Here is a 55,921-nt window from a genome sequence, read left to right as displayed (position 1 = left end):
CTCAGCGTCGCGCTGGGTGTATTGGGCATATTCCTGCCGGTATTGCCCACCACCCCCTTCCTGCTTCTGGCGGCAGCCTGCTTTGCCCGCAGCTCGCCGCGCTTTCACCACTGGCTGGTCTATCACCCCAAGCTGGGGCCATGGATCCGCGACTACCTCAGTGGTGAAGGCATCCCCCTCAAGGGCAAGGTCTACGCCATCGGCCTGATGTGGGCCAGCATTGGCCTGTCGTGCTACTTGGTACCGCTGTTCTGGGCGCGTACCTTCATGCTCACCAGTGCCGTGCTGGTCAGCCTGTACATCCTCAAGCAAAAAACCTTGCACGTGCGAAAGTGACAATATTTTGTCGCCAAATATCAATTTAGCCTAACTAATGCTCTATTTATCTGAAATAGTTCTGGAACCGTACGCGTGCCTTGTAAACCTTGGCTTTCAGGGCATTCGATGCTATCAGTCGCTATGTGCTTACGCTCATTAGTTAGACAATAAAGGCCTTATGTGGCAGTTTGATATGAACAAATCATCTTATCTATCGCATTGAATGTACTTAGCTGTGGGGTTAAAAACCTGCAACACTATACGCGATAAATTATCGTCATTTTTTTGGCGAACAGCAGGATCAATTCCAGGATCAGGGAGATGTACCATGCGCGTTTTGAACCCCATCACCAGTGCATTACTGTTGGCCCTGGCGAGTGCCAACGTACAGGCGATGTCGATCACCGAGGCCGTCCAAAGCGCCGTGGACTACCACCCACAGGTCAGCTCCAACCGTAACAGCAAGCTCTCGGCTGATGAAGACGTTAAGTTCGCGCGTGGTGGCTACTACCCTTCCGTAGACTTGGTCGCCGGCTACGGCCGTCAGCGCTCGGACAATAGCACCACCCGTGCCGAGGGTAACCACAACAAGGAAACCCTGAACTACACCCAGTCCGAGCTGCGCCTGCGGCAGATGATCTTCGACGGCTTCAACACCTCGAATGAAGTGGGCCGCACCGAGGCTGTCTCCACTTCTCGCGCCTACTACACCCAGGCAGTTGCCCAGGATGTCGCCCTGCGTGCGGTCGAGGTGTACCTGGAAGTGCTCAAGCGCCGTGAGCTGGTGACCCTGGCCAAGAACAACCTGCAAGCCCACCTGCGGGTCAATGACCAGATCGGCCTGCGCAACGAGCGTGGCGTCGGCAGCACCGCTGACCTTGACCAGTCCCGCGCCCGTCGCGCCCTGGCAGAAAACAACCTGGACACCGCCGAAGTCGACCTGGCCGATGCCGAGGCCAACTTCTTCAGCGTAGTCGGACGCGTGCCAGACGAGCTGGAAAGCCCGCAGTCGATCAAAGTGGAGATGCCGGTCAATCTGGAAGAAGCGCGCGAAGGCATGCGCCAGAACAACCCCTACATCAAATCGGCACAAGCGGATGTGAATGCCGCCGAGAAGCAATACGAAATCGGCAAATCGACCTTCTATCCCCGCTTCGACGCCATCCTTGCCACCGGTGCCAATAACAACACGGGTGGCGAGAAGGGTCATAACAATAATGACTGGCAAGCCGGCGTCGAAATGAACTACAACCTGTTCCGCGGCGGCAGTGACAAGGCTCGCCTGAACTCCGACGCGCACAAGATCAACCAGGCCCTGGACATCCGCAATAACGCCCTGCGTGAGTTGACCGAGAACCTGAGCCTGGCGTGGAACGCCATGAACAACGCCAGCAAGCAGCTGCCGACCGCGCGTGAATACGCCGAGACCACCAAGCGCGTGCGCGCGGCCTACCAGGACCAGTTCGGCCTGGGCCAACGTACCCTGCTGGACGTGCTGGACAGTGAGAACGAGCTGTACAACGCCGACCGCCGCTACACCGAAGTGCGTTACACCGAAGAGTTCTCGCGCTATCGCGTACTGGCAACCATGGGCGAGCTGCTGACCAAGCAGCGTATTTCGCTGCCGCCAGAGGCGCTGGCGACTACTGAAGTACGTACTGAGGCGCGTTTGCCTGAAATGCGTTGATCGGGTTTGAGATTGCCGGGGCCGCGTTGCGGCCCTATCGCGACACTAGGCCGCTCCTACACCGGCCGCGCACGCCCAGTTCAGCAGGCTTGCGCGGACACTGTGGGAGCGGCTTAAGCCGCGAACACCGGCGCAGCCGGTGCCATAGATCGAGTTGCCTGCTTCGCGGGTAAACCCGCTCCCACAGGGCATCATTGCATGCTCACCCCTCACCATGATTACGCTGGAACGTCTCCACGCCCATGGCCCTGATCTGCCCTTCGATCAACGCTTCGAACGGTGCCAGCAGCGCATCGAAGCAGGCTGGCTGCTCCAGCGCATTCAGTGCCCCCACCACGGCTTCGATGGTCGACAACGCCCCCGCCTCCGGCGCCTTGCGCAAGCGATAGCGCGAAGCAGCCACCTGCCCCAAGGTCACCCTCGGCAACGCTTCCAGCAGCGGATTCAGGTAAAGCAGCTTGCGCGCCTTGCGCCAGGTGCCGTCGGGCACGATCAGCAGCAACGGATTGTCGCTCGCCTCGCCATAGGCGCTCAGCACCTGGGCGTCATCACCGGGGAACAACAGCACCGGCCGGTAGCCGGGTGTAGCGAGTAACGGCTCCAGGCCATCGAACACCTCACCGATCCGCAGCTCGGCGTTGTTCAGGCCAAGGGCAGCCAGGCGTGCGGTGTTCAGCGCGTGGGCGGTTTCGCTGGGATGCTGCAGCAGGATCACGCGGGTACGGCTGTCGAGCGCGGGAATCAAAGGGCAGAGGCAATGGTCGAGCGGGCGCTGGCAGCGTTCGCAGCGAGGTCTGGGCATGGGGGTCTCCTTGGCGGGGACAATTTTGCCACAGATCATGGGCCCGCTTGCGGGCCATTCGCCCCTGTAGGAGCGGGCTTGCCCGCGAAACAGGCAACGCGGTGGCTGGCACGGGCTTCGCCCGTGTTCGCGGGTAAACCCGCTCCTACAAAGGCCATGAGGCTGCAAAAGCAGCTCTCTGCGATTTCAGCGGTTGAACCGCTCCGCCAGGCTATGCAGGTACTCGGCCATGCGCTCCAGGTCCTGGCTGATCTCTGCACCCTGCCGCGCTTGCCCGGCACTCTGGTCGCACAGCTGGGCAATCCGCACAATCTGCTGGTTGATGTCCTCGGCTACATGGCTCTGCTGTTCCGACGCCGTGGCCATCTGCTGGCTCATGCCGGTAATGCGGCTGACCGCCTGGGCAATTCCGCTCAACGCGGCCTGCACCGCTTCGACACTGTGCACGCTGTCACGGGAGATCTGCTCACCGCGGCTGGCAGTGCTCACCGCCCGCTCCGCCCCGGCGCGCAACGAGGCGATGATCTGGTGTATCTCCTGGGTCGACGTACGGGTGCGTTGGGCCAGCGAGCGCACCTCATCGGCCACCACGGCAAACCCGCGCCCCTGCTCGCCCGCCCGCGCCGCTTCAATGGCGGCATTGAGCGCCAGCAGGTTGGTCTGCTCGGCAATCGAGGTAATCACATCGACCACGCTGCCTATCGACTGGGTCTGCTCGGCCAAAGCATTCACCGCCTGGCCAATGTCATTGACCGCATCGCTCATGCTGCCCATGGCTTTCAGGCTCTGCAGCGCCAGCTCACTACCGTGCTGCGCCAGCTGGTCGGCATCACCCGCCGCATGCGCCGTGCTCTGCACGTTGTGGGTGACCTCCTGGATGGTGGCCGCCATCTGCGCAATGGCGGTGGCCGACTGGTCGGTCTCGCTACGCTGGCGGTCGAGCATCTGCGCCTGGGCATCGGACAGGTCGGAGGATTGCGCAGCCCGCGATTTCACCCCGACCCCGGCGTCCACCAGGCGCGTCAACGCCGTTTGCAGGCGGGCTTCCTCACTGAGGATGGCGAGGTCCAGTCGGCCCTGCAGGCCTGGATTGTCGCTGTAGGTCAACGCCACCAAGGGGCTGGTGAAGGCCTTGGGGTGCTCGGCCAGCGTGCGGCGAATGGTCTGGTTCTGCCCGTGCTCGACCAGGTACCAGGCCAGCAGCAGGCTGGCCATCAGCACGCCGAGCGCGGCATACGGTGGTAGCCACAAGTAGCCTGCCGCCGACACCAGGCCCGCACCGATCAATGGCCAGCCCTGGCCTAGGCCATGCCCCAAGCGGGCCACCCACGACACCGGCGTGCGGCCATCGCGCAAGCGGCCGTACAAGGCCTCGGCGCGGCGAATCTGCTCGCGCGTGGGCACCGAGCGTACCGACTCGTAGCCACTGATGCGGCCCTGCTCATAGATCGCCGTAACGTAGGCGCTGACCCAGTAGTAATCACCGTTCTTCGCCCGGTTCTTGACCACCCCCATCCACGGTTTACCCTGCTTGATGGTTTCCCACATGTGGCCGAATACCGCGGGCGGCATGTCCGGGTGACGCACCAGGTTGTGGGGTTGCCCTACCAACTCGTCGTAGGTGAACCCGCTGATTGCCACAAAGGCATCGTTGCAGTAGGTGATGCGGCTATTGAGATCGGTAGTGGAAATTAGCCGTTGTTCGCTGGAAAAGGTTCTTTCGTGCTCAGTGACGGGCAAATTCATGCGCATCTTGGGCGATCCTTGCAGGATGAAATAAGGGGAAATCATCAGCGCAAGTTGATATGTAGCAGAGCGCTATCAGGTTAGCGGTCAGCTTTTGCCGGAATTTAACGTCGCCCGACGGAATGCATGAATGTGACGCAGCTCAACCCACGTTGAGCTGGCTTTTGAGCAGATCGCGGAAGGTCTGGATCAACGGTTCGCGGCTACGCCCGCGGCGAATGATCAACGAGAACGGCGCCTGGTAACCGAAGGTCGACGGCGACAGCACACGCAAGTCGCCCTTGTCGACCCAGGCCTGTGCGTAGTGTTCGGGCAGATAGCCGATGTACGCACCCGAGAGAATCAGGATCAGCTGCGCCTCCATGCTCTCTACCGTTGCCGCGCTGTGCTTGAAGCCATGCCGGGCCAGTTCGGCTTGGCTCCAGTAGCCACGCCCGACCATGCGCTGCTGGGTTACCACCTGCTCGGGAATTCGCCGATCGTTGTACAGCGGGTGGCGGCTGCTGCAGTACAGCCAGTGCTGTTCGCGGTACAACGGCTGGTACAGCAGGCCGCTCATGCGCGAGGAAAACGCACCGATGGCCAGGTCCAGGCGGTTGTCCTGCACACCCAGTTGCAGCTCGTACGGGCTGGACACCGACAGGTGCAGGTGCACTGCCGGGTGCTCCTGGCTGTAGGCACCGATGGCTTCGGCCAGCGGCAGCGCGCGGTCGCCAACCGTGGAATCGATCACCCCCAGGTTGAGGGTGCCGCGCAGCTCGCCCTTGAGGGCTGCGGCATACTGCTCGAAACCGTCCAGTTCGGCCAGCAGGCGCAGGGTTTCCTGGTGGAACAGCTCGCCCTTGCTGGTCAGGCTGAAACCGCCCCGGCCCCGGTGGCACAGCACGATACCCAAGGCACCCTCCAGCTGGCTCATGTAGGTACTGATGGCCGAGGTCGACAGGTTCAGCTCGCGCTGGGCGTTGGCAAAGCCCTGGTGGCGGACCACGCTGATGAAGATGCGCAGCAGTTTCAGGTCGGGCAATGTCGAGGCCATGGTGCAACGGTTCCACTGGTGTATTTGCGCGCAGTCTAACCGTTGCGCCAGGCTTTAGTTCAGAAATTCCTGAACTAAGTATTTGTCGGTAGCGATTCTTCCCGGGCACTACCTTGCGCAGACTGGCCGAAATGTCCCTGCCCGCCGGCAAAAACACAGTTGAAAGGCGCGCCGCGGCACAGGTTCGAACAAACAGAACAATCGACCGACTGATGAGGCCCACCGTGGACAAGACTCTCCACCAACCACTGGGCGGCAACGAAATGCCGCGTTTCGGCGGCATCGCCACCATGCTCCGTCTGCCCCACCTGCAAAGCGCCGAAGGCCTGGATGCTGCCTTCATCGGCGTGCCACTGGACATCGGCACCTCGCTGCGCTCCGGCACCCGCTTCGGCCCACGGCAGATCCGCGCCGAATCGGTAATGATCCGCCCGTACAACATGGCCACCGGGGCTGCACCGTTCGACTCGCTGTCGGTTGCCGACATCGGTGATGTGGCGATCAATACCTTCAACCTGCTGGACGCCGTGCGCATCATCGAAGAAGCGTATGACGAAATCGTCGAGCACAATGTCATCCCCATGACCCTGGGTGGCGACCACACCATCACCCTGCCGATCCTGCGTGCGCTGCACAAGAAGCACGGCAAGATCGGCCTGGTGCACATCGACGCCCACGCCGACGTCAACGACCACATGTTCGGCGAGAAGATCGCCCACGGCACCACCTTCCGCCGCGCGGTGGAAGAAGGCCTGCTCGACTGCGACCGCGTGGTGCAGATTGGCCTGCGCGCCCAGGGCTACACCGCCGACGACTTCAACTGGAGCCGTCGCCAGGGCTTCCGCGTGGTTCAGGCCGAAGAGTGCTGGCACAAGTCGCTGGAACCGTTGATGGCCGAAGTGCGGGAAAAGGTCGGTGGCGGCCCGGTTTACCTGTCGTTCGACATCGATGGCATCGACCCGGCCTGGGCGCCAGGCACCGGTACCCCGGAAATTGGCGGCTTGACCACCATCCAGGCAATGGAGATCATCCGCGGCTGCCACGGCCTGGACCTGATCGGCTGTGACCTTGTCGAAGTCTCCCCGCCTTACGACACCACCGGCAACACCTCGCTGCTCGGTGCCAACCTGCTGTTCGAGATGCTTTGCGTGCTGCCGGGTGTGGTCCGCCGCTAACCGGCGTTTGGTTGCATTCGGTTGTAGGAGCGGCCTTGTGTCGCGAGCGGGCTGCGGAGCAGCCCCGGATTCATGCATCGACGCCCGAATCGCTGGGGCCGCTTTGCGGCCCGATCGCGACACAAGGCCGCTCCTACAAACAGCGCCCGCAGTATCTGTAGTACCCCGGCAGGAGCCATATGGGAGGGCCACTGAGGCCCGCCAACACAAGACAAGACTGCCGGGCGCCGTGTAAACGCCCGCGTGGTCAATCTCGCCATAATAAAGATAATCGGGAGACCCCCAATGGCCTTGGACATCATTGTTGTAATGATCTACACCGCCGGCATGCTCGGGCTTGGCTGGTATGGCATGCGACGCGCAAAAACCCATGAAGATTACCTGGTGGCCGGGCGCAACCTCGGCCCGGTGCTATACATGGGCACCATGGCCACCACCGTACTCGGTGGCGCTTCCACCGTCGGTACCGTGCGCCTGGGCTACGTCCACGGCATCTCCGGCTTCTGGCTGTGCGCAGCCCTGGGCCTGGGCATCATCGCCATCAACCTGTTCCTGGCCAAGCCGCTGCTGCGCCTGCGCATCTTCACCGTGACCCAGGTGCTGGAGCAGCGTTACAACCCCACTGCACGCCAGGCCAGCGCCGTGATCATGCTGGCGTACGCGCTGATGATCGGCGTGACCTCGACCCTGGCCATGGCCACCGTCCTGCAGGTGCTGCTGGACCTGCCGTTCTGGGCATCGCTGCTACTCGGTGGCGGCGTGGTAGTGCTGTACTCGACCATTGGCGGCATGTGGTCGCTGACCCTGACCGACATCGTCCAGTTCGTGATCAAGACCGTCGGCCTGATGTTCATCCTGCTGCCGGTGTGCCTGTACAAGGCCGGTGGTTGGGACACCCTGGTGGCCAAGTTGCCAGCGGCCAGCTTCCAGCTGACCACCATTGGCTGGGACACCATCATTACCTACTTCCTGATCTACTTCTTCGGCATCCTGATAGGCCAGGACATCTGGCAGCGGGTGTTCACCGCCCGTGACGAAAAGGTCTGCCAGCGTGCCGGTACGGTTGCGGGTGTGTATTGCGTGGTGTACGGCCTGGCTTGCGCGGCAATCGGCATGGCGGCACATGTGCTGATGCCAGACCTTGCCAACCCGAACAATGCCTTCGCCGAGATGATCAAGAGCACCCTGCCCGATGGCATCCGTGGCTTGCTGATGGCAGCTGCCCTGGCGGCGATGATGTCCACCGCCAGTGCCGGCCTGCTGGCGGCCTCGACCACCATCACCGAAGACCTGCTGCCCAAGCTGCGTGGCGGCAAGCAGTCGAGCCTGGGTACCAGCCGCCTGTTCACCTTGCTGACCGGCCTGGTAGTACTGGGTATCGCACTGCTGGTCAACGATGTGATCAATGCCCTGACCCTGGCCTACAACCTGTTGGTCGGTGGCATGCTGATCCCGCTGATTGGCGCCATCTTCTGGAAGCGTGCGACCACCGCCGGGGCCATTGCCAGCATGTCGCTGGGCTTTGCTACCGCGCTGCTGTTCATGTTCAAGGACGGGCTGGAAGCCAATACGCCGATCTACTACAGCCTGGCGGTTGGTTTGGTGAGCTTTGTGGTGGTGAGCCTGGTGTCGCGTAAATCGGTGGTGGCGGTGAAGCTGGCCTGATAGATCGTGGTTGCCTGCACTGGCCTCTTCGCGGGTAAACCCGCTCCTACAACGGAACACATGCCGTTGTAGGAGCGGGTTCACCCGCGAAGAGGCCCGCACAGGCAACACATAATTGGCACACACAAAAAGGCCGCAGCCCCCACCCAGGTGCTGCGGCCTTCGTTTTGCTCTTCAGTAGGATTAGCGACGACGCGGTTGGCGCTTGCGCTGCTCTTCATCAGTCGGGATCGGCACCGGCTGCAAGGGTGGTGGAATCAGCCCCAAGGCGACCGCCAGGTCGTGGAGCCAGTTGGACAGTGGTTTATTCATAATGCCCCCTTGACGGGTCAGCCTCACGGCAAATCAATCCTGCGATGTTTCATACAGATCATAGCCTGATGTCCTGTATTACGCATGCCTCTGCTCTTACAGATATGGGCCATTTTGACCCGGATCAAGCCGTGGCGGCGCATTCCGACGACTGGTCAATCGTTTCGCTTTGTTGCAAGTCGATCCAGGCCTGCAAATTTGCCCCGCGCATCCCTTGGCGCCACATCAGCCAGGTAACTGCCTGATCGAACGGCGCCTGCAGCGGATGCACCCTTACCCGGTCGCGCCCGGGCAGGCTGTCGAGCATCGACTGGGCCATCATCGCCACCCCTGCGCCGGCAATCACACAGGCCAACATGCTCTGGTACGACTCGATCTCCATCACCCGGCCCATCGGCGTATGGGCATGGGCATACCAGGCCTCCAGGCGCATGCGGTACGAGCAGCCCTGGCGGAAGGTGAACACCGCCTTGCCCACCACGTCCTTCGCGCTGTGCACCGTCGGGTGTTCAGGGCTGGTGATCAGCACCAGTTGCTCATCGCACAGTGGCACGCCATCCAGCCCGGCGAGGTTCAGCGGGCCGTCCACCAGTGCGGCATCCAGGCTGTGGTTGAGCAGGCCTTCGAGCAATTCGCCACTGGGTGCGGCGCGCACCTGCAGGTTCACAGCAGGGTAAGCCTGGTGATAACGCGCCAACAGCGCCGGCAAATGGGTCGCGGCGGTGCTGTACATGGTCCCCAGCACGAAATCCCCGGCGGGCTGGCCGCCACGCACCGCGGCCAGTGCCTCGTCGCGCAGGTTCGACATACGGTTGGCGTAGTCCAGCAGCACCTTGCCTGCCGGTGACAGTTGCAAGCGCTGGCGTTCACGCAGGAACAGCTCGACGCCCAATTGCTCTTCGAGCTGACGCAAGCGCGTCGAAAGGTTCGACGGCACCCGGTGCAGGCGCTCGGCGGCACGGGTAATCGAGCCTTCCTCGGCGACAGCCTGGAAGATACGCAGCTGGCTGAATTCCACGACATTCTCCAAAACAGAACAACTTGATCATCATTATTCAATTTTATTGAAAATGAAACCGCCCTAACCTGCCAGTCATCGCTTACATCCGTGCAGGAGACCTGTCATGTCGCCACTTATTCAACTGCTGGCCAGCGCGGTGGCGCTGATGCTGGCTATGGGCATCGGCCGTTTCGCCCTCACCCCGCAACTGCCGCAACTGATTGCCGAAGGCCAGTTCGACTTGACGGTCGCGGGGCTGGTGGCAGCGGCCAATTACCTGGGTTATTTCATCGGTGCTGTGGACGCGATGTTCGCCCGCTCGCCCGGCCAGGTGCGCCTGCGCCTGCATGGCGGGCTGTGGCTGTGCGTGGCGCTGACCCTGGCCTCGTGGGCTGCCGACGGCTTCTGGGCGCACCTGCTGTTGCGCTTTGGCACCGGCGTAGCCAGTGCCTGGGTGCTGGTGATGCTTACCAGCCTCAGCCAGCAAGTGGCCAATGCCCACAACCGCCAACGCCTGGGTGCGCTGGTCTTCGCCGGGCCCGGACTGGGCATTGCCGTGACCGGGCTGCTGGCACTGGTGGCGCATGGGCTGGGGCTGGGTTCGGCAGCACTGTGGCTGATCTATGCCGTGGCGGCGCTGTTGATGCTGCTGGCCGTACGGCCGTGGCTGCCCCGGGCGGTGCAAACGGCACCAACGTCGTCGTCAGCCCATCAGGGCCCGTCCCACAGTGTCGGCATTGGCCGGCTGGGGCTGGTGTATGCGTTGTACGGTGTGGGGTACATCCTGCCGGCCACCTTCCTGTCGCAGATGGCCAACCAGCAGTTTCATGGCCAGTGGCTGGCTGACCTGTTCTGGCCGGCGTTTGGCCTGGCGGCGGCGCTGGGTGTGCTGTTGGTGAGCCTACGCCGCCGCGGACGCACTTCGGCCTGGCTGACCGCCACCCTGTGGCTGCAAGGCCTGGGCGTGCTGGCTTGCCTGATGGGTGGGGGTGTCGGGTTGGCGTTGGGCGTGGTGCTGTGCGGTGGGCCGTTCCTGGCCTGTATGCAGCTGGTCATGCAGCGCTCGCGGGAACTGGCACCGCATGCCACGCAGCGCAATGCCGGGCTGCTGACTGCGTGCTTTGCCCTGGGGCAGTTGAGCGGGCCGTTGTTGGCGGCGCTCAGCAGCCATTACAGCGGTGGGTTGCAACCGGCGCTGATGGTGGCGGCAGGTGGGCTGGCGGTGGCTGGGGGGTTGGTGCTGGTTGGCAGTGGGGCACAGCAGGTTGGTGGTTGTCAGGCCAGGGTTACATCCTGAGTTGTTGTTGCCTGTACGGGCCTATTCGCGGGTGAACCCGCTCCTACAAAGACCGTGTAATCCTCAAGGCTTGCGCGGTCCTTGTAGGAGCGGGTTTACCCGCGAATAGGCCGGTACAGGCTAAACGTTACCCTACAAACTTGCGCAATTGCTGCTTCACCCAAGGCTCAGCACTCACCAGAATCACCCCCAGCAACACCATCAACGCCCCCACCACAAAATTCGCGCTCAGCGGCTCATCCAGCAGCAAGACACCAAAGGTCACCCCGAACAACGGGGTGATGAAGGAAAACACTGCCAGGTTCGACGCCAGGTATTTGCGCAACAACCAGAACCAGGTCAGGTAGCTGACGAACGACACCACAATCCCCTGGAACAATACGCTGCCCATGGCCAACGGCGTCAGCAACACCGCGCCGATCTGCCCGCTAAGCAGGGCAATCAGCAACAAGCCGGCAAAACCCACCGCCAGCTGATAGAACAAGGTCAAGGTCGCCGGCGCTTCCGACAGCCGCGAGCAGCGCACCACCACCGTGGTTGCCCCCCAGGCCAGCCCTGCGATCACGCCAAACGCATCGCCCAGCAAGGTGCGGCCATCCATGTGCTCGAACGACATGCCACCGGCAAAGGCCATGGCAATGCCGCCAAAAGCCAGCAGAATGCCTAACCATTGCAGTAGCCGCAGGCGTTCACTGGCCAGGCTGAAATGCAGGCCCAATGCGGTAAATACAGGCGCGGTATAAAGGAATACCGACATATGCGCTGCCGAGGTCAGCTTGAGGCCCTCGGCAATGAACAGGAATTCGACGCCGAACAGCCCACCTGCCAGCAGGCCGGCGCGCCAGGTACTGCCGACCTGCTCCCAGCCCCCGCGCCAGCACAGCATCAGGCCCACCAACACGGCGGCGATGCCGTTGCGCAACGCTGCCTGCATCACCGGGGCGATGTCGACAGCAGCGCTCTTGATCAGCACCTGCTGGCAGCCCCAGATCAGGCACAGGCCCAGCATGACCTGGAAAGCAAAGGCGTCTGGGTTCTTGCGGACCGCGCTCATGGGCGGGCCTCTGAGGTGATCGTGGGCATGGGCAAGGACTCGGCAGCGTTCAGAAGCTACCGATTATCGGGGTTTCGTGACCGCCCTTGCCAGCCTCAAAACGACCTCAAGCGATTTGCGCTTTTGCCGACACCTGTTCAAAGGTGGTTTCGTCCAGCGCATCTTCCTGCTCATCCAGCACCTGGCGCGGGTGCTCAAAGCCAGGGATGCTACTGTCGATCAGGCTCATCAGCCGCGATCCGCGCTCGGTCAGCACGAAGTTCTCACCGTTGCCGCCGTCCTCTTCAGGCCGGCTTTCGATAAAGCCGCGCTCGAACAACAGCTTTTCGTACTCGCAGGCACGGGTTTTCAAATGGTCCAGGTCACCCACCGGCTCGCCCTTGGCGGCCAGCGCGGCAGCGTGCTGCTCGGCGTATGGGCGTGGCGTGAAGCTGTGACCGCCGCCGTTCTGCACCTCGTGCAGCAAGCGTTCGATCAAGTCCCAGTCGTAGGCGATGCTCATGGCTACGGGCTCCTGCTGTGGACGGAAAGGGGTACACAGGTGGGACTCGCCGGAGGGGTGCGGTGTTCCGAAAGATTTGACGGGGCAACTGTACGAGCCTGAAGGCACTGATACAGCAATAGGGAAAGAACATTTGCTGGCTCGTTACCTGTAGTTTATAAACTACACACGACAACTAAACTTCAAGCAGCCCACCAGGCACTGCGTTCGTGGAGGATGCAAAATGACTGAAACCTTCTCTGAATTTGATCCCGCCGAATACCTCACTACTCCCGAAGCAATAGCTGTGTTCATGACCGACGCCCTTGAGACCGGGGATGCCAGCTATGTCGCCAATGCTGTCGGCGTGGTAGCACGAGCGAAAGGCATGAGCGAGCTGGCGAAAGAAACCGGCCTGTCTCGGGAACAGCTTTACCGGTCTTTCAGCGAGCATGGCAACCCGACCCTTAAATCGTTCCTGACCGTGATGAAAGCACTGGGAATAGACATGACAGCGCGCCCCCATATCTCAGGCTGATTATCAGGCTCCGCCATCGGTCGCAAGCCGTGAACTTTGCTGCACCCAAAGCCCTCCACCGCGCATAGTCACCGCTGGAGGTAGAAAGGATGAAACCGCTGCTACCCATTGCCTGCGCCACCGCCCTGCTCTGCGCCCTGCCCGTCTGGGCCTGCACACCCGAAGAAGCGACGCAGAAACGTGAAGAGCTGGCCGGGTTGGTTACCCAGTTGACCGAGCAGAACCCGCAGAAGGCCAAGGAGATCAATGACGAGCTTCAGGGGATGGACCTGGGGACGGCGAGCAAGGACTTGCCCGACAAGTGTCAGCTGATTGACCAGCGGATCAAGGAGTTGAAGCAGGCGGAGAAGAAGGCTGAGTGAGATGCTTCCCGCTGACGCGCGCCCCTGTAGGAGCGGCCTTGTGTCGCGAAAGGGCCGCAAAGCGGCCCCAGCAATTTGTGCATTTGCGCCAAAATCATGGGGCTGCTCCGCAGCCCTTTCGCGACACAAGGCCGCTCCTACAGGGAGTGCGTCAGCCTGCCAGAGGCTGATTACTCAGCAGCAGGCTTGCGCTTCTTCAGCGGTGCCAAACCGTCGGCGCTAGCCAGTGGCGCGTTGGCCCTCGGCTTGGCGGTAGGCTTGCGCTTGGCCGCGGTCTTCTTGTCGCCGGACTTCTTCTCGACCTTTTTCTTCTTGCTGCCAGCCGCCTTGCCCGAAGCCTTGACCTTCTTCGGCCCGCTGTAGGTACCCTTCACTTCCTTGATTACCCGGCGCTCGAACTGCTGCTTGAGGTAGCGTTCGATGCTCGACATCAGGTTCCAGTCGTTGTGGGTGATCAACGAAATCGCCAGGCCTTCGCCACCGGCACGCCCGGTACGGCCCACGCGGTGCACGTACTCGTCGCCGCTGCGCGGCATGTCGAAGTTGATCACCAGGTCGAGGCCGTCGATGTCCAGGCCACGGGCGGCCACGTCGGTGGCCACCAGCACCTTGGAGCTGCCTTGCTTGAAGCGCTCGATGGCCAGCTTGCGGTCTTTCTGGTCCTTCTCGCCGTGCAGCACGAAGGCTTTCACGTCCTTGGCCACCAGGTGGCCGTAGATACGGTCGGCCAGGGCGCGGGTGTTAGTAAAGATGATCGCCTTGTCGAAGGTTTCGTTGGCCAGCAGCCACTGCACGATCTGCTCTTTGTGCTGGTCGTGGTCGGCCATGACGACCTGCTGGCGGGTGCCTTCAGCCAGTTGCGAGACGCTGTTGAGCATCAGGTGCTCAGGGTCTTTCAGCACCTTGCCAATGATGTCGCGCAGGGCCGCACCACCCGTGGTGGCGGAGAACAGCAGGGTCTGTTCGCGGTTCTCGCACTCCTTGCACAGGCGCTCCATGTCTTCGGCAAAGCCCATGTCCAGCATGCGGTCGGCTTCGTCGAGAATCAGTACCTGCACGTGGGACAGGTCGAGGTTGCCGGCATTCAGTTGCTCCAGCAGGCGGCCCGGCGTGCCGATCAGCACGTCCGGCACCTTGCGCAGCATCGCGGCCTGTTCCTTGAAGTCTTCACCACCGGTGACCAGGCCCGCCTTGATATAGGTGAACTGCGAGAACAGCTGCACTTGCTTGAGGGTCTGCTGGGCCAGCTCGCGGGTCGGCAGCAGGATCAGCGAGCGGATCTCGACACGCCCGCCTTTCAGGTCGACCAGGCGGTTGAGCAGCGGCAGCACGAAGGCTGCAGTCTTGCCGCTGCCAGTCTGCGCAGTCACGCGCAGGTCACGCCCTTGCAGGGCCAGGGGGATGGCCGCGGCCTGCACCGGGGTTGGCTCGACAAATTTAAGCTCGGCCACGGCTTTAAGCAGGCGTTCATGCAGGGCGAATTGGGAGAACACGGAGGTAACCTCAGACAAGTGCGGGAAATTCAGTTGCATAGGGTAACGTTTTCTGCCGCCTTAGCCGAATTTCTTTTGGCAACTTCGTCGCCATCCGCGTTCTAATGGCGCTTCGTTTCGCAAAAAGACTGTACCCAAGCCCATGGATATCCAACGAATCTGGCGTGACTCCCTCGACCTGTGGGGCACCCTCGACCAACACCCCATGCTGCACGCGGCCATCGGCCTGGCGGTGCTGCTGCTTGTTTCCCTGGTAGTCGGCCGCCTGGCGCGCTTCCTGATGCTGCACGGCGCGCGCCTGTTGGCCCGCCAACCGGCGCTGAAGTGGCTGGACGACCTACGCCACAACAAGGTGTTCCACCGCCTGGCGCAAACCACGCCGTCACTGGTGCTGCAATTTGGCCTGAAACTGGTGCCGGAACTGTCCGAAACCGCCCAGCATTTCCTCGGCAACGTCGCCCTGGCCTTTACCCTGCTGTTCATGACCATGGCGCTGTCGTGCCTGCTGGACGCCCTGCTCGACATCTATGCCCGCACCGAACACGCCCGCACCCGCTCGATCAAGGGCTACGTGCAGCTGGCCAAGATGATGCTGTGGATCTTTGCTTCCATCGTTATCGTCGCCACCCTGATCGACCGCTCGCCACTGTTGCTGCTGTCCGGCCTGGGTGCCATGTCGGCGGTACTGTTGTTGGTATACAAGGACACCCTGCTGTCGTTCGTTGCCAGCGTGCAGCTGACCAGCAACGACATGCTGCATGTGGGTGACTGGATCGAAATGCCGCAGGTAGGCGCCGATGGCGACGTGGTGGACATCACCCTGCACACCGTAAAAGTACAGAATTTTGATAAGACGATTGTCTCGATCCCCACCTGGCGCCTGATGAGCGAGTCGTTCCGCAACTACCGCGGCATGCAGCAGTCCGGTGGCCGAAGGATCAAGCGCAGCCTGTTCATCGACGCCGCCGGTGTGCGTTTCCTTACTCGCGAAGAAGAGCAGCGCCTGACCCAGGTGAGCCTGCTGGGCGATTACCTGGCCGGCAAGCGCCAGGAACTGCAGAACTGGAACGAGGCACTGGGCCCGGTGGCCGAGCTGTCGGCCAACCGCCGTAAGCTGACCAATATCGGCACCTTCCGCGCGTTTGCCCTGGCCTACCTGAAGAACCACCCCAACGTACACCCGAACATGACCTGCATGGTGCGGCAGATGCAGACCACGGCCGAGGGTGTGCCGCTGGAGATCTACTGCTTTACCACCACCACCGTGTGGGCGGACTATGAGCGGATTCAGGGGGATATCTTCGATTACCTGCTGGCGGTGTTGCCGGAGTTTGGCTTGAGCCTGTATCAGCAGCCGAGTGGCAATGATATGCGGGTGGGGTTGAGCGGGCGTGTGGCGCAAGAGCCTGTGCCGCGTCGGCAGGAAGAGATGAGCGAGGCTTGAGATTGCCGGGGCTGCTGCGCAGCCCATCGCGACACAAGGCCGCTCCTACAAGGTTTCGCGCACAATTCGAGACCTGCGCAGTATTGTAGGGAACTGCTTGTATTAGAAATCCACCTTGCCCCGCCCCGCCTTGACCGTGCTGCGCCTGGCCTTCCCCTCAAGGCGGCGGGTCTTCGAGCCGAGAGTGGGCTTGGTGGGGCGGCGTTTCTTTTCGGTCTTGCCGGCAGCGATGATCAATTCGGCGAGGCGCGCCAGGGCGTCAGCGCGGTTCTGTTCCTGGGTGCGGTACTGCTGCGCCTTGATGATCAGCACGCCGTCGCCGGTGATGCGACTGTCACGCAGCGCCAGCAGCCGCTCCTTGTAAAACTCGGGCAGCGATGAGGCCGGGATGTCGAAGCGCAGGTGCACGGCGCTGGACACCTTGTTGACGTTCTGCCCGCCCGCGCCTTGTGCGCGGATGTAGGTCAGTTCGATGTCGGCATCCGGCAGATGCACCGTATTGGAGATGGTCAGCATGACATGGCCCTTGTGATTGCGCCCATTATCACAGCCTGCGCCGCGCTCTCATACTCCAACGGCCACTACCCCGCATACCCCAGCAGGTACAACAAGCCGGTCAAGGTCAGCAGCGAAGCCACGGTCGACAACAGGATGGTCCGCGAAATCAGCCCCGCCTCGCGGTTATAGTACTCCGCCAGCATGAACGGCCCGGTGCCGGTCGGCAACGCGGCCAGCAGCACTGCCGAGGCCGCCCACATGGTCGGCAGGCTGAACACCTTGAACGCCAGCACCCAGGTCAGCGCTGGCTGCCCTACCAACTTCAAGGCCACCAACGGCCACGGGCTGGCCTGCGACCCTGTACGTTTTTCAGCCAGAAATGCGCCCAGCGATATCAACGCACAAGGCGTGGTCGCCAGCGCCAGCATGTCCAGAAAGTGCATGACCGGTTCCGCCAGACCCAAGCCAGATACCGCCCAGGCAGCGCCCGCCAGTGGCGAAATCACCAACGGGTTCTTGGCCAGCGCCTTGCTGACCAGCAAGATGGCGCGACCAATGTGCCGCTCCGCCTGTAGCCCGAACTCGATCAGTGTCAGCGAGATGGCAAACACCAGGCATACCACGATCAACGACGAGATCAACGCCGGCTGCAACCCCGCCTGGCCGAACAACAGCAGGCACAGCGGGATGCCGATATAGCCGGTGTTGGCGTAACCCGCACTGAGCCCGTCGATGCTCGCCGCGACCAGGCCGTGGCCGCTGTACAGGCGCCACAGCAGCGTGACCACGAACATGGCCAGGGCACCCGCGCCAAAGGCAACGATGAAGCCGGGGTGCCAGATCTCGCTCCAGGTGGCCGTGGCGGTCACCTTGAACAGCAACGCCGGCAGGCACAGCCAGACCACCATCTTGTTGATCTCGGCAGCGGCCTTGTCGCCTAGCTTGTTGGTCTTGCGGCACAGGTAGCCGACCAGGATCAGGGCGAAGATCGGCGCCACGATGACGAAGATGGTGTGCACGTCAGGCCTTGCCGGCCAACGGCGTCTGCGCGCGGCCACCCAAGCGGCTCAGCCATACCGAGGCAAGAATGATCGCACCGCCGATGAACAGCCGCCCCAGCGGCTCGTGCTGGTTCCAGATCAGCAGGTTCAGCAGCAACCCCACCGGTACATGCAGGTTGTTCATCACCGCCAAGGTGCCGCCAGATACCAGGCACGCGCCCTTGTTCCACCAGTACAGGCCCAGCGCCGTCGGGCACAGGCCGAGGAACAGCAGCACCAGCCATTGCACGTCGGTACTCGGCAGGTGCTGGGCATTGCCGAACAGCAGGAAGGCCGGCAGCACCACCAGCAAGGCGCCAAGGTAGAAGTAACCAAAACGGGCGTAGTGCGGCAGGTCGCTGGGGTTGCGTGCGACCAGGTGGCGGTACAGCACCTGGCCGGCGGCGTAGGTGAAGTTGGCCAGTTGCAGCAGCAGGAAACCGATGAAGAACTCGCCGCTGATGCTGTCGAAGCGGATTACCGCAGCGCCGGCCACGGCCACCAGCGCGGCCAGCAATGCCCACGGGTTGAAGCGCCGGTTCATGGCGTCTTCGATCAGCGTTACATGCAAGGGCGTAAGGATGGTGAACAGCAGCACTTCCGGCACGGTGAGCACACGGAAGCTCAAATACAGGCAGACGTAGGTGATGCCGTACTGCAGTGCGCCGATCAGCAGCATCGAGCGCATGAAGCGCGGCTCGACCTGGCGCCAGCGGGTCAGCGGCAGGAACACCAGGCCGGCCAGCAGCACGCGGGCGAGCACGGCGAAGTAGCTATCTACGTGCCCGGCCAGGTACTCGCCGATCAGGCTGAAGGAAAACGCCTGGATCAGCGCGACGATTATCAGGTAGCCCATGGTTGCCTCTCGTGAATCAAGGCCGCGACCTTAGCGGGTTGCGGTAAATGAGTTCAACCATGAGGAATGTAAGGTCGGGTGGGAATGCCGTCAGTGTAGGAGCGGCCTTGTGTCGCGAAAGGGCCGCAGAGCGGCCCCGGCGATATCTGCGGCGAAGCTGAAATCCTGGGGGCGCTTCGCACCCCTTTCGCGACGCAAGGCCGCTCCTACACAGAGCAGATCGCGGCGGCCTGCGGGCATAAAAAAGCCCGGTCATACGGACCGGGCAGGTACACCCAAAGGAGCAAAACCAGGTGTCAGGGTTGGGAATTCGTTAAACCTCAGGCCACCGCCGCCAGTTTGGCCTTGGCCTGGTTGACGCCTTTCTCGTGGAACTCGCCGCTCATGTTCAGGCCTTCGGCATGAATGAAGTCGACATCGTGAATGCCGATAAAGGCCATGACCTGGCGCAGGTAGGGTTCCTGGTGGTCGCTGCTGGCGCCGGCATGGATGCCGCCGCGGGCAGTCAGCACGATGGCGCGCTTGCCGGTCAGCAGGCCTTGGGGGCCGGTCGGGGTGTACTTGAAGGTGATGCCGGCGCGCAGCACGTGGTCCAGCCAGGCTTTCAGGGTGCTCGGGATGGTGAAGTTGTACATCGGTGCAGCCATCACCAGCACGTCGGCAGCCAGCAATTCATCAGTCAGTTCGTTGGAACGGGCCAGGGCCTCCAGTTCGGCGGCGCTGCGCTGTTCTTCAGGCTTCATCCAGCCACCCAGCAGGTTGGCATCCAGGTGTGGCACCGGGCTTACCGCCAGGTCGCGTACGGTGATCTGATCGGCCGGGTGGGCGGCCTGCCATTGCTGGATGAAGTCTTTGGTCAGCTGACGGGAAACGGAATCCTGCTGGCGGGCGCTGCTTTCGATGATCAGTACGCGGGACATGGGGTGCCTCCATCGGCAAAAAGGGTTGCGATTCGATGGAGGGAAGATTAAATGTTGACCTATCGATAAAAAAGCGTAAAAAGTGGGTTCAATCTATCGATTAATCGGTTTATTCGGCACTGCAGTTCAAGGCGATTCGCAGTTTGATGATCTGCCGGTTGAATTTGGCAGTGACATCTACGCTTTTACCGGCCGGAACGTTCACCCGGCGCACCCGCGGTGCTTCCGGGCCGTTGCGAAACGTCACTTTGCACGCCGCCGGCACTTGCCCATAGTTGTTGAGGGTGATGGCGCCAATGTCGTAGGCGGTGTCGTAGGCTGTGTAGTCGAGCTTGACCCCGGTCAGCGCCTTCTCCACATCGATGGGGTAAGCCATGGCCCCGAGGGGCAGGCACATCAGTATTGCCGCACAACATTTCTTCATGGGCCGCGCTCCGTGCAAAGAGCGCAGCTTAGGACAACAGGAGCGAAAGATGAAAGCGCCGCGCGTAACCCTAGACCAGTGGCGAACCCTGCAAGCAGTGGTCGATCACGGCGGGTTTGCCCAGGCTGCCGAGGCCTTGCACCGTTCGCAGTCTTCGGTCAGCTACACCGTGGCGCGCATGCAGGAGCAACTGGGCGTGCCACTGTTGCGCATCGACGGCCGCAAGGCGGTGCTGACCGAGGCCGGCAACGTGCTGCTGCGCCGCTCGCGCCACCTGGTCAAGCAGGCCAGCCAGCTTGAAGACCTCGCCCACCACATGGAGCAGGGCTGGGAGGCCGAAGTGCGTCTGGTGGTCGATGCCGCCTACCCCAGTGCCCGCCTGGTGCGCGCCCTGGCCGCGTTCATGCCGCAAAGCCGCGGCTGCCGGGTGCGCCTGCGTGAAGAAGTGCTGTCTGGCGTGGAAGAAGTGATGCACGAAGGCATCGCCGACCTGGCCATCAGCAGCTACAGCATCGGCGGTTACCTGGGCGCCGAGCTGAGCGCGGTGGAGTTCGTCGCCGTCGCCCACCCCGAACACAGCCTGCACCGCCTGGGCCGTGAACTGACCTTCCAGGACCTGGAAAGCCAGTTGCAGGTGGTGATTCGCGACTCTGGCCGCGCACAGCCTCGCGACGTCGGCTGGCTGGGTGCAGAGCAGCGCTGGACCGTCGGCAGCCTGGGCACCGCCGCTACGTTCGTCAGCAGCGGCCTGGGCTTTGCCTGGCTGCCCCGGCACATGATCGAACGCGAACTGCGCGAAGGCGTGCTCAAGCCATTGCCGCTGGACCAGGGTGGCAGCCGCCACCCACTGTTCTACCTTTATTCGAGTAAAGAGAAGACCCTGGGCCCGGCTACGCAGATTCTCATCGACCTGCTGCGCAATTTCGACACCGCGCCACTGGACGTGCCCTTCGCAGCCCCCCCACAAGCCTGAGAGGACCGCGCCCATGGCCTATTTCGAACACGAAGGATGCGCACTGCATTACCAGGAATATGGCCAGGGCGAACCGCTGGTGCTGCTGCACGGGCTGGGCTCCAGCTGCCAGGACTGGGAGCTGCAGGTGCCGCTGCTGAGCCAGCACTACCGGGTGATCCTCATGGACATTCGCGGCCACGGACGCTCCGACAAGCCGCGTGACGGTTACCAGATCGCCACCTTCAGTGCCGACCTGCTGGCCCTGCTCGAACACCTGCACACCGGCCCGGTGCATTTCGTCGGCCTGTCCATGGGCGGCATGATCGGCTTCCAGTTTGCCGTCGACCACCCGCAGTGGCTGCGCAGCCTGTGCATCGTCAACAGCGCCCCCGAGGTCAAGCGCCGTACCCGCAGTGACTGGCTGTGGTGGCTCAAGCGCTGGGGCCTGGCGCGTATCCTCAGTGTCGAAACCGTCGGCAAGGGGCTGGCCGAACGGCTGTTCCCCAAACCCGGGCAAGCCGACCTGCGGCAGAAGATGGCCCAGCGTTGGGCGCGCAACGACAAGCGCGCCTACCTGAAGAGTTTCGACGCCATCGTCGACTGGGGCGTGCAGGAACGCATTGGCCAGATTCACTGTCCTACCCTCATCATTGCCGCCGACCACGATTACACCCCGATACAACTGAAACAGCACTACGTCGCCCTGATGCCCAACGCCAGGCTGGTCGTCGTCGACGATTCGCGGCACGCTACGCCCCTCGATCAACCCGAGGTCTTTAACCAGACCCTGCTGCAATTCCTCGCAGCCGCTTCCACCTCTCAAGGATCTTTGAGCCCATGCTGAAAAAACTCCTGCTCACCGCCTGCTCGGTCGCTTTCGCCACCAGCGTCATGGCCTCCGACAAGACCCCGCACGTTGTGCTGGACACCAGCTTCGGCCAGGTCGAAATCGAACTGAATGCCGAGAAGGCGCCGCTCAGCACCAAGAACTTCCTGCAATACGTCGACAGCGGTTTCTACAACAACACCATCTTCCACCGGGTAATCCCGGGTTTCATGGTTCAGGGCGGCGGCTTCACTGACCAGATGGTGCAGAAAGACACCAAGGACCCGATCAAGAACGAAGCCAGCAACGGCCTGTTGAACACCCGTGGCACCTTGTCGATGGCGCGCACCTCGGACCCGAACTCGGCCACCAGCCAGTTCTTCATCAACGTGGCCGACAACGACTTCCTCAACCCGGGGCGTGACCGTGGCTATGCCGTGTTCGGCAAAGTGACCAAGGGCATGGAGGTGGTCGACCAGATCGTCAACTCGCCAACCACCACCAAGAAAGGCATGCGTGATGTACCGGCCGACCCGGTGTACATCAAGTCGGCCAAACGCATCGACTGACCGCAGGCTGCACAGGGACGTGCAACCGCCTGAGGGCCGGATGGAACAGGAGTGTCGTTACCCATGCTGTACCGTCGTTTTGAACAGCTGATCGATATCTTTCGCGAAGCACCCACTGAATCGCCACCCACCACCGTGTGGCCGTTCTACCTGTATTACCTGCGCCAGGTATGGCCCAGCTTTCTCGCCTTGCTGGTAGTCGGCCTGTTCGCCTCGCTGATCGAGGTGGCGATGTTCAGCTACCTCAGCCGCATCATCGACCTGGCCCAGGGCACGCCCAACGCCAACTTTTTCAGCGAGCACAGCGGCGAGCTGATCTGGATGCTGGTGGTGATCCTGCTGCTGCGCCCCGTGTTCTTCGGCCTGCACGACCTGCTGGTGCATCAGACCATCAACCCCGGCATGACCAGCCTGATCCGCTGGCAGAACCACACCTACGTGCTCAAGCAGAGCCTGAACTTCTTCCAGAGCGACTTTGCCGGGCGTATCGCCCAGCGCATCATGCAGACCGGCAACTCGCTGCGTGATTCTGCCGTGCAGGCGGTGGACGCGCTATGGCACGTACTGATCTACGCCATCACCTCGCTGGTGCTGTTCGCCGAGGCCGACTGGCGCCTGATGCTGCCGCTGCTGGTGTGGATCGTCGGCTACATCGCCGCACTGTTCTACTTCGTGCCGCGGGTGAAGGAACGCTCGGTGATCTCTTCCGACGCCCGTTCCAAGCTGATGGGGCGTATCGTCGATGGCTACACCAACATCGCCACCCTGAAGCTGTTCGCCCACACCGACTACGAGCAGCAGTACGCCCGCGAAGCGATCCGCGAACAGACCGAGAAAACCCAGCTGGCGTCGCGGGTGGTCACCAGCATGGACGTGGTCATCACCACCCTTAACGGCCTGCTGGTGGTCACTACCACCGGCCTGGCGCTGTGGCTGTGGAGCCAGTCGCTGATCACCGTCGGCGCCATCGCCCTGGCCACCGGCCTGGTGATCCGCATCGTCAACATGTCGGGCTGGATCATGTGGGTGGTCAACGGCATCTTCGAGAACATCGGCATGGTCCAGGACGGCCTGCAGACCATCGCCCAGCCGGTCACCGTCACCGACCCGCCCAATGCCCCGACACTCAAGGTAAGCCGCGGTGCGGTGCGTTTCGATGATGTAGACTTCCATTACGGCAAGGCTGCCAACATCATCGAAGGGCTGAACCTGGACATCCGCCCGGGCGAGAAAATCGGCCTGATCGGCCCGTCCGGGGCCGGCAAGTCGACCTTGGTCAACCTGCTGCTGCGCCTGTACGACGTGCAGGGCGGGCGCATCCTGATCGACGGCCAGGACATTGCCGAAGTCAGCCAGGCCAGCCTGCGGGCGCAGATTGGCATGATCACCCAGGACACCTCACTGCTGCACCGTTCGATCCGTGACAACCTGCTGTACGGTCGCCCAGGTGCCAGTGACGCAGAGCTGCAGGAAGCCGTACGCCGTGCGCGGGCTGACGAGTTCATCCCGCAACTGTCGGATGCCCAGGGCCGCACAGGTTTCGATGCCCACGTCGGTGAGCGTGGGGTGAAACTGTCGGGTGGCCAGCGCCAGCGCATCGCCATTGCCCGCGTGCTGCTGAAGAATGCGCCGATCCTGATCATGGACGAAGCCACATCGGCGCTGGACTCGGAGGTGGAGGCGGCGATTCAGGAAAGCCTGGAGACGCTGATGCAGGGCAAGACAGTGATCGCCATTGCCCACCGGCTGTCTACCATTGCCCGGATGGACCGGCTGGTGGTGCTGGACAAGGGGCGGATTGTCGAGAGTGGCAGCCACAGTGAGTTGCTGGAGCAGCAAGGGTTGTATGCCCGGCTGTGGCACCACCAGACCGGGGGGTTTGTCGGGGTTGACTGAGACCTGATCCGGCCTCTTCGCGGGTAAAGCCGCTCCTACATTGACCGCACAACCGCATATTTGTGCGGTCAATGTAGGAGCGGGTTTACCCGCGAAGAGGCCAGCACAGCTAACACAAATCCCTCAGTCCCGCCGATAAGGCAACATCCCCCGCGCCTCCTCGGCATACCCCCTTACCCCTTCACGCTCCTGCGCCAGGAAGTCCTCCACCGCCCGCCGCAACCCCGGGTGCAACACGTAATGCCACGACCGCGTCAGCACCGGCTCGAACCCGCGTATCAGCTTGTGCTCACCCTGCGCCCCGGCATCGAAACGCTGATAGCCCTCGGCAATGGCAAAGTCCATGCCCTGATAGAAACACGTCTCGAAGTGCAGCCGGTCGAATTCATCCAGGCAACCCCAGTAACGGCCAAACAAGCTGTCACCACCGACCAGGCTCAAGGCCATCGCCACATCCCGCCCACCTTGGCGCGCCATCACCACGCGTACCGCCTCGGGCATGCGCTCGGCCAGCAGGCTGAAGAATTCGCGGGTCAGGTAAGGCGCACGGCGGCGTACCGCATAGGTGTTGGCGTAACACAGGAAGACGAAATCCCACTGCGCTTCGTCCAGTTCATCGCCGCGGTACCAGCGAAAATCGATGCCCTGCCCCGCCACCTGCTCTCGCTCCTTGCGCATCTGCTTGCGCTTGCGCGAGCTGAGGCTGTCGAGAAAGTCCTGAAAGTCGCGGTAGCCTTGATTACGCCAGTGAAACTGGCAGCCCAGCCGTTCCATCCAGCCCGGCAAGCCGGCCATCTGCGCATCCAGCTGCGGGTCGGTGAAGTTGATGTGTGCCCCAGACAGTCCGCCCGTGTTCAGGTACTCCGGCAACGCCTGCAACATCAGCAAGCCGTCGGCCGGGTCGCTGGCCAGCAGGCGCGGGCCGCTGACCGGGCTGAACGGCACCGCACCGAGCAGCTTGGGGTAATAGGCAATGCCGGCGCGTTCACAGGCGTCGGCCCAACCATGATCAAACACGTATTCGCCAAACGAGTGCCACTTTCGATAGGCCGGCAACAGCGCCCGCACTTGGCCGTCACGCTCCAGCACCAGGTGTTCGGCAGCCCAACCGGTGTTGCGCGCCACGCTGCCACTGTCCTCCATGGCACTGAGGAACGCATGGCGCAGGAACGGTTGGCCGATCGGCACCATGACGTCCCAGGTGGCCGCCGGAAGATCACGCAAATGGGCAAGGCTGTACAGGCTGGTCACGTTTTCGACTCGCTGTCTGGAGGCCTTCAGTATCCCCAAGGAAGGCCCGACACTCAAATGACGAACGCCGGGCTGATCCTTTTATCCTCCATTACTTAACAACAGTGCCACTAATTAGACATTAATCTGTCATTGGCCCCCGCAATACTTGCGCCTGTTTTCCGGAACCCCTGAACCTGTCTATTCAGGCCCTTTCCGAAGACATGCCAACGCAGGGGCAGGCGCTTGAGCCTCCCCCATTTTTTTCAGTAGGGAGAACCTTATGCGTCTTGTTTCTACACTTACCGGAGTGAGCCTCACCGGCATGATGCTGGCTCTGAGCGCCCCGGCCAGTGCTGCTGTCGACGCCAAGCTGCTCGAGATGCTCCGCGCCAACGGCTCGATCAACCAGGCGCAGTACAACGAACTGCAGGGCGACCTGGCAAAAGAAACCAAGGAAAAGGCCGACCAGAAAGCTCAGTCCGAACGTATGAGCTCCTTCGAACAAAAAGTGGCATGGGCCGCCAAGACCCAGATCAAGGGTGATGTGCGCCTGCGTTACGAAGACGTCAACGTCGACAACCCGATCTCCCGCAGTGGCAACCAGGACCGTGAGCGCGTACGTGCCCGTGTCGGCTTCTACAGCGAGATCAACCCGCAAGTGGACGCCGGCGTGCGCGTCGCCACCGGCAGCAGCGCCGATGCCCGCTCGACCAACCAGAGCCTGGACAACTACTTCGAGAAGAAATCGCTGTGGGTCGACCTGGCCTACCTCGACTGGCACCCGACTGCCGTGCCCAACCTGCACCTGATTGGCGGCAAGATGAACCAGCCGTGGGTGAGCATGGGCGACATCATCTGGGACAGCGACATCAACCCGGAAGGTGTGGCAGCAACCTACAAGATGAACGTGGGCCCAGCTGAAGTATTCGGCAGCCTCGGTCACTACAACCTGAAAGACAACGTCGACGGCGACGGCGTGCAGTTCAAGCACGACGCTCAGCTGTACGCTGGCCAGCTGGGTACCAAGTTCAACGCAGCTGACACCGTAAAGGTCACCGTGGGCGGCAGTATCTACGGCTACGACAACGACAAGGCATCGGCCGCCCTGGCCTCGCTGGGCAACACCACCAACGAGTTCAACCTGGTGGAAGGCTTCGGTCAGATCGACTTCACCGGCTTCGCCATCCCGCTGTCGGCTTACGGCCAGTTCGTCAAGAACACCGAAAGCACCGACGGCAAGGACAAAGCCTGGCTGGCTGGTCTGAAGACCAAGCTTGGCGCCTGGAGCCTGGACTACAACTACCGCGACGTGCAGCGTAACGGTGTGGTCAGCCTGTTCACCGACTCTGACTTCGGTGCCGGCTTCACCGGCTCCCGTGGTCACAAGTTCAAGGTCGGCTATGAAATCGACAAGAACTTCGGTGTAGGTGCAACTTACCTGATGGCCAAGACCGACTATTCCAACCTGCCGAACAGCAATGCTGACGTAGACACCCTGCAGGTAGACCTGGAAGCCAAGTTCTAAGCAACACCCTCCTCTGCTTCACGCTGAAGCGGGAAATGCCGACCCCATCCGGCGTTTCCCGCTTTTTTTTGCCTGTGAAATAGCTGGGGCTGCTTTGCAGCCCTATCGCGACACAAGGCCGCTCCTACAGGGGAATGCGTCCTTTGCAGGTACGCGCTCTCCTGTAGGAGCGGCCTTGTGTCGCGATAGGGCCGCAAAGCGGCCCCGGCTATCTCGGATCAGACCAGACAATCAGCGCTTGCGCAGAATCACACTACCAATCGAATACCCCGCCCCAAACGAGCTCAACACCCCCAGCGAGCCTTTGGCCAGATCATCCTGATACAGGTGGAAAGCAATCACCGACCCCGCCGAGCTGGTGTTGGCATAGCGGTCGAGAATCACCGGTGCATCTTGCTCGGCCACTTCACGTCCCAGCAGTTTCTTGACGATCAGGTGGTTCATGCTGAGGTTGGCCTGGTGCAGCCAGAAACGCTTCACATCGCTCGGTTGCAGGCCGTTTTCCTGCAGGTGCTCACCGATCAGCTCGGCCACCTTCGGGCACACTTCGCGGAACACCTTGCGGCCTTCCTGGATGAACAGCTTGTCTGCTGCGCCTTCGCCCTCTTCCGCCGCACGGTTGAGGAAGCCGAAGTTATTGCGGATGTTATTGGAGAACTCGGTCCACAGCTTGCTGCTGACGATGTCGAACTGGTGCGTCGAGGTGGCCTTGTCGGCACGCTCCAGCAGCACCGCAGTGGCGGCATCACCAAAGATGAAATGGCTGTCACGGTCACGGAAATTCAAGTGCCCGGTGCACACCTCGGGGTTGACCATCAGCACCGCGCGCGCCTGGCCCAGGGCCACGCTGTTGGCAGCGGTCTGGATGCCGAAAGTCGCCGACGAGCAGGCTACGTTCATGTCAAAGGCAAAGCCCTGGATACCCAGCGCCTGCTGTACTTCGATGGCGATGGCCGGGTACGGACGTTGCAGGTTGGAACAGGCGACGATCACCCCGTCGACATCCGCCGCGGAGCGCCCGGCGCGCTCCAGAGCCTGGCGGGCAGCGGCCACGGCCATTTCGCAGAGCACCGACGGCTCCTCGTTGCTGCGCTCCGGCAGGCGCGGTTTCATGCGCTGTGGGTCGAGGATGCCGGCCTTGTCCATGACGAAGCGGCTCTTGATGCCCGAGGCCTTTTCGATGAATGCTGCATCGGAGAATGGCGCCGCTTCTACTTCACCGCGCTCGATGGCGGCGGCGTTGTCCTGGTTGAACTGTTGCGACCAAGCGTTGAAGGAGGCCACCAGTTCTTCGTTGGAAATGCTCTGGGCCGGGGTGTACAGGCCGGTGCCGCTGATGACGACGTTATGCACGGTCGTTCCTCTGGTCAAAGGCCATCGCCATGGGGCGCTGGCTGGGAATATGACGGTTTAGTGGCACTTTAGTGCCAATTTTGGGGCGAGGGCTTTGCCCTCGTTCGCGGGTAAACCCGCTCCTACAAAGGAGCGCGCCGCTCCCGAGGACATTGCTGACCCTTGTAGGAGCGGGTTCACCGGGACGCCGCCGCGAAGGGCCGCAAAGCGGCCCCAATCTCACCGAAGTGTGCCACAAATAAAGGAAGTTTAGCCCTCCACCTGACTCCACTGCTTGCTTAATCTTTTATCTGAAATCGGCACCTTGGTCCCCAGCTGCTGGGCAAACAGCGACACGCGGTATTCCTCCAGCCACCAGCGGTACACGGTCAGTTGCTCGTCACGCTTGCCCTCCTGGGCATGCTTGTCGGCACGGGCCTTGTACTGCGCCCACAGGTTGGCCAGCTCGCCGCTCCACACCCGGTCCTTCTGCACCTGCGAACCAAGCTTCTCCAGGCGCAGTTCCACCGCTTTCAGGTAACGGGGCAGTTCCTTGAACCAGGCCCCCGGTGTTTCGCGCACAAAGCCCGGATACACCAGGTTGCCCAGTTGCTGCTTGATGTCGTTCAGCGCCACCGCCTGGCTAAGGTCGATTTTGCCCTTGAAGCGCTTCTGCAGCCCATGCCACAGCTTTAGCACTTCCAGGGTCTGCCGCGCCAGGCGCTCGGCGTGCTCGGCCCAGCTGCCGCGCTTGCGCTCGGCCAACCCGGCCAGGGCAGCGCCGTCGCGTGGCAACGGCTGCTCACCCTCAAGAATGCAGCTGTCCAGGCTGGCCAGCAGGATGTCCTCGACCAGCGCTTCGACACGCCCCAGCTCGCGGTACAGCAGGCCCAGTTCGGTCAGCCCTGGCAGCTTGCCACGCAGGAACTTGGCCGGTTCTGCCAGCTGCTGCAACAACAGGCGCTGCAAGGCGCGGCGGTGCTGGAACTCGGCTTCGGCCTGGGTCGAGAAACGCCCTTCGCGCACGGTGCCATTCTCGTCCACCAGTGCCGGGTAAACCGTCATCGACAGGCCGGCGATCTTCTGCTGGGTACTCTGCGCCACTTCGCTGAAGGCTTTGGCCTGTACCGGTTTCTCGGCATCGGCATTGCGCGGCACGGCCAACGCCGCCTGGCTGGCGGCGACAAAGCGGGCAGTCAGCTCGGCCAGGTCGCGACCTTCACCGAGGAACTTGCCCTGGCCATCGACCACTTCAATGTTCATGCGCAGGTGGCCTTCGACAAGGTTGACGGACTCGGCCCAGGCCTCGTCGGGCACCCTCACACCGGTCATGCGCAACAATTCCTGGCCCAAGGCCTGGGGCAACGCGCCCTGGCCAAAGGTCATGCGCGCCAGCGATGCCTTGACGAAGTCCGGCACCGGCACAAAGTTCTTGCGCAGGGCCTTGGGCAGGTTACGCACCAGCGCCACGCACTTGGCTTCGAGCAAGCCCGGCACCAGCCACTCCAGGCGCTCGCCCGGCAAGTTCGGCAACAGCGGTGCGGGAACGCGCACGGTCACGCCGTCACGGGGGTGGCCAGGCTCGAAGTGATAGGTCAGCGACAAGCGCAGCTCGCCCACCTGCAGGTTGTCGGGGTACAGCGCCGCCGTGACTTCGCTGGCCTCGCGGGCCAGCACATCTTCTTCGCGCATGATCAGCAGGTTGGCATCCTTCTGGCTGCCCATGCGGTACCAGGCATCGAAGGTTGCGGTCTGGTGAATGTCTTCAGGCAGGCGCGCTTCGTAGAACGCATACAGCGTCTCTTCATCGGCCAGGATATCGCGCCGGCGCGCTTTGGCTTCCAGCTCATCGAGCTGTTCCAGCAGGCGCTTGTTGGCCGCCAGGCACTTGGCCCGCGACTGGATTTCGCCACCGACCAGGCCTTCGCGGATAAACAGCTCGCGCGAGGTAACCGGGTCGATCGGGCCGAAGTGCACCGGGCGGCGGCCGACCAGGATCAGGCCGTACAGAGTGATCTGTTCGTAGGCCACCACCTGCCCGCGCTTCTTCTCCCAGTGCGGCTCGAAGTGGTTCTTCTTGACCAGGTGCCCGGCCAGCGGCTCGATCCAGTCCGGTTCGATCTTGGCCACCATGCGCGCATACAGCTTGGTGGTTTCGACCAGTTCGGCGGCCATCACCCACTGCGGGCGCTTGCGCCCCAGGCCCGACGACGGGTGCACCCAGAAGCGCCGTTGGCGGGCGCCCTGGTAGTCACCCTCTTCGGTCTTCTGGCCAATCTGGCTGAGCAGGCCGCTGAGGATGGCCTTGTGCATCTTCTGGTAGTCGGACGGTTCTTTATTCACCGTCAGTTGCAGGTCACGGCAGATCAGCGCCAGCTGGCGATGGGCATCGCGCCACTCGCGCAGGCGCAGGTAGTTGAGGAAGTTCTTGCGGCACCAGTTGCGCAGCGGGTTGGCAGTCAGCGCCTGGCGCTGCTCCTCAAAGCCGCGCCACAGGTTGACCAGCGCGGCGAAGTCAGAGTCCACGTCCTTCCACTGCGCGTGGGCCTGGTCAGCGGCCTGCTGGCGCTCCGGCGGGCGTTCGCGCGGGTCTTGCACCGACAGCGCACTGGTCACGATCAGCACTTCCTGCAGGCTGCCCTGGCGGGCGCCTTCGAGCAGCATGCGGCCCAACCGCGGGTCGATCGGCAGGCGCGCCAGTTGGCGGCCGAGCGGGGTCAGCTGGTTCTCGCGGTTGACCGCCGACAGCTCCTGCAGCAGGTTGAAGCCGTCGCTGATGGCCTTGCCATCTGGCGGCTCGATGAACGGGAAGGCATCGATCGCGCCCAGGCGCAAGTGCAGCATCTGCAGGATCACTGCCGCCAGGTTGGTACGCAGGATTTCCGGGTCGGTAAACGCTGGCCGGCCGTTGAAGTCCTCTTCGCTGTACAGGCGCACGCAAATGCCCGGCTCGACCCGGCCACAACGGCCTTTACGCTGGTTGGCGCTGGCCTGCGACACCGCCTCGATCGGCAAGCGCTGGACCTTGGCGCGGTAGCTGTAGCGGCTGATGCGCGCGGTACCGGTGTCGATCACATAGCGGATGCCGGGCACGGTCAGCGAGGTTTCGGCGACGTTGGTGGCCAGGATAACCCGGCGCCCGGTGTGCGACTGGAAAATGCGCTGCTGCTCGGCCGGTGACAGGCGCGCATACAGCGGCAGGATCTCGGTATGGCGCAATTGCGCCTTGCGCAGAATTTCGGCGGCATCGCGGATTTCCCGCTCGCCCGGCAGGAAGATCAGCACATCGCCGGGGCCCTTGCCTTCACTGCGTTCGTGGTGGGCCAGTTCATCCAGCGTGGCGAGAATCGCCTGGTCGACGGTGAGGTCGTCCTCGATCTGGTTGCCTTCTTCGTCCTGCTCGCTGGTGAGCGGGCGGTACCAGGTTTCCACCGGGAAAGTACGCCCGGACACCTCGATGATCGGCGCGCCGTCGAAATGCTTGGAAAAACGCTCCAGGTCGATGGTCGCCGAGGTGATGATCAGCTTCAGGTCTGGCCGGCGGTGCAGCAGGGTCTTCAGGTAGCCAAGCAGGAAGTCGATGTTCAGGCTGCGCTCGTGGGCTTCGTCGACGATGATCGTGTCGTAGCGTTCGAGAAAGCGGTCGTGTTGGGTTTCGGCCAACAGGATGCCGTCGGTCATCAACTTGACCAGGGTGTTGGCATCGCTCTGGTCTTCGAAACGCACCTGGTAGCCGACCAGCCCGCCCAGCGGCGTGCCCAGTTCTTCGGCAACCCGCGCCGCCACGCTACGCGCGGCGATGCGGCGTGGCTGGGTGTGGGCGATCAGGCCATGGCTGCCACGGCCCAGCTCCAGGCAGATCTTCGGCAGCTGGGTGGTCTTGCCCGAACCGGTTTCACCGGCGATTACCAGCACCTGGTGTTCGGCCAGGGCCTTTTTGATTTCGTCGCGCTTGGCGGCGATCGGCAGGCTGTCGTCGTAACGCACGGTCGGCACGCTCTGCTGGCGTGCGGTAACCTGGGCGCAGGAGGCCTGGACCTTTTCCACCCATTGCGCCAGCTTCGCCTCATCGGGGCGCTTGCGCAGTTCGTGCAGTTGCCGGCGCAGGCGATGGCGGTCGGCAATCATGGCGTGGTCGAGGTTTTGCAGCAGTTTGTCGATGGCGTGGTCAGTCATGGGGCTTTTTAGTGATGCAGGTGAGCCTGCTTTTTCATGATCGGCATTCGAAGGATGCGCGATTGTCGCAGATTTGGGCCTGCTTTGCTGTCCAGGCTGGCGCGCACCCTGTAGGAGCGGCCTTGCGTCGCGATGGGCTGCGCAGCAGCCCCGTGGATTTGTGCCGGGGCGCAGATCTTGGGGCTGCTACCGCAGCCCATCGCGACGCAAGGCCGCTCCTACAAGGGATCGCACAGTGGCTGAAAGTTTAGCAAGAGCTTATGTAAAGGTTGCCATTCACTGCTTTAATCAACCTTAAGCCGCATGTGAGTATCAAAGGCATGACTCCCGCCCAGCCCATCGCCCCACCGTCTTCACGCCCTTCGCTACCGAAGGCCCGGAGCCGTGCCGGGGAAAATCCGCTGGTGCACATCATTCTCGCCTTCTGGGCCTTGTGGCACTGCCGCCACGCGCGCCCACCGGACACCTCGCTCACGCCATTGTGACCAAACCCGGCCACCACCTGGCCGTTTGACTCAACTGGGCCGCCTGCCTGCGCGGTGGCCCTGTGCGCCCGTGAGCGAATCCATCATGCACTTTGCACCCGTAGAGCAAGCCAGCCGTTTCCTGGCCGACAACCCCGATATCGAGCTGTTCGAACTGTTCATCCTCGACGCCAACGGCGTGCCCCGCGGCAAGCTGCTGCACCGCGACGAACTGCTGGCCGTGTACCAGACCGGCCGCCCGCTGCCCAGCACCATCCTCGGCCTGACCCTGAACGGCGATGACGTGGAAAACTCCGGGCTGGTCTGGGATGTGGGCGATATCGACTGCCGCGCCTACCCGCTTGAAGGCAGCCTGGTGCGCCTGCCCTGGCGCCGGGTGCCGACCGCCGCCGTGCAGGTCAGCATGCACCCGAACGAGGGCCTGCCGGCCAGCATCGCCGACCCGCGCCATGTGCTGCTGCGCACCATCGAGGCACTGAAGGCCGACGGCTACCACCCGGTCATGGCCTGCGAGCTGGAGTTCTACCTGCTCGACCAGCAGCGTGATGCCCAGGGTCGCCCGCAACCGGCGCTGGACAACGACGGTGGCCGCCCCCGCAGCACCCAGGTCTATGGGCTGCGCGAACTGGAACAGATCGAGCCGTTCCTGGCCGACCTGTACGCCGCCTGCAAGGCCCAGGGCATTCCGGCGCGCACGGCCATTTCCGAGTACGCCCCGGGCCAGGTGGAAATCACCCTGGAGCACGGTGACGCGCTGCAAGCGATGGACCAGGCGGTGCGCTACAAGCGCCTGGTCAAAGGGGTGGCCCATGCCCACGGCATGCAGGCCTGCTTCATGGCCAAACCGTTCGCCCAGCTGGCCGGCACCGGCATGCACATGCACCTGAGCCTGGCCGACAGCGCCGGCAACAACCTGTTCGCCAGCGACGACAAGGCCGGCACCCCGCTGCTGCGCCAGGCCGTGGCCGGCATGCTGCGCCACCTGCGTGACTCGCTGTTGCTGTTCTGCCCCAACGCCAACTCGTTCCGCCGCTTCCAGGCCAACAGCTATGCGCCATTGGCGCCGACCTGGGGCGTCGACAACCGCACCGTGAGCCTGCGCGTACCGGGTGGCCCGGCCAACAGCCGGCACGTAGAGCACCGCATTTGCGGTGCCGACGCCAACCCCTACCTTGCCGCCGCGGCCATTCTTGCTGCCAGCCACCGCGGCATTCGCGAACAGCTGGACCCGGGCGCCCCGGTGGAAGGCAACGGTTATGCACAGGCCACCGAACACCTGCCCACCGACTGGCTGACCGCCCTCGACGCCCTGCAGCAGTCGCATTGGGCCCGCGAGGCATTGGGCGAAGACTTCCTCGGCGTGTACCTGAAGGTCAAGCGCGCCGAGTACCGTCAGTTCATGGCCGAAGTCAGCGAACAGGACTGGCGCTGGTACCTGCACCAGGCCTGAGCCCCTACATAACAAGGAACACCCATGAACGCAGCATTGAACAACGGCCCGGCGCAGCGCGCGCCGTCCTACTACAGCGCCACCCTCAACGACCACACCGCGTACCCGCAACTGAAGGGCACGGTGCAGGTGGATGTGGCGATCATCGGCGGCGGCTTCACCGGCGTGGCCACGGCAATCGAACTGGCCGAACGCGGCCTGAAGGTCGCTATCGTCGAAACCAACCGCATCGGCTGGGGCGCCAGCGGCCGCAATGGCGGCCAGGTCACCGGCAGCCTGTCGGGCGACGAGGCCATGCGCACACAGATGCGCAACCACCTGGGCGCCGATGTCGACGACTTTATCTGGCACCTGCGCTGGCGCGGCCACCAGGTAATCGAGCAGCGTGTGGCGCGCTACGGCATCGACTGCGACCTCAAGCGCGGCCACCTGCATGCGGCCATGAAGCCTTCGCACATGAACGAGCTGCGCGCCTTCGAAGCCGAAGCCCATCGCCGGGGCATGGGCGAACAGGTGCAGCTACTAGACCGCACGGCAGTGGCCGAGCACTTGCAGAGCCCGCTGTATCAGGGCGCGTTGAAGAACCTGCGCAACCTGCACCTGCACCCGCTCAACCTGTGCCTGGGCGAAGCCCGTGCCGCGCACAGCCTGGGCGCACTGATTTTCGAGAACTCCGAAGTGCTGGACATCGTCCACGGCCCGCGCCCGGCGGTGGTCACAGCCCATGGCCGGGTCGAGGCCCGCCAGGTGATGCTGGCCGGCGATGTGTATCACAAGCTGGAAAAGCGCCAGCTGAAGGGCAAGATCTTCCCGGCCATGGGTGGCATTGTCACCACGGCGCCACTGGGCGAGTTGGCCGAGCAGATCAACCCGCAGGACCTGGCGGTATACGACTGCCGCTTCGTGCTCGACTACTACCGCCTGACGGCCGACAAGCGCCTGCTGTTCGGCGGCGGCGCCAACTATTCCGGGCGTGACTCACGGGATATCGAAGGCGAACTGCGCCCGTGCATCGAGCGCACTTTCCCGGCCTTGAAAGGCGTGCCGATCGAGTTCCAGTGGAGCTGCGCCATGGGCATCGTGGTCAACCGCATCCCGCAGCTGGGCAAGCTGTCGGACAACGTGTGGTACTGCCAGGGCTATTCAGGGCATGGGATTGCCACCAGCCACATCATGGGCGAGATCATGGCCGAGGCGCTGACCGGGACGCTGGAGCAATTCGACACCTTTGCCCAGTGCAAGCATGTGCGGGTGCCGATGGGGGATTTGCTGGGGAACCCGCTGCTGGCGGCGGGGATGTGGTATTACCAGATGCTTGAAAAACTGCGCTGAATCCAGACTGTACGCAACCTTTGTAGGAGCGGCCTTGTGTCGCGATCGGGCCGCGAAGCGGCCCCAGGGTCCCAGCTTTAATGCTGAATTTTCTGGGTCCGCTTTGCGGCCCGATCGCGACACAAGGCCGCTCCTACAGGGACCGCGTAACCCTGGGATTACGCGATCTTCTTCAGCCCCTGCTTCTTCAGCTCTTCATCACGCAGCTCGCGGCGCAGAATCTTGCCCACGTTGGTGGTCGGCAGCGAATCGCGGAACTCGATCTGGCGTGGCACCTTGTAGCCGGTCACGTTGGCACGCATGTGCTCCATCACCTGCTCCTTGGTCACGGTCATGCCCGGCTTGACCACGATGAACACCTTGATCACTTCACCCGACTTCTCGTCCGGCACACCAATGGCTGCGCACTGCAGTACGCCCGGCAAGGCTGCCAGCACATCTTCCAGTTCGTTGGGGTACACGTTGAAGCCCGAAACCAGGATCATGTCCTTCTTGCGGTCGACAATGCGCATGTAGCCGTCAGGCTGGATCAGGGCGATGTCGCCAGTCTTCAGCCAGCCTTGGCTGTCGAGGATTTCGGCAGTAGCGTCTTCGCGCTGCCAGTAGCCTTTCATCACCTGCGGGCCCTTGACGCACAGCTCGCCTACTTCGCCCAACGGCAGCTCGATGCCGGCGTCATCGATGACCTTGCACAAGGTGGACGGTACCGGAATACCGATGGTGCCGACCTGGTTGGCCTCGGCCGGGTTCACCGCCGCCACCGGGCTGGTTTCGGTCATGCCATAGCCTTCGCAGATGGCGCAGCCGGTAACGGCTTTCCAGCGCTCGGCCACGCTCAGCTGCAATGCCATGCCGCCCGACAGGGTGATTTTCAACGCGGAGAAGTCCAGGGCGCGGAACGCCTCGTTGTTGCACAGGGCAACGAACAAGGTGTTAAGGCCGACAAAGCCGCTGAACTTCCACTTGCCCAGTTCCTTGACCATGGCCGGCAGGTCACGCGGGTTGCTGATCAGCACGTTGTGGTTGCCGATCAGCATCATGGCCATGCAATGGAAGGTAAAGGCGTAGATGTGGTACAGCGGCAGCGGGGTAATCAGGATTTCGCAGCCTTCGTGCAGGTTCGAGCCCATCAGCGCCCGGCACTGCAGCATGTTGGCCACCAGGTTGCGGTGGGTCAGCATGGCGCCCTTGGCCACGCCGGTGGTGCCGCCTGTGTATTGCAGCACCGCCACGTCGTTGGCCTGCGGGTTGGCCTCGGTCACCGGCTGGCCCTTGCCCAGCGCCAGCGCGTCGTTAAAGCGCACGGCCTGCGGCAGGTTGTAGGCCGGGACCATCTTCTTCACGTACTTGATCACGCTGTTGATCAGCAGGCGCTTGATTGGCGGCAGCAGGTCGGCCACTTCGGTGACGATGACGTGCTTGACCTGGGTCTTGGGCACCACCTTTTCAGCCAGGTGGGCCATGTTGGCCAGGCACACCAGGGCCTTGGCGCCAGAGTCGTTGAACTGGTGTTCCATTTCCCGCACGGTGTACAGCGGGTTGGTGTTGACCACGATCAGCCCGGCGCGCATGGCACCGAACACCGCAACCGGGTACTGCAGGACATTGGGCAGTTGCACGGCAATGCGGTCACCCGGCTTGAGGTCGGTATGCTGCTGCAGCCAGGCGGCAAAGGCCCCCGACAGCGCATACAACTCGCCATAAGTGATAGTCTTGCCCAGGTTGCTAAAGGCCGGTTTGTCGGCAAAGCGTTGGCAGGATTGCTTGAGTACCGCCTGGATATTGGGAAATTCGTCAGGATTGATTTCCGCCGTAATCCCGGCTGGGTACTTATCCTTCCAAAAATTTTCGATCATGGAAGCCCACTCCTTCAGCAACAGCGAAGTTCGATTCACGCGTCGATGCGCTTATTATTGATATGAGATGACGGTTCGTTGCAAACCGGATCATCAGAAAGCGGGCCGAGAGTAACAGCTTTGCCTGGGGTCGCCTAGAGGCCAAAACAGGCCTTGCGGTCACAAAAATGACTCAATGAAGAATACAGGTCATTTTTAGAGTAATTGACCAAAATGTCGCAGATTGGGCTGTGATTAGCTTGTTAGAGCTGTTTGAGGGCCTTCGCGGGTGAACCCGCTCCTACATTGGACGGTGTAGGAGCGGGTTTACCCGCGAACGAAGCCAACACGGCACTAAGCTATATCACGAAGCTCCCGCCGCAGAATCTTGCCCACCGGCGTCATCGGCAGCGAATCGCGCAGCACGATGTGCTTGGGCACTTTGTAGCCGGTGAAGTTGGCCTTGCAGTAGGCCTTGAGCTCTTCCACGCTCAGCCCGGCCTCACGCGGCACCACGAACAGCTTCACGGCCTCGCCGGAACGCTCGTCCGGCACGCCGATGGCGGCGCAGTTGGCGACCTTGGGGTGGCCCATCATCACGTCCTCGATCTCGTTGGGGTACACGTTGAAACCCGAGACGATGATCATGTCCTTCTTGCGGTCGACAATGCGGGTAAAGCCATCCGGGTCGATCACTGCGATATCACCGGTCTTGAACCAGCCTTCGGCATCCAGGGCCTGGGCGGTGGCCTCAGGCTGCTGCCAGTAGCCCTTCATCACCTGCGGCCCCTTGATGCACAACTCGCCACGCTCGCCCAACGGCATTTCGTTGCCGTCATCGTCGATGACCTTGAACGCGGTGCCCGCCACCGGGATACCCACCGTGCCCAGCCGCGCCAGTTGGCCATAGGGGTTGGTACTGGCTACCGGCGAGGTTTCGGTCAGGCCGTAACCTTCGACGATGCGGCAGCCGGTAAGCGCCTCCCACCGCTCGGCAGTGGCCTTGACCAGCGCCGTGCCGCCGGAGTTGGTGACCTTCAACGCCGAGAAGTCCAGCTGGCGGAAGCCTGGGTGATCCATCAGCGCCACGAACAGGGTATTGAGCCCCAGCAACGCGGAGAATCGCCACTTGCCCAGCTCCTTGATAAAGCCGGGGATATCCCGCGGGTTGGTGATCAGCACGTTGTGGTTGCCGGTGACCATCATGCACATGCAGTTCGCGGTAAAGGCATAGATGTGGTACAGCGGCAGCGGCGCGATCATTACCTCCTGGCCGTCCTTGAGCAGCTTCTGCCCATCTGGCCCATGCTGCGAAAAGCAGGCCAGCACCTGCAGCATGTTGGCCACCAGGTTGCCGTGGGTGAGCATCGCCCCCTTGGCCAGGCCAGTGGTGCCACCGGTGTACTGCAGCACGGCGATGTCGTCCAAGCTCAGCGGCACCGGTTTCGGTGTCAGCCCGCGCCCCTCGCGCAGCACCTGCTTGAACGCTATGGCCTGCGGCAGCTGGTAGGCCGGCACCATCTTCTTCAGCTTGTCGACCACGGTATTGACCAGCCAGCCTTTGGCGGCCGGCAGCAGGTCGCCCATCTTCGCCTCGATCAGGTACTCGATACCGGTGTCGGGCAGCACCTCCTGCACCCGTTTACCGAACATGTTCAGGTACACCAGCGCACGCGCGCCGCTGTCCTTGAACTGGTGGCGCATCTCGCGCTCGGTGTACAGCGGGTTGGTGTTGACCACGATCAGCCCCGCGCGCATGGCGCCGAACACGGCAATCGGATACTGCAGCACGTTGGGCATCTGCACCGCGATACGGTCGCCGGGCTTGAGGTCGGTGTGCTGCTGCAGCCAGGCGGCAAAGGCCGCCGAATGGCGCTCCAGTTCCGCGTAGCTCAGGGTCACGCCCAGGTTGCTGAATGCCGGGCGATCGGCAAAGCGCTTGCAGGAGCGCTCGAACACCTCGACGACCGAGGCGTAGGCATTGATGTCGATGGTGGAAGGCACGCCCGCCGGGCGCTTGTCATTCCAGAAGTCGGCTTGCATTTATTATTGTTCCTCTGCCTGGACCTGCACTGCGTCCTTTAGTCCTTTACCTGAATGCCTGATGGCAAAAAGGCGTTGATCCGACGTTAGCAGGTAAGCCCGAGGTGGCATACACGCCAAGTGCCGCCATTAACATTGTGAATCTTATTTGTGCCCTTCCTGCAATCCGGCCGGTTGTGCATACACTGTCCGGGTACCCGTGCGCACAAGGACCCGCCATGCCCCACGACGCCTTCTGGCTACCCGCCAGCGAGCACTGCAGCCTGTACGTACACCAATGGCTGCCGGCCACGCCGGTAAAAGCCGTGGTGCTGCTGGCCCATGGCATGGCCGAGCATGCCGGGCGCTACCAGCGCCTGGGCCAGGCTCTGAGCGAGGCCGGCTTTGCCCTGTTCGCCGCCGACCAGCGTGGCCACGGGCGCACTGCCGAACAGAGCAGCCTCGGCCTGTTCGCCCGCCAACATGGCTGGAATGCCGTGGTCAACGACCTCGGCCGCCTGGCCCAGCACATCGGCCAGCAATACCCGTGCACGCCGCTGTTCCTGTTCGGCCACAGCATGGGCAGCTACATCGCCCAGGCCTACCTGCTGCACCACAGTGGCAGCCTGCACGGGGCGATCCTCAGCGGCTCCAATTACCAGCCGGCCACGCTGTATCGCCTGGCCCGCCTGATTGCCCGGCTGGAGGCCTGGCGCCAAGGGCCGCTGGGTAAAAGCGCACTGATCGAGTGGTTGTCGTTCGGCTCGTTCAACAAGGCCTTCAAGCCCAACCGTACAGCCTTCGACTGGCTCAGCCGCGACCCGGCCGAGGTCGACCTGTACGTCAATGACCCGCTGTGCGGCTTTCGCTGCAGCAACCAGCTGTGGCTCGACCTGCTGCAAGGCTTGGCGCAGATCAGCCAGCCGAGTAACCTCGCGCAGATCGATCCGAACCTGCCCATGCTGGTAATCGGTGGGGAATGTGATCCGGTCAGTGCCGGCAAGCGTCTCACCCATCTGGCCGACGCCCTGCGCGCGACCGGCAATCGACATGTACAGCTGCGCGTCTATCCTGAAGCGCGGCATGAATTACTCAACGAAACCAACCGTGACGAGGTCACCGCCGACATTCTCGGCTGGCTTGAACAGGCGCTGGCCCTTGGCCGCCCTGTGCGCAGTGAATGATAGCCGCCCTCGCCTACCGCTTAAGGAAGCCCCGATGTCCCAGGTCACCAACACGCCTTACGAAGCCCTCGAAGTAGGTCAGAAGGCGGAATACAAGAAGTCCGTCGAAGAACGCGACATCCAGCTGTTCGCGGCAATGTCCGGTGACCACAACCCGGTGCACCTGGACGCCGAGTTCGCCGCCAAGAGCATGTTCCGCGAGCGCATTGCCCACGGCATGTTCAGTGGCGCGCTGATCAGTGCGGCAGTGGCCTGCACCCTGCCTGGCCCTGGCACCATCTACCTGGGCCAGCAGATGAGCTTCCAGAAGCCGGTGAAGATTGGCGACACCCTGACCGTACGCCTGGAAATCCTCGAAAAACTGCCAAAGTTCAAGGTGCGCATCGCCACCAATGTGTACAACCAGAATGATGAGCTGGTGGTTCAGGGCGAGGCCGAGATCCTCGCGCCGCGCAAGCAGCAGACCGTCGAACTGGTGTCGCCGCCGAATTTTGTGGCTAGCTGAAATGTGATGTAAACAGCACCGGCCTCTTCGCGGCGGTTCGGCGCCCCGATGAACCCGCTCCTACACGGAATGTTGTAGGAGCGGGTTCATCGGGGCGCCGAACCGCCGCGAAAGGGCCAGCAATGCCAACATCAATCCATAGCCTGTAACCGCCGCTCGATATGCCTGCGCTCAGGCGCTTGCCGGGTCAGCGCCAGCGCCTGCCGCCACGCCGCACGTGCCTCTTCAAGCTGCCCCAGCTGGTAATGCAGTTCACCCCGCGCCGCATGCGCCAGGTGATAGTCCTGCAACTCCCCCCGTGCCAGAATGCCTTCAATCACCCGCAAACCAACCGCCGGCCCATCCCGCTTGGCCAGCGCCACCGCCCGGTTAAGCTCCACCACGGCGGACGGCCAATGCCGCTGCAACACGTCATACAGCCCGACGATCTCGGCCCAGTCCGTCTCTTCAGCCGTTGCCGCTTCGGCATGCACCGCAGCAATTGCCGCTTGCACGCTATAGGTGCCAAAACCGCGGCTTTGCAGGGCCTGACGCACCAGCTCGCAGCCCTCGGCGATGCGTTGCTGGTCCCACAGGCTACGGTCCTGCTGCTCCAACAGCACCAGGTTGCCTTGGCCATCCGTGCGCGCCTGTTGCCGTGACGCCTGCAGCAACATCAGCGCCAGCAGGCCGACTGCCTCCGGGTCAGGCAGCAATTGAACCAGCAACCGCGCCAGGCGGATGGCCTCGTCACTCAATGCCTGCTGCAAAAGTGCCTCCCCCGAAGAGGCTGAGTACCCTTCGTTGAACACCAGGTAAATCACCCGCAACACGCTTTCCAGGCGCTCGGGCAGCTCAATCAGCTCCGGCACCTGGTAAGGGATGCCGGCATCGCGGATCTTGGCCTTGGCGCGGACAATCCGTTGGGCAATGGTGGCAGGGCTTTGCAGGAAGGCACGGGCGATCTGCTCGGTGGTCAGGTCGCAGACTTCGCGCAGGGTCAGTGGCACCTGCGCATCGGCCGACAGCGCCGGGTGGCAGCAGGTGAAGATCAACCGCAGGCGGTCGTCTGCCAGCAGCTCTTCTTCACTGGGGTCTTGCGCCTGGCCGTCGAGCAGCATGCTCAGGTCAGCCTGGGAGCGGTCGAACCGGGCACGCCGGCGTAGCGCATCGATGGCCTTGAAGCGCCCTGTAGATACCAGCCATGCCCGCGGGTTGGCGGGGATACCGTCGTGCTGCCAGCGCTCGACGGCAATGAAGAAGGCATCATGCATGGCCTCCTCGGCCAGGTCGAAATCACCCAGCAGGCGAATCAGCGTCGCCAGGATGCGCCGCGACTCAGCCCGGTACACCGCCTCGACCTCGGTGCGCACCTGCGCCGGTGCCGCCATCAGTCAGGCATCCGCTGGGTCACCACCTCCACCAGGCGGTCCAGGCTTTCTCCCCAGCCCTGGTGGAAGCCCATTTCCTCATGGGCCCGGCAGTCTGCGGCATTCCAGTGCCAGGCACGGGCGGTGTAGCGGGTTTTGCCCTGCTCTTCGTCAAAGCTGATCACGGCAGTCATGAACGCTTTGTTGGACGGCACCCAGCCGGGGCCGAAAGCGTCGGTGAACACCAGCCGGCGCGGCGCGGCAATTTCCAGAAACACGCCCTGGTTAGGGTACTCGCTGCCATCCGGCGCCCGCATCAGGGTGCGGAACAGGCCACCGGCCCACAACTGCATCTCGCACTCCGGGGTGGTCATGCCGTGCGGCCCCCACCACTGCATCAGCCAGTGGGGTTCGGTCCAGGCGCGGAACACCTTGGACGGGGGGGCGTCGATCAGGCGGCTGATGGACAACTCGTGTTGCGCTTGCGCAAGGGGTGCAAGGCTCATGCTGGGGTCTCTCCGTGGCAGTCAGGGTTGCAGTTCGCGCACTGGTCGCACTTCGACACTGCCAACCCGCGCGGCTGGGATGCCCTTGGCGATGTTCAGCGCTTCATTAAGGTCGCGGGCCTCGACCAGGTAAAAGCCGGCCAGCTGCTCCTTGGTTTCGGCGAACGGGCCGTCGGTCAGGCTCATGTGCCCGTTACGCATGCGCACCGTAGTGGCCGTCTGCACCGGCTTCAATGCCTCGGCCGCAAGCATTCGACCGGAGCCGTGGACAGCTTCAGCGTAAGCCATGCATTCGGCGTCTTCCGGGCTGTCGGGCAGGCTGTGCAACAGCCCCTCGTCACAATAGACCAGGCACAGGTATTTCATGGTCGCCTCCAGGGCATTGGCAAAGTGCGTTTGGCGATAACGGCTCAGGGCTTGAGATCGAACAGGGCTTTTTGCGTTTCCATGTCGAAAGGCGCCGACCAGTGTTCGTGGATTACCTGCCACTGGCCGCCCTGACGACGGTAGCCCACGGTGGCGCGCATGAAGCCGCACTGGCTTTCGTCGTCTCCCGGGCCGCAGCGGTTCAGCCAGTGGGCCAGTGCCAGGTCGCCGGCCGCATGCACGGTCAGTTCGGCGAGCTCGAAGACCATGGGACCGGTACACATGTTCATGCACATTTCCCAGTGCGCCGTGTACACGGCCTTGCCTTTGAATTGCAGGGACTGGATGGCATCGAAGGCGACGATGTCGTCGGCATAGGGGGCGATGATGTTGGGGATGTCGCGATCGCGCACGGCCTGCATCCAGCGCTCGATCAGTTGGCGGATTTCGGTTTCGGCTGCGGTGCTCATCGGGGGTTCCTCCGACAGGTCATAGGTTTGGACACGCGGTTGAGCGTGCCTTCAGCTATGGTCGAACGGAAATGGGAGGAATCGACAGGGATTGGAAATTATTCTGAATGCTGATGGCCCCATCGCCGGCAAGCCAGCTCCCACTGGGGTTGCACAACATTCAGATGTTGCGATAACCCTGTGGGAGCTGGCTTGCCGGCGATGGGCCATCAGCAACTACATCGAACAGAGGTCGATCACCCCTGCTGGCAACCCTCACCCATGGCACGATACTGGAGGGTATGCACCTGGCCCTGGTGGTCTTCATAGGTCATGGTCGCAGGTACCACTTCGCAGACATTGGGGATGGTCGACAGGTTGATCACCCGCTTGATGTCGAGGTTCATCGAGTAGTCGTACTGCTGGGCCACAGGCTGGCTGGAGACGGGTTTGGCCTCATCGGCGAGGGCGAACGAGGACATACCGACCAATGCAAGAATCAGTAATGGTTTCATGTGGGTTTGCCTTTTGAGCTTTCAAGCTGATCGATTGACTTCTATTGCCGTGTGCGGCGCGGAGAAGTTGCCATCTTCGGTAAAAGAGGGCACGAAGTACCGATCCCGCTTCGTACTGCCAGGGGGGATGAATAAAAGTCTACTCTCGGCCAGCAATAGTTGAACCCCGAACTCGGATATTCACCCTTGCCGGATTTGCAACAATCTGCGACAAGATGGCTGCAAATCATTAAGCCAGAGCCTCTGGTCAGCTTTCAGGGTAGGGCCCGTGATTTCTGAAAATTTATCGTGTTCGAAACTTTCGAACACAGAACGCCGGCTGCTGGACCACTTTTACCGCCAGCACGGCTCGCGCATGCGCGCCGCGAGCGATGCAGCACTGTGGGTCGCCAGGGGCCCGGGCATCATCGCCGGGCTAAGCCTGAGTAAAGTGGGCGAAGGTTTATGGCTGACCGGCCTGTTCGTCGAGCCGCAGCAACGCAGCCAAGGGGTGGCTGGGCGATTGGTCGAGGCGGCGCTGGCACAGGCTGATGGGCCAACCTGGCTGTTCTGCCATCCGGACCTGGCGCCCTTCTACCAGCGCTTGGGTTTCGACCAGGCCCAGCAGTTGCCAGAAGCCCTGGCCGGCCGCCTGCAACGCTACCAGCGCAGCAAACGGCTGGTAGCCCTGCAGCGGGGTCAGTCGTCGTTGACTTCCAGCCCGGGGAACAACACCTCGGTGTAGCCGAATTTGGCAAAGTCCTGGATGCGTGACGGGTACAGGCGGCCGATCAGGTGGTCGCACTCATGCTGCACCACCCGGGCATGGAAGCCGTCGGCAAAGCAGCTGATCGGGTTGCCCTGCGGGTCGATGCCTTCGTAGCAGATATGCTTGAAGCGCGGCACCACGCCACGCAAACCGGGCACCGACAGGCAGCCCTCCCAACCGTCCTCGACCTCGCTGGAAGTCGGCGTGATGACCGGGTTCAGCAGGATGGTCTGCGGCACCGCCTCGGCATCCGGGTAGCGCTCGCTGCGTTCGAAGCCGAAGATCACCAGTTGCAGGTCGATGCCGATTTGCGGCGCGGCCAGGCCCACGCCGCCAACGTGGCGCATGGTTTCGAACATGTCGTCGATCAGTAGCTGCAGCTCGGCACTGCCGAGCATGTGCTCGGGTACGGGAGGGGCGATGCGCAGCAGGCGTTCATCGCCCATTTTCAGGATTTCGCGGATCATCGGGGTTGAGGCTCGGAGGTATGAGGCTCGCTCGGTTTCGGGTGCTCATGGCCCAGCACGGTGATGGTTTCCTTGGGCTTTTCGCCGTCGAAATCCTTCTCGCCCGGGTCTTTGCCCTCGGCCGACATGTGCTCGATCACGGCATTCATTTCGGCGCCAAGCAGCAGCACGGCAGCCGAGATATAGAAATACAGCAACAGCACGATGATTGCACCAATACTGCCATACATGGCGTTGTAGTCGGCGAAGGTCTTCACATAGTAGGCGAAGCCCAGCGAAGCCAGGATCCACACCACCACCGCCAATACCGAACCCGGGGTGATGAAGCGAAATTTCTGTTTCACATCCGGCATCACGTAGTAGATCAGCGCCACCGCCACCATCAACAAAAGGACGATCACCGGCCAGCGCAGCACAGTCCACAAGGTAACGATGAACTCCTCCATGCCAACCTGGGAGGCGATCCATTCCATGACCTGCGGGCCGAGTACCATCAGCGCGGCGGCCGCCAGCAGCATGCCGGCCAAGCCCACGGTGTAGAAGATGGACAGCGGAATACGCTTCCATACCGGACGGCCCTCAGGCACGTCATAGGCCGCATTCATTGCACTCATCATCAGGCGCACGCCGGCAGATGCCGTCCACAGGGCGATGACGATACCGACCGACAGCAGCCCGCCCTTGGACTGTTGCAGCTGGTCGATAACCGGGTTGACCTGCTCCAGGGCCTGCGGTGGCAGCACCAGTTCCGATTGCAGGCGCAACCAGGAAAAGAAGTCTGGCAGGTGCAGGAAGCCGATCAGGGCGATCAGGAACAGCAGGAAGGGGAATAGCGAGAATAGCGCCTGGTAGGCCAGGGCCGAGGCATAAGTGGACATCTCGTCGTCGAGGAATTCCTTGACGGTACGCACCAGCACGCGGTGCAAGGGCAGGCCCTGCAGGGCGGGAAAAATCATAGCGTCTCCTTTCGCCGCTCGATCGTTACAACAGGCAAGTTTAATAGACCATGCCGATGCTGTGCTGCTCCCGGCCATTTACAGAATATTCTTACGACAGTGAGGGCCTCTTCGCGGGTGAACCCGCTCCTACATTGGCCGGCGTACAGTGCCCAATGCAGGGGCGGCTTCAGCCGCGAAGAGGCCGGCACAGGCCACCTCAAATCAAGGCTTCTTCACCGCATCCTTGATATCACCCTTGATCTGTTGCCCTTCACCCTTGATTTCCTGCGCCTTGCCCTCGGCCCGCAACTTGTCGTTGTCGGTCACCTTGCCAACACCCTGTTTCACGTTGCCGATCGCCTCGTTGGCCAGGCCTTTCGCTTTGTCTTTAGTACCGCTCATGGCAAAACTCCTGCAAATGGAGACACGTGAACCGTGTCGACAGAGGGTGGACCCAACGTCTGCGCCAGGAGTTTCAACCAATTTTCCAGCCACAAGCCGAACGGTAAAACTACGGGCGAATACCGCACCAAATAACCCTGGCGACCCTACGCTGCCCGCACCACTGCCCTAGAATCCCCCGCAAACGTCCGCCCGAAGCAGGCTGGCACTCGATAACAACAATGTCTTACGGATACCCGCACCCATGCGTCTGATGCCTGCGCTGGTGGCCTTGCTGCCACTGCTCCCCCTGCCTGCCTTGGCCGCCGCACCGGTCAGCCCCGAAACCCTGCGTGTCGAGCGCTACAGCGACGACGGCCAGCCCGGCTCGCTGCGCTGGGCCATCGAAACCAGCAACCAGAACCCCGGCCATTACCGCATCGACATTGCGGCGGTCGGCAAAGCGCCTTATGTCATACGCCCCACCCGCGCACTGCCGGAAATCAAAGGCCCGGTCAGCATTACCGGCCTGCCTTGGGCCCACGACGGCCAATACATCGCCATCGACGGTTCGGCCTACATCAAGGACCAAGGCGTACGTACCTGCCCCGGCGCCCTGCCCGGCCAGTTCGGCACCAACGTGCGCACCACCACCAACCCAGGGCTGGTGCTGCGTGACACCCAGGGCGTGCACCTGAGTGGCCTGGAGGTGCGCAACTTCTGCATCGGCATCCTGGTCAACCGCGCCAGCAATAACGTGATCGAAGACAACCGCATTGTCGCCAACAAAGGCGGTGCCGGCATCATGCTGACCGGCGACGACGGCGCCGGTAACCCCACCGCCACCACCACGAACAACAACAAGGTGCTGCGCAACCAGTTGATCGACAACGGCGACGGCCTGGAGCTGACCCGCGGCGCGGCGTTCAACCTGGTGGCCGACAACCTGTTCCGCTCCACCGCAGCCAACCCCGAGCCGTCGCAAGGCATCGAGATTTTGCTGGGCAACGACAACAGCGTGGTGCGCAACCGCTTCGAGAACTACTCCGACGGCATGCAGATCAACTGGGGCAAGCGCAACTACCTGGCGGCCAACACCTTCAGCGGCAACTCGATTGGCGTCAGCGTCACCGGCGAGGGCAACATCCTCGACGGCAACCTGATCCACGGTAACCGCATCGGCGTGGCCCTGCGGCCGGAGCCCGAGGTGACTGCCACGCGCCTGAGCGGCAACCGCATCTGGGGCAACAGCCAGGATATCCGCCGCTGTGAGGCCGGAGGCTCGTGCGTACCCGACCAGCGCACCGGCGCCATCGTATTTGGCGTGCCGGCCCAGGCGCATGCGTTATATGTAGGGTCACGCGGGGTCGGGGCCGATTTGCCGAAGAAGGACCAGGCGATCATCTGCGATGCCAAGGGCGAGCCGAAGCCGTGCCAGCCGCTGCCCAACCATAATCAGCAGGCACCAAAACTGGTTGCGCTGGATGGCAATGTGCTGCGCGGTGAGGTACAGGGGCCGGCGTCGAGCCTGTTGCGGGTGGAGTTCTTTGGTAATGCCGAAGCGGACGGCACCGAGGCCGAGCAGTACCTTGGGGAAGTGCTGGTGAACAGCGACAAGCAGGGGCAGGCGCGGTTTGCCCAGGTTTTGGAAAACATGGGTGGGTTGCGCAGCGTTACTGCGACTGTGACTACCGCTGATGGGGCTACTTCTGAGTTGAGCCTGCCGGTTCGGCGGTAACGAACCGCTTGCTCCGGCTACTGCGGTCAGTGTAGGAGCGGCCTTGTGTCGCGAAAGGGCCGCAACGCGGCCCCGGCAATTCCGGCGGCGAAGCTGCAAATGTGGGGCCGCTGCGCGCCCCTTTCGCGACACAAGGCCGCTCCTACATGGACCGCGTATCCGCCAAACACCGAGCCGCCTGTAGACAAAGCCATCAAACCTTGCCCCGCCCCCGTGCCACCCCTCACAATGCAAGCCTTCATAGCGTCAACCCGCAGGAACCTGCATGAAACTCGACAAACCCGCCGCCATCGCCCGGCGTAACGAAGCACTGGCCCGCCCGGTGCTGAACAGCAGCAACACCCTGTTCGCCATCCTGGACAACAAACGCAACCTGTGGTGGTTCGAAGTGCCGGTGGCGCTGCTGGGCAAGGGCCAGGCCGACTGGGTCAACCTGCTGCTGCACACCCCGGAAAACGATGAGCTGCAGCACCTGAAGGTGCCCACCAACTTCCTCAAGGCCCATCTGGAGCAAATGGAAGTGCGCAAGCCCGGCAAGCGCCGCTCGACCATCAGCCTGGCCCTCAGCGCCGACCGCGATTCGCTGCTGCGCGACACCCGTCCGGGTGGCGAGCAGCTGGACTTCCGCAACTTCGTGCAGGCGTAAGGCCGTCAGGCCTTTTCGATCCGGTCGTCATGGATGACGATCAGGCCCTGCTTAAACAGGCCGCCAATGGCCTTCTTGAAGTTGCCCTTGCTGACGTTGAACAGCTTGCTGATCAGCGCCGGGTCGCTCTTGTCACACACACCCAGCACCCCGCCTTCGGCTTCCAGGCGCGCCATGATCTGCTCTTGCAGGCTGTCGGCCAAGGCCGCGCCTACCGGCTGCAGGCTGAGGGCGATCTTGCCGTCGTGGCGCAGTTCCTTGATGAAGCCTTTCTCGTGCATGCCCGAACGCAGGAACTTGAATACCTCGTTTTTGTGGATCAGGCCCCAGTGGCGGTTGTTGATGATGGCCTTGAAGCCCATCGGCGTTTCGCCTGCCACCAGCAGCTCGACCGGCTGGCCCACCTTGTAGTCGGCCGGGGCAACGTCGAGGTAACGGTCCAGGCGTGAAGTGGCGGTGATACGGCGGGTGCGCTTGTCGAGGTACACGTGCACCACGCAGTAGTCGCCGATCTTCAGCTGCCGCGCTTCTTCCGAGTACGGCATCAGCAGGTCCTTGGACAGGCCCCAATCGAGGAAGATGCCGGCACCGTTGATGTCCTTGACCTTGAGGCTGGCAAACTCGCCAACCTGCACCTTGGGCTTCTCGGTGGTGGCGATCAGCTGGTCTTCGCTGTCCAGGTAAATGAACACGTTCAGCCAGTCATCGACTTCGGTTTCGGCGTTTTTCGGGATGTAGCGCCCGGGCAGCAGGATCTCGCCATCGGCGCCGCCGTCCAGGTACAGACCGAAGTCCACGTGTTTCACGATTTGCAAACTGTTGTAACGCCCAAGCAGAGCCATTTCCGATGATCCTCAAGACAAGGAGGCTATTCTACACCTGAAGCCAGCGTGTCGCCCGGCCGCTGATACAGTGGAACCGTCAGCCGCCCCTTGCGTCTACCGTCTGGCCAGTCCCAGCAAGGAACAGCACATGCCACTCCGCCTGTCCAAAGCCCTGCTTATCGCCATCGGCCTCGCCCTGGCCCTTGCCGCCTGCAGCCGCATGGACCTGGCCTACCGCAACCTTGACCACCTGGTACCGTGGTCGCTGGGCGATTACCTGGACATGAACCGCGAGCAGAAAACCCTGCTCGACGACCGCCTGAAGCAACACCTGGCCTGGCATTGCAAAACCCAGCTGCCCGGCTACCTCGACTGGCTGGACCGGGTACGCGGCATGGTCGCCGATAATCAGGTGACCGACCAGGCCCTGCAGCAACGCACCCGCGAAGCCCGCCAGGCGATTGGCGTGGTGGCCGAGGAAATCACCCCGTCGGCCGCCGAGTTGCTGCGCGGCATGAGCGACAGCCAGGTGGCGGAAATGCGCGAGGCGTTTCGCGACGACATCAGCGAGCGGCAGAAAAAATATGTAGATACCCCGCTGGCCAAGCAAATAACCCGCCGTAGCGAGCGCATGGAAAAACGCCTGACGCCGTGGTTTGGCGAGCTGACCCCGGTGCAGAAGCAACGGGTAGAAGCCTGGTCCGCGGCGCTGGGTGACCAGAACCGTGAATGGATCGCCAACCGCGCCCACTGGCAGCAGCAACTGCTGCTGGCGATGAACCAGCGCAACGACGCCAGCTTCGAGCCGCGCCTCGCGACCTTGTTGCAGCGCAAGGAGAGCTTGTGGACGCCGGAGTACCGGGCGGCGTATCAGAATACCGAGCAGCAGGCGCGCAGTTTGCTGGTGGATTTGGTGCAGCAGAGTTCCCCGCAGCAGCGGCGGTTTCTGCAGGAGCGGCTGGGCAAGGTGCGCACCGATTTCAGTGAGTTGAAGTGTTTGAAGGGATGATGGTGTAAGCAGGCCTGGCCTTTTCGCGGGTAAACCCGCTCCTACAACAGGCGGTGATTGCCCTGTAGGAGCGGGTTTACCCGCGAAGAGGCCAGGCCTGCTAAAGCAAATTCAGCGGGCCTTGCGCCTATAAGGAAACACATCAATCACCTTCCCCTCACGTATCGCCGCCTGCAGCCCCTTCCAGTAATCCGCGTCATACAACTCCCCATGCAAACGGCTGAACAACCGCCGCTGGCCAATATCGGCAAACAAGAACGGCGGAAACTCTTCGGGGAACACGTCATGCGGCCCGATCGAGTACCACGGCTCGCCCGACATTTCGTCCTCCGGGTAACGCGGTGGCGGGATATGGCGGAAATTAACCTCGGTCAAGAAGCTGATTTCGTCGTAGTCATAGAACACCACCCGGCCATGGCGGGTAACGCCGAAATTCTTCAGCAACATGTCGCCAGGGAAAATGTTCGCCGCCGCCAGCTGCTTGATCGCCAGGCCGTAATCCTCCAGCGCCTCCAGCACCTGGCCCTCGCTGGCATGCTCCAGGTACAGGTTCAACGGCGTCATGCGGCGCTCGGTCCAGCAGTGGCGGATCAGCACCGTGTCGCCTTCCAGTGCCACGGTCGAGGGTGCCACCTCCAGCAGCTCGGTCAGGCACTCGGGCTCGAACTTGCTTCGCGGGAAGCGAAAATCGGCAAACTCCTGGGTATCGGCCATACGCCCTACCCGGTCGACGCTTTTCACCAGCCGGTACTTGTCGATCACCGTGGCACGGTCAACCGTCTTCGACGGCGCAAAGCGGTCCTTGATGATCTTGAACACGGTGTTGAAACCCGGCAGGGTGAACACGCTCATGACCATGCCCCGCACCCCCGGCGCCATGACGAAACGGTCGTCGCTGCTGGCCAGGTGGTTGATCAGGGCGCGGTAGAACTCCGACTTGCCCTGCTTGTAGAAGCCGATTGAGGTGTAGAGCTCGGCAATGTGCTTGCCCGGCAGGATGCGCTTGAGAAAGTTGACGAACTCGGCCGGCACCGGCACATCGGCCATGAAGTACGAGCGGGTGAACGAGAAAATGATCGACACCTCGGCCTCGTCGGTGATCAACGCATCGGCCTCGATGCCGTGGCCCTCGCGGTGCAGCAGGGGGATCACCAAGGGCCACTGCTCGTCGCCGTTGTACAGGCGCCCGACCAGGTAGGCGCCCTTGTTGCGGTACAGCACCGGCACGAACAGCTCCAGGGCCAGGGCCGGGTCCTTGCACACCCAGTCAGGCAGGCATTCGCGCAGTTGCTCTTCCAGGCGCGCCAGGTCCCCTTCCAGGTCGCCATAGGGCACATCGAACGGGTAATCGGCGAACAGCGCGCGCAACAAACCCTTCAGGCTGCCTTCAAGCCGATAGGTACGGGTTTGCGCAGCCCGTTCGCGGCCACGCATGGACGGCCGGGTGGTGTGGATGAACATGCAGCCGTCGCTGATCAGGTCGTGGCTGAACAGGCTGCAGAACAGCGAGTTGTACCAGGTCTCGGCCAACTCGTCGTCCAGGCGCGGGTCGATCAGGTGGATGTAAGCGTTCTTCACCAGTGGCCACTGTTCCACGTCCAGCAGCACGTCTGCCGCAAACGCCTGGCGCAGCCAGCCGTTGACCTCGGCGACCTTCTCTTCATAGAGGTTGATGCGCTCGGCGGCGGCCTGCTGGATAACCTGCCAGCGCGCCTGCTCGAAGCGCTGGCGGGCACCGAGGGTGATGCGCTGGAAGTGGTCGCGGTAGTCGTCGAAGCCGGCGAGGATGGTGCGGGCGATTTCGACTGCGGGCCAGGGCTGGGGCATGGGGGACGCCTCGGGGCAAGGTGAGATAGAGAGCTTAGTCGGCCTGTTCGTAATGCGGCGCCTGTGCGGGCCTCTTCGCGGGTAAACCCGCTCCTACAGGGACCGCACACAGCCTGAAATCGGTGCCCCCCTTGTAGGAGCGGGTTCACCCGCGAAGAGGCCGGCACAGGTTTACACCGCAAGAAAGCACAAGAATCCCCCCGCACCCTGGCGTACACTCGCGCCCCTGCCCTGCCTCCGGAGACCGTTGTGAGCCCCATCGCCCTAGCCCGCCTGCTGACCCTTGCCGCCGTCTGGGGGGCGAGCTTTCTGTTCATGCGCATCATCGCCCCCGAGCTGGGCACGGTGCCGACCGCGTTCTTCCGTGTGTCCATTGCCTGCCTCGGCCTGATCGCGCTGCTCGCCGCCGCCCGCGTGCGCTGGGACTTTCAGGGCAAGCTCGGCGCCTGCCTGGTGCTGGGCATGATCAACTCCGGCATCCCCGCCACCTTCTACTCGGTGGCCGCACAGGTACTGCCCGCCGGCTACTCGGCGATCTTCAACGCCACGACCCCGCTGATGGGTGTGCTGATCGGTGCCCTGTTCTTCCGCGAGGCCATGACCCTGCCCAAGCTCGGTGGCATCTTCCTTGGCCTGTTCGGCGTCGGCATCCTCAGCGGCGCCGGCCCGGTCGCCTTCGATACAGCGTTGGTGCAAGGGGCCCTGGCGTGCCTGGCCGCCACCACCTGCTATGGCTTTGCCGGTTTCCTCGCACGGCGCTGGGTCAGCGGCCTGGACAGCCGGCTTTCGGCTTTGGGCAGCATGCTCGGCGCTACATTGCTGATGACCCCGCTGTTTGCCTGGAGCGCCCTCACCCAGCCGCCGGCGAGCTGGGGTGGCTGGCAGGTCTGGCTGTCGCTGCTGGGCCTGGGCCTGCTGTGCACCGCTTTCGCCTATATTCTGTATTTCCGCCTGCTGGCCGAAATCGGCCCGGTAAAAGCCAGCACCGTTACCTTCCTGATCCCGGTATTCGGCGTAGTGTGGGGGGCGTGGTTGCTCGATGAGCCGTTGTCGATGGCGCACCTGTACGGCGGCCTGCTGATTGGCGCGGCGTTGTGGCTGGTGCTGCGCCCGGCGCGCAACTGAAGCGGGAGGTGTGATGGACAGCACGTACAAGAAGGTCCTGTTCCGCCTGGCACAGGACGCCAACGGCTACCCACCGGCCTCGGTCGAGGGCCTGTGGGCCAAGGCGGTAGAAGGTGGCTATGCCATCGACAACATTCCGTTTCATGTCTACGGCATTGCCCCGGGCGACGTGATCGTCACCCGCGAAGAGGCCGGCGAAACCTGGTTCGCCGAACTGCGCCAAAGTGGCGGCAGCTCGGTGTTCCGGATTGTCGTGCGGCCACCGGAAACCCTGGACCAGGTCCGCGCCGCCTTGCAGGACTTCGGCTGCGCCTGCGAAACCGAACCGGCAGTGAAGATGCTGGCCGTCGAAGTGTCGCCGCAGCGGTCACTCGACACCCTGCTCTACTACCTGCTCACCCAGCGCGAAGCCGGCCTACTGGACTTCGAGGAGGGCGTATTGCGCCACGCCATCCCCGAAGAGTTCCGCTAAGGCTTACGCCTCGGCCAAACGGGCAGCGGGCTTGCGAAACACGAACAGCAGGCCCACCACGATCATCCCCATGCCCAGCAGGCTGAGCGGCGCCAGGCGGTTACCGAAGATGAGAAAATCCATCACCGCGGTGACTGCCGGCACCAGGTAGAACAGGCTGGTGACATTGACCAGGTTGCCTTTGGCGATCAGCCGGTACAACAGCAAGGTCGCCAGCAGCGAGACCACCAGCCCCATCCACAGCAACGCACCGACAAAGCCGCCGGTCCACTGCACCTGCAGCGGCTGCAGCGGTGCGAACAGCGCGCACATGGCAAAACCGGCCAGGTATTGCAGCGGCAGCGTGCCCATGGGGTTGTCGGTGATGCGCTTCTGCAGGATCGAGCCAAAGGTCATGCTGGCCAGCGCCAGCAGGGCGAACAGCATGCCCGCCAGCGACACCCCGCCCAGGTTGATGCCCTGGTAGACCACCATGATCAGGCCGCTCAAGCCCAACCCCAGGCCGAACAGGCGGCTCCAGGAGCGCTGGCGCTCCATTAGCACCACGGTAAGGATCGGTTGCACCCCCATCACCGTGGCCATGATGCCCGGGGTGACATAGGTGTTGAGCGCCAACAGGTAGAAGATCTGGTAGGCACCGAGCAGGACGCACCCGGTACCGAGGGCCCGCAGGATGGCCCCGCGACTGCGCGGCCAGCGTAGCCCCAGCAGCGGGCCGATCAGCAACAGGCCGGTGAGGGCCAATGCCGAACGCAACAGCAGGAACGCGAACGGGCTGGCATGCGCCAGGCCCAGCTTGGAGACGATCGCCCCGCTGCTCCACAGCAGGACGAACAGGCTGGTAGTGGCCGCCGAGGCCACGGATGCTTTGCTAAAGACAGACATGTGTTGCCACCTGATAGTAGGCGAATAAGCCAAACGGACGGCGTGCGCTTCAGCGAGGGAAGTAGCCGTCCGTATTCAGTAGGTTGCGTGTGCGAAGGGATGCGGCCAGAAGCCGATCAGCCCAGCACGACCACGCAAGGAGGCGGAGCTACGCCGCCTACAACGCCACTGAAAGGTGGTGGGTAGTGACTGATCATGACCGG

The 55,921-nt window shown here is 62.7% G+C and carries 52 protein-coding genes (1 of these 52 running past the window's edge); 23 read left to right on the top strand and 29 right to left on the bottom strand.

What is annotated here, in order from left to right; translation table 11 throughout:
• Both ACIP02_RS04475 and ACIP02_RS04470 read left to right on the top strand, forming a co-directional pair.
• A protein-coding gene (locus tag ACIP02_RS04475) for a YbaN family protein (RefSeq protein WP_400613634.1) crosses the window boundary here: on the top strand, positions 1-336 show its 3' portion. 30 nt of this gene lie to the left of the window's left edge; only the last 336 of its 366 coding nucleotides appear in the window; its start codon lies beyond the left edge, outside the window; the stop codon is at positions 334-336.
• 310 nt (positions 337-646) lie between these two features.
• Positions 647-2,005, top strand: a complete 1,359-nt coding sequence (locus tag ACIP02_RS04470; protein WP_400613631.1) for a TolC family outer membrane protein — start codon at positions 647-649, stop codon at positions 2,003-2,005.
• A gap of 202 nt (positions 2,006-2,207) precedes the next feature.
• Here the strand turns inward: ACIP02_RS04470 and ACIP02_RS04465 are convergent, their stop codons facing one another.
• From ACIP02_RS04465 to ACIP02_RS04455, 3 genes are all read right to left on the bottom strand, one after another.
• Positions 2,208-2,807, bottom strand: a complete 600-nt coding sequence (locus ACIP02_RS04465; protein WP_400613629.1) for a tRNA-uridine aminocarboxypropyltransferase — start codon at positions 2,805-2,807, stop codon at positions 2,208-2,210.
• 186 nt (positions 2,808-2,993) lie between these two features.
• Positions 2,994-4,559: a methyl-accepting chemotaxis protein gene (locus tag ACIP02_RS04460; protein ID WP_400613627.1), complete on the bottom strand. Its 1,566-nt coding sequence runs from the start codon at positions 4,557-4,559 to the stop codon at positions 2,994-2,996.
• A gap of 136 nt (positions 4,560-4,695) precedes the next feature.
• Positions 4,696-5,589 carry a LysR family transcriptional regulator gene (locus ACIP02_RS04455; protein WP_201206170.1) on the bottom strand — a complete coding sequence of 298 codons (894 nt, stop codon included), beginning with the start codon at positions 5,587-5,589 and terminating at the stop codon, positions 4,696-4,698.
• A 224-nt stretch (positions 5,590-5,813) separates the two neighbouring features.
• Here ACIP02_RS04455 and speB point away from each other — a divergent pair, with 224 nt between their 5' ends.
• On the top strand, positions 5,814-6,764 hold the full coding sequence (speB, locus tag ACIP02_RS04450) for an agmatinase (RefSeq protein ID WP_003254586.1): 951 nt from the start codon (positions 5,814-5,816) through the stop codon (positions 6,762-6,764).
• 285 nt (positions 6,765-7,049) lie between these two features.
• A complete protein-coding gene (locus ACIP02_RS04445; protein ID WP_400613624.1) occupies positions 7,050-8,429 on the top strand; it encodes a sodium:solute symporter in 1,380 nt (459 codons plus the stop codon).
• A gap of 183 nt (positions 8,430-8,612) precedes the next feature.
• On the opposite strand, the gene ACIP02_RS04440 is transcribed toward ACIP02_RS04445, so the two are convergent.
• Both ACIP02_RS04440 and ACIP02_RS04435 read right to left on the bottom strand, forming a co-directional pair.
• Positions 8,613-8,741 carry a PA1414 family protein gene (locus ACIP02_RS04440; protein WP_009683677.1) on the bottom strand — a complete coding sequence of 43 codons (129 nt, stop codon included), beginning with the start codon at positions 8,739-8,741 and terminating at the stop codon, positions 8,613-8,615.
• 124 nt (positions 8,742-8,865) lie between these two features.
• Positions 8,866-9,759, bottom strand: coding sequence for a LysR substrate-binding domain-containing protein (locus ACIP02_RS04435; protein WP_400613620.1), 894 nt, complete (start codon positions 9,757-9,759; stop codon positions 8,866-8,868).
• Between the two features lie 106 nt (positions 9,760-9,865).
• On the opposite strand from ACIP02_RS04435, the gene ACIP02_RS04430 reads away from it, so the two are divergent.
• Positions 9,866-11,038: an MFS transporter gene (locus ACIP02_RS04430; protein ID WP_400613618.1), complete on the top strand. Its 1,173-nt coding sequence runs from the start codon at positions 9,866-9,868 to the stop codon at positions 11,036-11,038.
• Positions 11,039-11,165: 127 nt separating this feature from the next.
• On the opposite strand, the gene ACIP02_RS04425 is transcribed toward ACIP02_RS04430, so the two are convergent.
• Positions 11,166-12,092, bottom strand: coding sequence for a DMT family transporter (locus ACIP02_RS04425; protein WP_400613616.1), 927 nt, complete (start codon positions 12,090-12,092; stop codon positions 11,166-11,168).
• Positions 12,093-12,198: 106 nt separating this feature from the next.
• Positions 12,199-12,594 carry a transcriptional regulator gene (locus ACIP02_RS04420; protein ID WP_201205240.1) on the bottom strand — a complete coding sequence of 132 codons (396 nt, stop codon included), beginning with the start codon at positions 12,592-12,594 and terminating at the stop codon, positions 12,199-12,201.
• Positions 12,595-12,817: 223 nt separating this feature from the next.
• Between ACIP02_RS04420 and ACIP02_RS04415 the strand changes: the two genes are divergently transcribed.
• Together ACIP02_RS04415 and ACIP02_RS04410 are read left to right on the top strand one after the other, a co-directional pair.
• Positions 12,818-13,111 (top strand): addiction module antidote protein, encoded by a 294-nt coding sequence (locus ACIP02_RS04415; RefSeq protein WP_400613613.1) that lies wholly within the window; start codon positions 12,818-12,820, stop codon positions 13,109-13,111.
• Positions 13,112-13,200: 89 nt separating this feature from the next.
• A complete protein-coding gene (locus tag ACIP02_RS04410; RefSeq protein ID WP_400613611.1) occupies positions 13,201-13,473 on the top strand; it encodes a hypothetical protein in 273 nt (90 codons plus the stop codon).
• Positions 13,474-13,643: 170 nt separating this feature from the next.
• On the opposite strand, the gene ACIP02_RS04405 is transcribed toward ACIP02_RS04410, so the two are convergent.
• Complete coding sequence (locus ACIP02_RS04405; RefSeq protein ID WP_400613609.1) at positions 13,644-15,005, bottom strand: DEAD/DEAH box helicase; 1,362 nt, start codon at positions 15,003-15,005, stop codon at positions 13,644-13,646.
• Between the two features lie 103 nt (positions 15,006-15,108).
• Here ACIP02_RS04405 and ACIP02_RS04400 point away from each other — a divergent pair, with 103 nt between their 5' ends.
• Positions 15,109-16,410: a mechanosensitive ion channel family protein gene (locus ACIP02_RS04400; protein WP_400613607.1), complete on the top strand. Its 1,302-nt coding sequence runs from the start codon at positions 15,109-15,111 to the stop codon at positions 16,408-16,410.
• Positions 16,411-16,512: 102 nt separating this feature from the next.
• On the opposite strand, the gene arfB is transcribed toward ACIP02_RS04400, so the two are convergent.
• The 5 genes from arfB to ACIP02_RS04375 all read right to left on the bottom strand — a co-directional run bounded on the left by arfB (position 16,513) and on the right by ACIP02_RS04375 (position 20,148).
• Positions 16,513-16,926 (bottom strand): alternative ribosome rescue aminoacyl-tRNA hydrolase ArfB, encoded by a 414-nt coding sequence (gene arfB / locus ACIP02_RS04395; protein ID WP_400613605.1) that lies wholly within the window; start codon positions 16,924-16,926, stop codon positions 16,513-16,515.
• A gap of 65 nt (positions 16,927-16,991) precedes the next feature.
• Positions 16,992-17,927: an AEC family transporter gene (locus ACIP02_RS04390; RefSeq protein WP_400613603.1), complete on the bottom strand. Its 936-nt coding sequence runs from the start codon at positions 17,925-17,927 to the stop codon at positions 16,992-16,994.
• A 1-nt stretch (position 17,928) separates the two neighbouring features.
• Positions 17,929-18,804: a carboxylate/amino acid/amine transporter gene (locus ACIP02_RS04385; RefSeq protein WP_400613601.1), complete on the bottom strand. Its 876-nt coding sequence runs from the start codon at positions 18,802-18,804 to the stop codon at positions 17,929-17,931.
• A gap of 320 nt (positions 18,805-19,124) precedes the next feature.
• Positions 19,125-19,724, bottom strand: a complete 600-nt coding sequence (locus ACIP02_RS04380; protein WP_003254608.1) for an FMN-dependent NADH-azoreductase — start codon at positions 19,722-19,724, stop codon at positions 19,125-19,127.
• A gap of 109 nt (positions 19,725-19,833) precedes the next feature.
• Complete coding sequence (locus ACIP02_RS04375) at positions 19,834-20,148, bottom strand: 3-phosphoglycerate kinase (protein WP_400613600.1); 315 nt, start codon at positions 20,146-20,148, stop codon at positions 19,834-19,836.
• 49 nt (positions 20,149-20,197) lie between these two features.
• On the opposite strand from ACIP02_RS04375, the gene ACIP02_RS04370 reads away from it, so the two are divergent.
• The 4 genes from ACIP02_RS04370 to ACIP02_RS04355 all read left to right on the top strand — a co-directional run bounded on the left by ACIP02_RS04370 (position 20,198) and on the right by ACIP02_RS04355 (position 24,394).
• Positions 20,198-21,121, top strand: coding sequence for a LysR family transcriptional regulator (locus tag ACIP02_RS04370; protein WP_012273620.1), 924 nt, complete (start codon positions 20,198-20,200; stop codon positions 21,119-21,121).
• Positions 21,122-21,134: 13 nt separating this feature from the next.
• Complete coding sequence (locus ACIP02_RS04365) at positions 21,135-21,947, top strand: alpha/beta fold hydrolase (protein WP_400613599.1); 813 nt, start codon at positions 21,135-21,137, stop codon at positions 21,945-21,947.
• Complete coding sequence (locus tag ACIP02_RS04360) at positions 21,941-22,498, top strand: peptidylprolyl isomerase (protein ID WP_400613597.1); 558 nt, start codon at positions 21,941-21,943, stop codon at positions 22,496-22,498. Before ACIP02_RS04365 ends, ACIP02_RS04360 begins: the two co-directional genes overlap by 7 nt.
• Positions 22,499-22,561: 63 nt before the next feature.
• Positions 22,562-24,394: an ABC transporter ATP-binding protein gene (locus tag ACIP02_RS04355; RefSeq protein ID WP_400613595.1), complete on the top strand. Its 1,833-nt coding sequence runs from the start codon at positions 22,562-22,564 to the stop codon at positions 24,392-24,394.
• Positions 24,395-24,517: 123 nt separating this feature from the next.
• Here the strand turns inward: ACIP02_RS04355 and ACIP02_RS04350 are convergent, their stop codons facing one another.
• Positions 24,518-25,645, bottom strand: coding sequence for a GNAT family N-acetyltransferase (locus ACIP02_RS04350; protein WP_400613593.1), 1,128 nt, complete (start codon positions 25,643-25,645; stop codon positions 24,518-24,520).
• A gap of 262 nt (positions 25,646-25,907) precedes the next feature.
• Here ACIP02_RS04350 and ACIP02_RS04345 point away from each other — a divergent pair, with 262 nt between their 5' ends.
• Positions 25,908-27,152 carry a putative porin gene (locus ACIP02_RS04345; protein ID WP_400613591.1) on the top strand — a complete coding sequence of 415 codons (1,245 nt, stop codon included), beginning with the start codon at positions 25,908-25,910 and terminating at the stop codon, positions 27,150-27,152.
• Positions 27,153-27,383: 231 nt separating this feature from the next.
• Here the strand turns inward: ACIP02_RS04345 and ACIP02_RS04340 are convergent, their stop codons facing one another.
• Both ACIP02_RS04340 and hrpA read right to left on the bottom strand, forming a co-directional pair.
• Positions 27,384-28,505, bottom strand: a complete 1,122-nt coding sequence (locus tag ACIP02_RS04340) for a beta-ketoacyl-ACP synthase III (protein ID WP_400613589.1) — start codon at positions 28,503-28,505, stop codon at positions 27,384-27,386.
• Between the two features lie 249 nt (positions 28,506-28,754).
• Positions 28,755-32,660, bottom strand: coding sequence for an ATP-dependent RNA helicase HrpA (gene hrpA, locus ACIP02_RS04335; protein WP_400613587.1), 3,906 nt, complete (start codon positions 32,658-32,660; stop codon positions 28,755-28,757).
• Between the two features lie 570 nt (positions 32,661-33,230).
• On the opposite strand from hrpA, the gene ACIP02_RS04330 reads away from it, so the two are divergent.
• Both ACIP02_RS04330 and ACIP02_RS04325 read left to right on the top strand, forming a co-directional pair.
• Positions 33,231-34,595, top strand: coding sequence for a glutamine synthetase family protein (locus ACIP02_RS04330; RefSeq protein WP_400613585.1), 1,365 nt, complete (start codon positions 33,231-33,233; stop codon positions 34,593-34,595).
• A gap of 24 nt (positions 34,596-34,619) precedes the next feature.
• Positions 34,620-35,927, top strand: a complete 1,308-nt coding sequence (locus tag ACIP02_RS04325; RefSeq protein WP_400613583.1) for an NAD(P)/FAD-dependent oxidoreductase — start codon at positions 34,620-34,622, stop codon at positions 35,925-35,927.
• 158 nt (positions 35,928-36,085) lie between these two features.
• On the opposite strand, the gene fadD1 is transcribed toward ACIP02_RS04325, so the two are convergent.
• Together fadD1 and fadD2 are read right to left on the bottom strand one after the other, a co-directional pair.
• Positions 36,086-37,783, bottom strand: coding sequence for a long-chain-fatty-acid--CoA ligase FadD1 (gene fadD1 / locus ACIP02_RS04320; protein ID WP_400613580.1), 1,698 nt, complete (start codon positions 37,781-37,783; stop codon positions 36,086-36,088).
• A 333-nt stretch (positions 37,784-38,116) separates the two neighbouring features.
• On the bottom strand, positions 38,117-39,805 hold the full coding sequence (fadD2, locus tag ACIP02_RS04315) for a long-chain-fatty-acid--CoA ligase FadD2 (RefSeq protein WP_400613577.1): 1,689 nt from the start codon (positions 39,803-39,805) through the stop codon (positions 38,117-38,119).
• Between the two features lie 218 nt (positions 39,806-40,023).
• Between fadD2 and ACIP02_RS04310 the strand changes: the two genes are divergently transcribed.
• Complete coding sequence (locus tag ACIP02_RS04310; protein ID WP_400613574.1) at positions 40,024-40,968, top strand: lysophospholipase; 945 nt, start codon at positions 40,024-40,026, stop codon at positions 40,966-40,968.
• A gap of 34 nt (positions 40,969-41,002) precedes the next feature.
• Positions 41,003-41,473, top strand: a complete 471-nt coding sequence (locus ACIP02_RS04305) for a MaoC family dehydratase (RefSeq protein ID WP_012273633.1) — start codon at positions 41,003-41,005, stop codon at positions 41,471-41,473.
• 131 nt (positions 41,474-41,604) lie between these two features.
• On the opposite strand, the gene ACIP02_RS04300 is transcribed toward ACIP02_RS04305, so the two are convergent.
• The 5 genes from ACIP02_RS04300 to ACIP02_RS04280 all read right to left on the bottom strand — a co-directional run bounded on the left by ACIP02_RS04300 (position 41,605) and on the right by ACIP02_RS04280 (position 44,658).
• On the bottom strand, positions 41,605-42,843 hold the full coding sequence (locus ACIP02_RS04300) for an RNA polymerase sigma factor (protein WP_400613571.1): 1,239 nt from the start codon (positions 42,841-42,843) through the stop codon (positions 41,605-41,607).
• Positions 42,843-43,328, bottom strand: a complete 486-nt coding sequence (locus tag ACIP02_RS04295) for an SRPBCC family protein (RefSeq protein WP_400613568.1) — start codon at positions 43,326-43,328, stop codon at positions 42,843-42,845. Before ACIP02_RS04295 ends, ACIP02_RS04300 begins: the two co-directional genes overlap by 1 nt.
• Positions 43,329-43,349: 21 nt before the next feature.
• Positions 43,350-43,694 (bottom strand): YciI family protein, encoded by a 345-nt coding sequence (locus ACIP02_RS04290; RefSeq protein ID WP_400613566.1) that lies wholly within the window; start codon positions 43,692-43,694, stop codon positions 43,350-43,352.
• 44 nt (positions 43,695-43,738) lie between these two features.
• Positions 43,739-44,164 (bottom strand): nuclear transport factor 2 family protein, encoded by a 426-nt coding sequence (locus tag ACIP02_RS04285; RefSeq protein ID WP_201205284.1) that lies wholly within the window; start codon positions 44,162-44,164, stop codon positions 43,739-43,741.
• A gap of 236 nt (positions 44,165-44,400) precedes the next feature.
• Positions 44,401-44,658, bottom strand: coding sequence for a DUF2790 domain-containing protein (locus ACIP02_RS04280; protein ID WP_280346105.1), 258 nt, complete (start codon positions 44,656-44,658; stop codon positions 44,401-44,403).
• A 355-nt stretch (positions 44,659-45,013) separates the two neighbouring features.
• Here ACIP02_RS04280 and ACIP02_RS04275 point away from each other — a divergent pair, with 355 nt between their 5' ends.
• A complete protein-coding gene (locus tag ACIP02_RS04275; protein WP_400613563.1) occupies positions 45,014-45,382 on the top strand; it encodes a GNAT family N-acetyltransferase in 369 nt (122 codons plus the stop codon).
• On the opposite strand, the gene def is transcribed toward ACIP02_RS04275, so the two are convergent.
• The 3 genes from def to ACIP02_RS04260 all read right to left on the bottom strand — a co-directional run bounded on the left by def (position 45,337) and on the right by ACIP02_RS04260 (position 47,213).
• The gene (gene def, locus ACIP02_RS04270) at positions 45,337-45,873 is read right to left on the bottom strand and encodes a peptide deformylase (RefSeq protein ID WP_400613561.1); all 537 of its coding nucleotides are present in this window, start codon (positions 45,871-45,873) and stop codon (positions 45,337-45,339) included. The genes ACIP02_RS04275 and def overlap by 46 nt on opposite strands.
• The gene (locus tag ACIP02_RS04265) at positions 45,870-46,829 is read right to left on the bottom strand and encodes a YihY/virulence factor BrkB family protein (protein ID WP_400613559.1); all 960 of its coding nucleotides are present in this window, start codon (positions 46,827-46,829) and stop codon (positions 45,870-45,872) included. Before ACIP02_RS04265 ends, def begins: the two co-directional genes overlap by 4 nt.
• A 204-nt stretch (positions 46,830-47,033) precedes the next feature.
• Positions 47,034-47,213 carry a CsbD family protein gene (locus tag ACIP02_RS04260; protein WP_325979805.1) on the bottom strand — a complete coding sequence of 60 codons (180 nt, stop codon included), beginning with the start codon at positions 47,211-47,213 and terminating at the stop codon, positions 47,034-47,036.
• 244 nt (positions 47,214-47,457) lie between these two features.
• On the opposite strand from ACIP02_RS04260, the gene ACIP02_RS04255 reads away from it, so the two are divergent.
• Together ACIP02_RS04255 and ACIP02_RS04250 are read left to right on the top strand one after the other, a co-directional pair.
• Positions 47,458-48,930: a nitrous oxide reductase family maturation protein NosD gene (locus tag ACIP02_RS04255; RefSeq protein WP_400613556.1), complete on the top strand. Its 1,473-nt coding sequence runs from the start codon at positions 47,458-47,460 to the stop codon at positions 48,928-48,930.
• A 265-nt stretch (positions 48,931-49,195) separates the two neighbouring features.
• Positions 49,196-49,576: a hypothetical protein gene (locus tag ACIP02_RS04250; RefSeq protein ID WP_400613554.1), complete on the top strand. Its 381-nt coding sequence runs from the start codon at positions 49,196-49,198 to the stop codon at positions 49,574-49,576.
• 5 nt (positions 49,577-49,581) lie between these two features.
• On the opposite strand, the gene ACIP02_RS04245 is transcribed toward ACIP02_RS04250, so the two are convergent.
• Positions 49,582-50,418, bottom strand: coding sequence for a S1 RNA-binding domain-containing protein (locus tag ACIP02_RS04245; RefSeq protein WP_400613552.1), 837 nt, complete (start codon positions 50,416-50,418; stop codon positions 49,582-49,584).
• A gap of 130 nt (positions 50,419-50,548) precedes the next feature.
• On the opposite strand from ACIP02_RS04245, the gene ACIP02_RS04240 reads away from it, so the two are divergent.
• On the top strand, positions 50,549-51,409 hold the full coding sequence (locus ACIP02_RS04240; RefSeq protein ID WP_400613550.1) for a DUF6279 family lipoprotein: 861 nt from the start codon (positions 50,549-50,551) through the stop codon (positions 51,407-51,409).
• A 111-nt stretch (positions 51,410-51,520) separates the two neighbouring features.
• On the opposite strand, the gene aceK is transcribed toward ACIP02_RS04240, so the two are convergent.
• Complete coding sequence (gene aceK / locus ACIP02_RS04235; RefSeq protein ID WP_400613547.1) at positions 51,521-53,236, bottom strand: bifunctional isocitrate dehydrogenase kinase/phosphatase; 1,716 nt, start codon at positions 53,234-53,236, stop codon at positions 51,521-51,523.
• Between the two features lie 249 nt (positions 53,237-53,485).
• Here aceK and ACIP02_RS04230 point away from each other — a divergent pair, with 249 nt between their 5' ends.
• Entirely contained in the window at positions 53,486-54,361 is an 876-nt protein-coding gene (locus ACIP02_RS04230; protein WP_400613545.1) for a DMT family transporter, read from the top strand.
• Between the two features lie 13 nt (positions 54,362-54,374).
• A complete protein-coding gene (locus tag ACIP02_RS04225) occupies positions 54,375-54,833 on the top strand; it encodes a DUF4265 domain-containing protein (protein ID WP_400613543.1) in 459 nt (152 codons plus the stop codon).
• 3 nt (positions 54,834-54,836) lie between these two features.
• Here the strand turns inward: ACIP02_RS04225 and ACIP02_RS04220 are convergent, their stop codons facing one another.
• The gene (locus tag ACIP02_RS04220) at positions 54,837-55,718 is read right to left on the bottom strand and encodes a DMT family transporter (protein WP_400613541.1); all 882 of its coding nucleotides are present in this window, start codon (positions 55,716-55,718) and stop codon (positions 54,837-54,839) included.
• Positions 55,719-55,921 lie beyond the last annotated feature (203 nt).

It is taken from the genome of Pseudomonas sp. NPDC089408 (genome assembly GCF_044749445.1).
In the GTDB taxonomy this organism is placed as follows: Bacteria; Pseudomonadota; Gammaproteobacteria; order Pseudomonadales; family Pseudomonadaceae; genus Aquipseudomonas.
Note: the sequence above shows the minus strand (reverse complement) of the source record. Positions and strands in the feature narration are given on the sequence as shown.

What these genes read in the sequence shown, in the direction of transcription:
- ACIP02_RS04470 (WP_400613631.1), top strand. Translation starts at nt 647, where the DNA reads ATGCGCGTTTTGAACCCCATCACCAGTGCATTACTGTTGGCCCTGGCG.
- ACIP02_RS04465 (WP_400613629.1), bottom strand. Translation starts at nt 2,807, where the DNA reads ATGCCCAGACCTCGCTGCGAACGCTGCCAGCGCCCGCTCGACCATTGC.
- ACIP02_RS04460 (WP_400613627.1), bottom strand. Translation starts at nt 4,559, where the DNA reads ATGCGCATGAATTTGCCCGTCACTGAGCACGAAAGAACCTTTTCCAGC.
- ACIP02_RS04455 (WP_201206170.1), bottom strand. Translation starts at nt 5,589, where the DNA reads ATGGCCTCGACATTGCCCGACCTGAAACTGCTGCGCATCTTCATCAGC.
- ACIP02_RS04445 (WP_400613624.1), top strand. Translation starts at nt 7,050, where the DNA reads ATGGCCTTGGACATCATTGTTGTAATGATCTACACCGCCGGCATGCTC.
- ACIP02_RS04440 (WP_009683677.1), bottom strand. Translation starts at nt 8,741, where the DNA reads ATGAATAAACCACTGTCCAACTGGCTCCACGACCTGGCGGTCGCCTTG.
- ACIP02_RS04430 (WP_400613618.1), top strand. Translation starts at nt 9,866, where the DNA reads ATGTCGCCACTTATTCAACTGCTGGCCAGCGCGGTGGCGCTGATGCTG.
- ACIP02_RS04425 (WP_400613616.1), bottom strand. Translation starts at nt 12,092, where the DNA reads ATGAGCGCGGTCCGCAAGAACCCAGACGCCTTTGCTTTCCAGGTCATG.
- ACIP02_RS04420 (WP_201205240.1), bottom strand. Translation starts at nt 12,594, where the DNA reads ATGAGCATCGCCTACGACTGGGACTTGATCGAACGCTTGCTGCACGAG.
- ACIP02_RS04415 (WP_400613613.1), top strand. Translation starts at nt 12,818, where the DNA reads ATGACTGAAACCTTCTCTGAATTTGATCCCGCCGAATACCTCACTACT.
- ACIP02_RS04410 (WP_400613611.1), top strand. Translation starts at nt 13,201, where the DNA reads ATGAAACCGCTGCTACCCATTGCCTGCGCCACCGCCCTGCTCTGCGCC.
- ACIP02_RS04405 (WP_400613609.1), bottom strand. Translation starts at nt 15,005, where the DNA reads ATGCAACTGAATTTCCCGCACTTGTCTGAGGTTACCTCCGTGTTCTCC.
- ACIP02_RS04400 (WP_400613607.1), top strand. Translation starts at nt 15,109, where the DNA reads ATGGATATCCAACGAATCTGGCGTGACTCCCTCGACCTGTGGGGCACC.
- arfB (WP_400613605.1), bottom strand. Translation starts at nt 16,926, where the DNA reads ATGCTGACCATCTCCAATACGGTGCATCTGCCGGATGCCGACATCGAA.
- ACIP02_RS04385 (WP_400613601.1), bottom strand. Translation starts at nt 18,804, where the DNA reads ATGGGCTACCTGATAATCGTCGCGCTGATCCAGGCGTTTTCCTTCAGC.
- ACIP02_RS04380 (WP_003254608.1), bottom strand. Translation starts at nt 19,724, where the DNA reads ATGTCCCGCGTACTGATCATCGAAAGCAGCGCCCGCCAGCAGGATTCC.
- ACIP02_RS04375 (WP_400613600.1), bottom strand. Translation starts at nt 20,148, where the DNA reads ATGAAGAAATGTTGTGCGGCAATACTGATGTGCCTGCCCCTCGGGGCC.
- ACIP02_RS04370 (WP_012273620.1), top strand. Translation starts at nt 20,198, where the DNA reads ATGAAAGCGCCGCGCGTAACCCTAGACCAGTGGCGAACCCTGCAAGCA.
- ACIP02_RS04365 (WP_400613599.1), top strand. Translation starts at nt 21,135, where the DNA reads ATGGCCTATTTCGAACACGAAGGATGCGCACTGCATTACCAGGAATAT.
- ACIP02_RS04360 (WP_400613597.1), top strand. Translation starts at nt 21,941, where the DNA reads ATGCTGAAAAAACTCCTGCTCACCGCCTGCTCGGTCGCTTTCGCCACC.
- ACIP02_RS04355 (WP_400613595.1), top strand. Translation starts at nt 22,562, where the DNA reads ATGCTGTACCGTCGTTTTGAACAGCTGATCGATATCTTTCGCGAAGCA.
- ACIP02_RS04345 (WP_400613591.1), top strand. Translation starts at nt 25,908, where the DNA reads ATGCGTCTTGTTTCTACACTTACCGGAGTGAGCCTCACCGGCATGATG.
- hrpA (WP_400613587.1), bottom strand. Translation starts at nt 32,660, where the DNA reads ATGACTGACCACGCCATCGACAAACTGCTGCAAAACCTCGACCACGCC.
- ACIP02_RS04330 (WP_400613585.1), top strand. Translation starts at nt 33,231, where the DNA reads ATGCACTTTGCACCCGTAGAGCAAGCCAGCCGTTTCCTGGCCGACAAC.
- ACIP02_RS04325 (WP_400613583.1), top strand. Translation starts at nt 34,620, where the DNA reads ATGAACGCAGCATTGAACAACGGCCCGGCGCAGCGCGCGCCGTCCTAC.
- fadD1 (WP_400613580.1), bottom strand. Translation starts at nt 37,783, where the DNA reads ATGATCGAAAATTTTTGGAAGGATAAGTACCCAGCCGGGATTACGGCG.
- fadD2 (WP_400613577.1), bottom strand. Translation starts at nt 39,805, where the DNA reads ATGCAAGCCGACTTCTGGAATGACAAGCGCCCGGCGGGCGTGCCTTCC.
- ACIP02_RS04310 (WP_400613574.1), top strand. Translation starts at nt 40,024, where the DNA reads ATGCCCCACGACGCCTTCTGGCTACCCGCCAGCGAGCACTGCAGCCTG.
- ACIP02_RS04305 (WP_012273633.1), top strand. Translation starts at nt 41,003, where the DNA reads ATGTCCCAGGTCACCAACACGCCTTACGAAGCCCTCGAAGTAGGTCAG.
- ACIP02_RS04300 (WP_400613571.1), bottom strand. Translation starts at nt 42,843, where the DNA reads ATGGCGGCACCGGCGCAGGTGCGCACCGAGGTCGAGGCGGTGTACCGG.
- ACIP02_RS04295 (WP_400613568.1), bottom strand. Translation starts at nt 43,328, where the DNA reads ATGAGCCTTGCACCCCTTGCGCAAGCGCAACACGAGTTGTCCATCAGC.
- ACIP02_RS04290 (WP_400613566.1), bottom strand. Translation starts at nt 43,694, where the DNA reads ATGAAATACCTGTGCCTGGTCTATTGTGACGAGGGGCTGTTGCACAGC.
- ACIP02_RS04285 (WP_201205284.1), bottom strand. Translation starts at nt 44,164, where the DNA reads ATGAGCACCGCAGCCGAAACCGAAATCCGCCAACTGATCGAGCGCTGG.
- ACIP02_RS04280 (WP_280346105.1), bottom strand. Translation starts at nt 44,658, where the DNA reads ATGAAACCATTACTGATTCTTGCATTGGTCGGTATGTCCTCGTTCGCC.
- ACIP02_RS04275 (WP_400613563.1), top strand. Translation starts at nt 45,014, where the DNA reads ATGCGCGCCGCGAGCGATGCAGCACTGTGGGTCGCCAGGGGCCCGGGC.
- def (WP_400613561.1), bottom strand. Translation starts at nt 45,873, where the DNA reads ATGATCCGCGAAATCCTGAAAATGGGCGATGAACGCCTGCTGCGCATC.
- ACIP02_RS04265 (WP_400613559.1), bottom strand. Translation starts at nt 46,829, where the DNA reads ATGATTTTTCCCGCCCTGCAGGGCCTGCCCTTGCACCGCGTGCTGGTG.
- ACIP02_RS04260 (WP_325979805.1), bottom strand. Translation starts at nt 47,213, where the DNA reads ATGAGCGGTACTAAAGACAAAGCGAAAGGCCTGGCCAACGAGGCGATC.
- ACIP02_RS04255 (WP_400613556.1), top strand. Translation starts at nt 47,458, where the DNA reads ATGCGTCTGATGCCTGCGCTGGTGGCCTTGCTGCCACTGCTCCCCCTG.
- ACIP02_RS04250 (WP_400613554.1), top strand. Translation starts at nt 49,196, where the DNA reads ATGAAACTCGACAAACCCGCCGCCATCGCCCGGCGTAACGAAGCACTG.
- ACIP02_RS04245 (WP_400613552.1), bottom strand. Translation starts at nt 50,418, where the DNA reads ATGGCTCTGCTTGGGCGTTACAACAGTTTGCAAATCGTGAAACACGTG.
- ACIP02_RS04240 (WP_400613550.1), top strand. Translation starts at nt 50,549, where the DNA reads ATGCCACTCCGCCTGTCCAAAGCCCTGCTTATCGCCATCGGCCTCGCC.
- aceK (WP_400613547.1), bottom strand. Translation starts at nt 53,236, where the DNA reads ATGCCCCAGCCCTGGCCCGCAGTCGAAATCGCCCGCACCATCCTCGCC.
- ACIP02_RS04225 (WP_400613543.1), top strand. Translation starts at nt 54,375, where the DNA reads ATGGACAGCACGTACAAGAAGGTCCTGTTCCGCCTGGCACAGGACGCC.
- ACIP02_RS04220 (WP_400613541.1), bottom strand. Translation starts at nt 55,718, where the DNA reads ATGTCTGTCTTTAGCAAAGCATCCGTGGCCTCGGCGGCCACTACCAGC.